A 53,388-nucleotide genomic window follows, 5' to 3' on the forward strand; every position below is an offset into this window, starting at 1 on the left:
AGCGGCTCGCGCATAGGCGCGCGATTGTGATCGGGCGGCGGTTCTGAGGCTCTCGAAGTATATCCTTGTCACGGGATAACGTCGTCTGGCCGAAAGGGGGGTGACAAACGAGTTCTGCTGTTTCATCAATGCCGCCTTTTGAGGAGAAGCCCATGCGGAGGATCGGTGTCGGCATTATCGGCTGCGGCAACATTTCGGATGCCTATCTGAAGGCATCGCCACAATTCCCGGTGCTCGACATTGTCGGCGTCGCCGACATCAACCGGACGGCGGCCGAGGCCAAGGCAGCGGCCTACGGCCTGGCTGCCATGCCGGTTGACGCGCTGTTGGCCGATCCGCGCGTCGAGATCGTGCTCAATCTGACGACGCCGCAGCATCATGTGCCGGTCGGCCTGCAGGCTGTCGGGCAAGGCAAGCACGTCTATTCCGAGAAGCCGCTGGCAACGACGCTCAGCGACGCCGAGCGGCTGGTCGCGGCCGCGCGCGAAAAGGGCGTGCGCGTCGGCTGCGCACCCGACACCTTTCTTGGCGGCTCCCACCAGACGGCGCGGCGGCTGGTCGATAAGGATACGGTCGGGACCATTGTCGCCGGCTCTGCCTTCATGCAGGTGCCCGGCCACGAACTCTGGCATCCCAATCCGGATTTTTACTATCAGCCCGGCGGTGGGCCGATGCTCGACATGGGACCGTACTATCTGACCTGCCTGGTCAATCTCCTTGGTCCGGTAAAATCCGTGACCGGGCAGGCGAAGTCATCCTACGCCACCCGCACCATCGATTCTGGACCGCGCCAGGGCGAAACCATCCGGGTCGAGGTGCCGACCCATATTTCCGGCCTGCTCGCATTCGAGAATGGCGCCGCGGTCTCGATCACCACCAGCTTCGACGTCTGGAAGCATGAACACAATCACATCGAACTTTACGGAACCAGGGGCTCGATGATCGTCTCCGATCCCAACCAGTTCCAAGGCGACATCAGGACCAGCCAGCGCAAGGGCGACTGGACGGTGGCCGATCAGATCCATTCGTATGGCGACGGCAATTACCGGGGCCTCGGCCTTGCCGACATGGCGCAGGCGGTCGTCTCGGGCAGACAACACCGCGCCAGTCTCGATCTTTCCCTCCATGTCCTGGAAATCATGGAATCGATCATCTCTTCAGCAGAGATAGGGCAGTGTATCGATCTCAGATATGGCTGCGCCCGGCCGTCGCCGATGCGCGCCGACCTGCCTTTCGGAATTCTGGAATAGGGGAATAATGCGATGAGCAAGACGGCACTGATTTTCTGGGGCGGCTGGGAAGGTCACACCCCGGCCCGAAGCGCCGAAATCGTCAAGGAGATGCTGGCCGGCAACGGCTTCGACGTGCAGCTGGAGCAGGGGACTTCGGCGCTTGCCGATCCGCAGCTGGGCAAGCTCGATCTCATTGTCCCGGTGATCACCATGTCGACGATCGAAAAGCCGGAGCTGCAAAACCTGACCAGCGCCGTCAGGGCCGGCACCGGCCTTGCGGGCTTTCACGGCACCATGTGCGACAGCTTCCGCAACGAGCCGGAATACCAGTTCATGACCGGCGGCCAGTGGGTCGCCCATCCCGGCAACATCATCGACTATCACGTCGACATCACCAGGCCAGGCGATCCGGTCATGCAGGGCATCGACGGCTTCGCCTACCGTTCAGAGCAGTATTACATGCATGTCGATCCGACCAACGAGGTGCTGGCGACGACTACTTTCACCGGCGAGCATCTCGATTTCATCGCCGGCGTCGTCATGCCGGTTGTCTGGAAGCGCCGCTACGGCAAGGGCCGCGTCTTCTACAGCGCGCTCGGGCACACCGCCGACGAGTTCGCCGTGCCGCATATGCGCACGATGTTCGAACGCGGCGCGATTTGGGCCAGCCGAAACTCGGACCTTGGATAGCCGTTCAATCTGAACGCCACGTATCGTTGTAATCTCTCATAGGGCGGCCGCCCGAACGCGGACACAGGCACAATTGACTGCCATGGTAGCATCCAATACACCAGCGGTCATCGGGAAATTCCGTAGCTGGAGGTCGAATGGAGCAGACGTGGCGATGGTTTGGTCCGAGCGACGCGGCAACGCTTGCCCACGCGAGGCAGGCCGGCGCAACCGGCATCGTGACGGCATTGCACGACATCCCTTACGGCGAAGTCTGGCCGATCCACGCTATCAGGCAGCGCCAGGCGCTTATCGAGGCGGATCCGGCGATGGGCCCCAAATGGAGCGTCGTCGAGAGTGTGCCCGTGCACGAGGACATCAAGCTCGGCCGCGGCGATCTCGACCGGCTCTACGACAATTTCAGGCAGACCTTACGCAATCTCGGCGCCTGCGGTGTGCGCACGGTCTGCTACAACTTCATGCTGATCCTCGACTGGACCCGGACCGACCTGGCTGCGCCGCTGCCGGGCGGCGGACGGGCGCTCCGCATGAACATGCACGAGCTTGCCGCGTTCGATTGCTACATGCTGCAGCGCAAGGGATCTGAGCGCGACTATGCGTCCGATGTTCTCCAGCGGGCAAGCGAATGGTTCGAGGCGACGCCGGATGCGTCAAAAGAGCGTCTGCTTGCCAACATCATGGCCGGCCTGCCGGGCGCCTTCAAGCGCTATGACATAGCGGAATTGCGCGAAGTGGTAGCCGAGCAGTCGAGCCTGTCGCACGACAGGCTGCGCGAGAATCTCGTCCGTTTTCTCGAAAACGTGCTGCCGGCGGCCGAAGAGGCGGGCGTCACGTTGGCGATCCACCCGGACGATCCGCCGCGCGATCTCGTCGGCCTGTGCCGGATCGTCAAGAACGCCGACGACATCGCCCTTATCCTGGACGCCGTGCCATCGGCCCATAGCGGCCTCACCTTGTGCACGGGGTCGCTGGGCGCCAACCCGGCCAATGACGTGCCCGCCATCGCCAGGCGCTTTGCGCACAAGATAAACTTCGTGCATCTGCGCAACGTCAGCAAGGACCCGGACGGCTCGTTCATGGAATCCGAGCATCTGAGCGGCGATGTCGACATGGTCTCGGTGGTTTCGATCTTGCTCGACGAGCAGCAACGCCGCCGCGACGCCGGGGAACCGGCGGCGCTGCTGCCGTTTCGCCCGGATCATGGCCACGAGCTGATCGATGACGCCGCGCGGCACACCCATCCCGGCTACCCCGTGATCGGCCGTCTTCGCGGCCTTGCCGAATTGAGAGGCGTGATGACGGCGATTGCCCATCAGCGCGGCTACCGGCTGCAATGACGGCGCCCCGCCTGCTCTGCGTCGGCGCGCTCACCTACGACACGATCTTGCGCCTCGATGTCCTGCCCTCCGGCGCCGGCAAGTTCCTGCCAAGCGAGGCCGTGCAGATCGCGGCCGGCATGGCAGCAAGCGCGGCCGCGTCGGCCAGCCGCCAGGGCGGGCAGGTCTGGCTATGGGCAAGCGTCGGCGACGATGCTGTCGGCCGCGATGTCATCGGCCAGATGGAGGCGGAGCGGGTCGACTGTTCGTTGGTGCGCAGGGTTGAAGGTGGCCGCTCGGCCATTGCCACGATCCTGGTCGATGCCGCCGGCGAGCGTATGATTGTGCCCTTCTACGATGCAGTCACGCAAGCCGATCCTGACCGTCTTCCGCCCGCGGATTTTTCCCGCTTCGACGCCGTGCTGGTTGATGTCCGCTGGCCCGGAGCCGCGGCCCTGGCGCTGGCGAAGGCTCCCGAGTGCGGCATCCCGGCGATCCTTGACGCCGATGTCGCGTCGCGACCGGTGCTCGACCGGCTGCTGCCGCTCGCCTCGCATGTCGTTGCTTCGCTGCCGGCGGCACGCATCCTTTGCGGTCCGGAGATATCCGCCGGTTCTGCCGTCGCCATTCTCGGCGAACGGACCGGCGCCTTCGTGGCGGTCACCGATGGCGCGAACGGCACCGTGTTCCGCTACTCGGGCAGCAATGACGTCCGTCATCTGCCGTCGCCGCGGGTCGAAGCCGTCGACACTCTGGCGGCAGGCGACGTGTTCCACGGCACCTTCGCTCTCGGCCTGGCCGAAGGTTGGGACGAAGAGCGGGCGATAGCAGTGGCCAGCGCCGCCGCCGCCCTGAAATGCCTGCGCTTTGGCGGACGTCTTGGCGCACCGACGCGCGCGGAAACGCTGGCTTTCATGCAAGGATCGACATGATGCCGAACCCGCTTGGGCCGGCTCGGTGGAAAGAGCACGTCAAGTGGCGGCCGTCGACTACCATGGCAGTTCCTGCGCAACTGTTCGAGGGAGGATAAATGGCTGAGTTCAAAAAACGCGCACTGGTCACGGGGGCGGCCATGGGCATCGGCCGTGCTGTCGCCGAAAGACTGGCCGAGCAAGGCGTCGACCTGATCCTGTTCGACCGGGCGGGCGATCAGCTGGATGAGGTCGCGGCGCAGCTTTCGGCGCGCGGCGTGACCGTGCACACCGTGCTCGGCTCGACCGCCGACACTGAGGCCTGCGGCCGCGCCGTCGAGCTTGCCCGGTCCGCGTTCGGCGGGCTCGACATGCTCTCCCACAATGCCGGCATCCAGCGTTACGGAACGGTGGAGACCACGGACGAGGCGCTTTGGGACGAGGTGATGAACGTCAACCTCAAGGCTGCCTACCTGCTGTCGCGTGCGGCGATGCCGCTGCTGCGCCAAAGCCGCGGCGCCATCGTCCATATGAGCTCCGTGCAGGGCCTGGCCAGCCAGGAAGGGGTTCTGGCCTACAGCACGGCCAAGCACGGCCTGATCGGCCTGGTAAAGTCGATGGCCGTCGACTATGCGCCGCTCGGCGTGCGCGTCAATGCCGTCGCTCCGGGCGCGGTCGACACGCCGATGCTGCGGGATGCGGTCAAGCTCAACGACAAGCCCGACGAGATCCTGCGCATCCTCGACAACATGCATCCGCTCGGCCGTACCGCCCAGCCGCAAGAGATTGCCGCAGTCGTCGCCTTCCTGCTGTCTGACGATGCCTCCTTCGTCACCGGCGAGGTCGTGCGCGTCGATGGCGGGCTGCTGGCGCGCATCGGCGGTTCTCCGCGCAAGGAATAACGCCGGCGCTGCTGCTTGCGCCGGCATTTCATGAACGGCTTGAAACTGCTGAGCCTTTAAGGGGAATTTTGCCGATGGCGGGGCTTTTGGGAATGCGGACCATCCCCGAGGGACGACTTGTCGAATCCGGCGCCGGCGCATCGGTCGCGGCGAGGACCTTCGAGGTCCTGCTCGACCAGATCCTGACCTTCCGCCTGAAGCCACACGAATTCATATCCGAAAAGGCGATGTCGGAAGCCCTCGGCGTGAGCCGCACACCCGTCAGGGAGGCGCTCGCCCGGCTGGCCGGTCTTGGCCTGATCGACATCTATCCGCAGCGCGGCAGCATGGTGGCGCCGCTGCGGATCGCAGATCTCGAGAAATCGCAGTTCCTGCGCGAAGCGCTCGAAGTCGGCCTGATCAAGCGCGCGGTCGAGAGCCCGCGCCGTGCCGAACTGCTTGCCGTGCTCAAAGGCGAACTGGCGGTCCAGGAGACGTTCGCCTCCATCGCGGACGACAGGCGCTTCTTCAAGTCGGACGAGCTGTTCCACCAGCACATCGCCAGCCATGCCGGGTTCCGCGGGATCTGGGCCGACATCAGCGCGGCGAAGCTGCACATGGACCGCTTCCGCTTCCTGTCTTTCCCGCGCCTCGACAGCATGTCGGTGGTGCTCGGCCAGCACCGGCGGATTGTCGATGCGCTCGAGCAGGCCGACGCGCTTGCGGCGGAAGAAGCAATGCGAACGCATCTTCGCCGCATCTTCGAGGTGCTCGAAATCGTCCAGGAGCGCTATCCCCATTATTTCGAGGCAAACGGCGGTGTGAGCCCGCCGTCAGCCGGCTCAATCCAAGCCTGAGCCTTTCTTGCGCGCTTTCGAAGGCGTCTTGGTCTTGCTGCCGGATTTGTCGGAAGCTGCCTCGGCTTTGCGATCTTGACCCTCGCCGCCTTGCTCCTTGCGGAGCTGCTTTTCGACTACCGATCGCGATCCTTCCGCCGGGTCTTGTTCAGGATGAGTATTGGTTCCCGTCATGTCGGCTCCTATCCATTTTGATCAATTGCGTGCGGCGTGGGCTGACCTCCGCCGCCGGTTCTGTCGCGCCCGATCATCAGCCAGGCGGCGAACAGCACGACCAGTACGACCACGATCCAGGCGACGAAACGAGGCATCGGCCTCATGTCCCTCGCCGCCGCTTGCTGCCGCGTGCCTCCGGATCGGAGCCGGCCTCGACCGTTGGATCGGGCACGACCGGGCCGCGTTCGGCCTCGGAACCCTCAGCTTCGATCTCCTGCACGGCCTGATCCCAGTGCTCGCGCTCGCGTCCTTGCGGACGGCCTTCGCGCTCCCAGATCTCGTGGGCTCGCTGCCTGATACGGTCTTCCCTGTCCATGGCCTTTGCCTCCTCATCCCCTAATCCGGCGATCGCTGGTTTGTTCCGCGGTGCCAGCGCCGTTCATCGCGGTTCAGTTGACCTGATCACCCAGCGCTCTAGATCAAACTTCGCGCCGAAGTCGCTTGGTGCGGGGAGAACAATCGTGTGGCAGCAACGCTACAAGCACGTATTGTAAATGCCGTTACAGCCGTCGGTCTTCGACCAGACCGCCCGTGCTTGCTGCTGATAATATTTGTATTGACGGCATGCTCGCCTTCCGACCAGGTCGAGCAGCAGTCGAAAACCGCGGCTTCCGCCACACAGACCGCATCGCTGGTGCTGGATGCCTGGGCTTCAGGGGCGGCCCCCTCGAAATACACGTCGCGCACCTTGCAATCGGTCGGCAAGGCGCTCGCCGATGCCGGTGCGCAAATCCAGTCCGCCAAGTCGCCTGAGCCCAGCGGGCAAGCCGGTCTGACGATGGCGGTTGGACGGCTTTCGGCAGCGGTAATTCGCGCGGCGACGGCCGTGCAGAACGGCAACCGCTCGGAAGTGGAACACGCGCAGCAGGATCTGCGGGCCGCCGCCGCCGATCTGAGCACGTCCTACGCGAAATATTTCGCGCCGAAATCATGAAGAAGCTGCTCGAAATATCGCTCGGTATCGTCACCAGCGTTGGTGGCTTTCTCGAGGTCGGATCGATGGCAACCGCCGCTCAGGCGGGCGCGGCGTTCAGGTTCCAGCTGATCTGGGCCGTCGTTCTGGGCACGATCTGCGTTATCTTTCTGGTCGAGATGGCCGGACGCTTCGCCGCAGTTAGCCATCACACCATCGCCGACGGGATCCGGGAACGGTTTGGCTTCAACGCCTTTCTGTGGCCGTTGCTTGCGATCTTGCTGGTCAACTTCCTGGTCATGGCAGCCGAAATCGGCGGTGTTGCCATTGCGCTCGAGCTCGCCACCGGCATCGGCTTTCAGTGGTGGGCGCTGCCGGTCGCTTTTCTGGCATGGCTGTTCCTTTGGAAAGGCACGTTCGGATTCATCGAAAAAGGCGTCGCGATTCTCGGGCTGGTCACGCTGTGCTTCGTGGTTGGCGCAGTCATGCTGAAGCCCGATTGGGGGCAGGTCGCGGCCGGGGCCGTGCCCACACTGCCGGATCACGACGCGGCCAACTACTGGTTCATGGCGGTCAGCATTCTTGGTGCGTCGATCTCGCCCTATCTGTTCATGTTCTATTCGTCGGGAGCGATCGAGGACGAGTGGGACAAGAGCTATCTCGGAGCCAATCGGGCCATTGCCGGCCTGGGCATGAGTTTTGGCGGCACAATCGCTATCGGTGTGCTGATTGTGGCGGCGCTCGTGCTGGCCGCGCACGGCATAGAGCAGGTCGATGACTACCACCAACTGCCACTGATGCTGATTCCGATCTTCGGTTTCTGGGGATTTGTCCTGTTCGTTGCTTCACTAGGCATTGCCTGCTTCGGTGCCGCGCTCGAAATCGGCCTGCAGCAAGCCTACCTTGTGGCGCAGGGTTTCGGCTGGACTTGGGGCGAGAACCTGAAACCGCGCGACGACCCGGGTTTCAGCACCGTCTATACGATCTTGTTGGTTCTCGCCGCCATTCCGATCGCACTGGGCCTCGATCCGCTGAAGCTCACCATCTTTTCCATGGCGCTGACGGCCGCCAGCCTGCCGCTGACCGTGGTGCCGTTCCTCTTCCTGCTGAATGACGAGCGTTATGTCGGCGAGCACCGCAATGGCATGATAGCGAATGCCGCGGTCATCTTTATCATCGCGCTCGGTTTCGTGCTCGCGATCGTGACCATTCCTTTGCAGATATTCGGAGGCACGTGATGAAGTTGCTGCGCGACATTCTGGACAAGCAAGTGGTCGACCGCGAGCAGGTCAAGATCGGCAAGGTGGACGGGCTGGTGGCCGAGCTCAGGCCAGGCGAGCCGCCTAAAATCGTTGCGGTCGAGCTCGGCTCGATCACGCTGGGGCGTCGGCTTGGCGAGCGACCCGGGCGCTGGATGGCGCGGGTTGCGGCAAGGCTCGGCGGCAAGCGCCATGCCGAGCCGCACCGCATCGCCTGGAACAAGGTGCGCGACATCGGCGTCGACATCGAGTTCGATATCGACGTCCGCGAAACGGCGATTTTCGACTGGCAGGACTGGCTGCGCGATCATGTCATTGGGCGTATTCCGGGAGCTGGATGATGGCCACCGTCAATCTTGAGCAATTGGCTGGCAGGAATGTGCTTTCGCACGGCAAAAGCATCGGCCGTATCGAGGAGATACGCGCCGAACCGGATGACGACGACCTGGTGGTTACCGAGTACCATGTCGGCATCTACGCGGCCTTCGAGCGTCTGTCCGCTTCGGCTATCGGCATTGCGGTCCTCGACGTCTTTCGATTGCGCAGTCGCGACAGCGTGTACCGCATTCCCTGGGACAAGCTCGACATCTCCGACCCGGCGCGGCCGCGGTTGTTATGCACGACGGAAGAACTTTCCGGTATGAAGGGGAGTATCGAGGGCGATAAACCGGAATGAACGATACTTTCCCGCCGTCGGAGAATGGGGTCCAGTGAAAGTCCTGGTTACCGGCGCCACCGGCCTGATCGGTGCCTCCGTCGTGGCACGCCTTCTTTCCGAAAGGCATGAGGTGATCGGATTGGTCCGCAGCCCCGGCGCAAACCGGGCCGGCAATTATCAATTGCTGGTGCTGGACATGGCGGCGGCGCTGCAGCCCGAAGACTGGCTACCGCATCTCAGGGGTGTCGACGCCGTCGTGAATTGTGCCGGCGTCCTGCAGGACAGCCCTCGCGAAAAGACGCGCGAAGTCCATCGCGATGCGGCGGCAGCACTCTTCCTCGCCTGTGCGCGGGCAGGGGTTGCCCGGGTAATCCACTTCTCGGCGATAGGCGTCGATCGGGCGCAGCCTTCGGCATTCTCGGCGACGAAACTGGCCGGCGACCAAGCGCTTATGGCGCTTGATCTGGATTGGGTGATCCTGCGCCCGTCCGTGGTGCTCGGCCGGCCGGTGTTTGGGGCCAGCGCATTGTTTAGGGGTCTCGCCTCGCTGCCGGTGCTACCGTCCATGCCCGGCACCGGCCGGCTCCAGGTGGTACTACTCGACGATGTGGTCTCAACAGTCGTCTTCCTTCTCGATCCCGACAGTCCGTCTCGCGTCGTGTTGGAACTTGTCGGTCCCGAACAGCTGAGCATGGACGAGGTCGTCGGCAGCTATCGCCGATGGCTCGGCTGGGCTCCTGCAGCCAGGTTTGTCTTGCCGGCGGCTGTTGCAAGGCTTCTCTACCGCCTCGGCGACCTTGCCGCGATGTTCGGCTGGCGTCCACCGATGCGCACCAACGCGGCCAGAGAGATCGCCCGAGGAGCGGTTGGAGATCCCTCGGACTGGACCGCCGCGACCGGCATACGCCCGCAAACCCTGGCGGGCTTCCTCGCGCTCAATCCGGCAACGGTGCAGGAAAAATGGTTTGCCCGGCTGTATTTCATCAAGCCTGCGATCTTCGTCGTCCTGCCCTTCTTCTGGATCGTGACGGGTATTGTGTCGCTGACCACCGGCTATAACGGTGGCATCGAGCTGATGCAAAGCACGGGGGCTGGCATCTTGTCGGCGCCGACCGTGATAGCCGGTGCTCTTGCCGACATCGCCGTCGGCGCGCTCCTAGCCTGGCGGCCAGCGACGCGAAAAGGCCTCTATGGCGGCATCGCGCTCTCGCTCTTCTACCTGGTCGTCGGAAGCTTCCTGAGCCCCGATCTGTGGAACGACCCGCTTGGGCCGTTCCTCAAGGTGTTGCCGATCCTGGTGCTGCACTTTGTGGCCTTGGCAGTGCTGGAGGAGCGTTGATGCTCTATTTCCTGCTGAAATTTCTGCATGTCATCGGCGCATCCGTGCTGCTTGGTACCGGCGCCGGTATCGCTTTCTTCATGCTGCTCGCCCACAGGACCGGCAATGCCGCGACGGTTGCGGCCGTGGCGCGTATCGTCGTCGTCGCCGACTTCCTTTTCACCGCGACGGCCGTGGTCGCGCAGCCTTTGACCGGAGCCGCGCTCGCCTGGCAGGCAGGCTACTCGCTGTCGGAGGGCTGGATCGTACTTTCGATCGCGCTCTATATCTTCACCGGAATGTTCTGGCTCCCGGTCGTCTGGATGCAAATGCAGATGCGCAAGCTGGCATCGCAAGCCGCCGCTGCAGGCGCGCCGTTGCCGCCGCGCTATCATCGGCTCTTCTGGCTGTGGTTCGCCTTCGGCTTCCCCGCCTTCGCTGCGGTACTCGGGATTTTCTGGCTGATGATCACTCGGCCTGCGATCGACTGGTGAAGACAGGCCGCGTGCAGCTGCCGGGATGAGCGATGACTTTCATTTCAGCGAATAGAGATAGGCCGCGATATCCCGCGCCTCCTGCTCGGAAATTCTGGTCGAAGGCATTGCCGTGTGCGGATTGATCTCTCTTGCGGCGCGTATCCAACGGACCATGTTTCGCGGGTTGTTGGACAATACGCCGCCGATATAGACCCGGGTGGCCAAGCTGGCGTCGAGGCGTGGACCGACCAGTCCCTGCGCGCCGGGCACGCCGGTGATCGTGTGGCATCCGGCACAGCCATTGGCCATGATGATTGGTATGGCGCGGGCGCCAACACCGCCGGTTGCATTGTCGGCCTTCTGCTCCACTCGACGGCTTTGCTCAAAGTACAACGCGATCCCGGCCAGGGCTGCAACAAGCACGACAATTGCCGCGGCGCCGAGGATGGGTCCGGACGGAGTGAAGCGCGATGTTGCGCGCACGCCGATGCTGCCAGGGGCATTGTCCGTCTTATGCGCGACCCTGACGAGGCGCTCCGGCCACAACGTCAGCGCCGCCCAAGCTGCGGCCAGCACGGCAATTGCCGTCCCGGTACCAATGACCAGCTTAGACAGCCTGGAGCGCATGCGACGCCTCCCATCTTCTCTGTCCACTTGAGCGAATCCACAGACCGGCCAGCAGCAACGCGGCTCCGCCATAAATCAGGCCGGCCGGAACCCACATCACCAAGCCGGCGAGCTGCTGGTCCTCGAGCGGGCTAAGGCTCCACAATTCCGCGCCGGCTGCGTTTACCGGGTACCACAGCCTTGGCGAGACCAGCAGCAGCACCCCGAGCAGGCCGGTGTGCAGCGAGGTGAAAAAGAGGTGCATGACTGCGCTGCCGTAGGCTTGTTCGCGGCCTGAACGCGGCAGCAGCACCCACCAGAACAGCAGCCCCGTACCGAAGAAGCTGGCATGTTGCGCATAATGCAGGACACCCTGTGCAAGCGCCGCCTCGAACAGCGCCGGAACGTGCCACGCCCATATCGCGACGCCGTGCAGGAAGGTCGCGGCTAGAGGGCGGCTGACGGCGGCCCAAACGATTCGAAGCACCTTCGCCTGCCCGGCTGCGCCAAATGCCAGCCGCAGCTTGATCGGCAATGCCCACATCATCGCCGCCGCCGGACGGGAGGCGACCAGCAGGGGTGCCGCCACCGCCATCAACAGCTCGTGCTCGATCATGTGGGCGGTGAAAACGCGCTCACCGAATGCGTGGAGCGGACTGACCAGTGCTGCCGCCAAAATGGCCCAGCCGGTCGCAAACAGCAGGGCTTGCCGCAACCGCAACGGGCGGCTGCGGGCACTCCGCCGCCACAGCCGAAAGGCGCCTGCCGCGTAAAGCAGTGCGACCATGGTTAGCGGCAGCGTGATCGGCAACGCCAGCGTCCAGCCGGCCTGCGGGGCGCCAGCACCGTAGCAGATCGAGGTCGAGAAGAGCGCGTCGAAGCTCATCGTAGGCAGCCGTCAACAATGAGCGAAGCCGCGCCTTGCATGACGATTACCAGCGCAAACAGCACCGCGCTGAGAATGCCGATATTGGCGACGAAATGCTCGGTGCCGCGCGTACGATCCGGTTTAAAGGCGGCGCCACCTTGCTGTCGCGCCCGCCACGAAAGCACGCCGCCGAGCAAGGCCAGCACTGTCAGCACCAGCGCAATGACCGGTATGACGGGAATACCGTGGGCGCACTGCCACTCCACGAACGCATAATTCAGCTGGGTCGACACCGCCCAGGCCAAAGGCCCGGACAACAGCCCGCCCCATGATGTGCCCAAGCGAAGCGCACGCATCTCAGTCAAGCCTCGGCATCCAGTAGATCAACAGATAGATCGGGATCCAGGTCGCGACCACGAAATCCCAGTAGAAGACGTTGTCGCCAACGTCCCCGAAACGCCGGCCGCTATAGCCATGGCGCGTGAACATCAGGACCGTCAGCACCAGCGTGTCGCCGACGTCGGTAATCAGGTGCGTTGTGTGAAGGCCGAGCAGGACCCACAGCATCGAGCCGTACGCATTGGTATCCCAATAAATGTTGAGGGCCGGAAATTCGAACCACCGCACGACAAGCGGTGCGATACCTAGCAGCGACATGACGATCAGGCCGATGCGCACGGGCACCATGGCACAGGCTTCGGCGTAGCGGTTCAGTATGTGATTGGGCACCACGCTGGCGAGCAGCAACAGCGTGACGATGGTGCCCGGCCAATGGTTGGGCGGCGGCACGCCCAATGGCCATTTGGGCGACAGATAGGCGAGGTAAAGATAGGTGCCTGCGGCGAGCGCGAAGCCGGTGCCCTCCAGCGCCATGAAGGCGAGGGTGCCCCACCAGGTCGGGCTGCGCGGTCCGATCCCGAAGGTCGGGAGTTTGGAAAGATCGGCGGCAGGACGCTGTTTCATTCCTCATCCTCCGGATCGCCTTTCGGCCAGAACCAACCGATCAAAGTGATGGCGATCGGCCCGGCTCCCCAGACCACCGCCCACGGGCTGAAGATCGAATAGAGAAAGGTGGCGCCGACGGCGAGCGCGGCGAACAATGGCCAGATCGACGGCGTCGCCGACTTCTCGCGCACATCTGGATGCGCCTCTGCCACGGTCGAAATGACAAGTTCGCGCGCGTCGACGCGAAGCCCGGTCGCGACAGGCAGCGTGTCACGTTCGGCCCAGAGCGGCTCGGCGTGGGTAACCACCGGGATCCGAGCGAAATTATAGCTCGGCGGTGGAGAGCTCGTCGCCCATTCCAGCGTGCCGGCATTCCAGGGATTGTCCCCGGCCGGGGCGCCCCTCGAGGCGCTGTACACCAGGTTTATAGTGAACAGAACGAAGCTTAGGAACAGGATGACCGCGCCGGCTGTGATGAACAGGTTGATGTTGCCCCAGCCGAGTTCCACCGGATAGGTGTAGACCCGCCGCGGCATGCCCCACAGGCCGACAACGTGCATCGGAAAGAACGCCGCATTGAAGCCTAGGAAGGCAAGCCAGAAGTGCCAGCGTCCGAGACGTTCGCTCATCATCCGGCCGGTGATCTTGGGGAACCAGAAATAGGTCGCGCCGAGCAGCGGGAACACCGACCCGCCGATCAGCACGTAATGGAAATGCGCGACCACGAAATAGGTGTCGTGCACTTGCAGGTCCAATGGCACCGACGCCAGCATCACCCCAGTCAGGCCGCCCGCGACGAACGTGAAGAAGAAGCCGAACACGAACAGCAGCGGCGTTCTGATTATCGGGCGTCCGTCCCACAATGTCGCCAGCCAGCAGAAGATCTGCAGCCCGTTCGGGATGGCGATCAGCATGCTCGAGGCGGTGAAGAAGCTCGCGCCGAGCTTGGGCAGACCGGTTGCGAACATGTGGTGAACCCACAGGCCGAACGACAGAAAGCCGACCGCGATCAAGGCCAGTACCATGCCCAGATAGCCGAATACCGGACGCCGGGCGAAAGCGGTGATGATCGAGGACACCATGCCGGTAGCCGGCAGGAATATGATGTAGACTTCGGGGTGGCCGAAGAACCAGAACAGGTGCTGGAACAGCAATACGTCGCCGCCCTCGGCGGGATTGAAGATATGGGTGCCGACCAGGCGGTCGAGGATCAGGAACGTCGACGTGATCATGACCGCCGGCATGGCGAACACGATGACGAAGGAGGTGACCAGCATCGCCCAGACATAGAGCGGAATCTTGTCCAGCGACATGCCCGGCGCACGCTGCTTCAGCACGGTGACGATGGTGGCAACCGCGACCGCCAACGATGACACTTCGGTATAGGTGATCATCTGCGCCCACACGTCGGAACGCTTGCCTGGCCCGAATTCAGGACCGGACAGCGGCACGTAGGAGAACCAGCCGACGTCGGGCGCCATGTCGAGAGCAAACGACACCCAGGCGAAGAGGCCACCGGAGAGATAAATCCAGAAGCTGAATGCATTGAGGCGCGGAAAGGCGATGTTGCGGGTGCCGACCATCAGCGGCACGAGGTAGATGCCGGTCGCCTGAACGATCGGCACCGCAAACAGGAACATCATCGTCACGCCATGCATGGTGAACAGCTGGTTGTAGCGGTCGGGCCCGATCAGCCCGCGCTCCGGCCCCGACAGTTGGATGCGCATGGCAACGGCGCTGAGGCCACCGAGGCATAGGAAGGCGAAAGCGGTGATCAGGTAGCGCCGCGCGACAATCTTGTGGTCGACGCTCGAGAGCGCACCGATGATGCCCGGCGCCGTCTGCCATGTCCGCGCCAGCCAGCGGTCAAGGCTGGAGTCGTCGAGGCTGGTATCGCGAGGACCGTCGCGCTCGGGGGCCAGGTCTCCTTTGCCGGCCGCTGCTCCCTCGCCGGCGAGCCGACGCTCACGGGCGCTGCTCATTTCAGGCCCTCGAGATAGGCGACGATCGCATTCAGTTCGTCCCCGTCCAGTCGCACCACGGGCATGTGGGCGCCTGGCTTGATCCCCTGCGGATTGGCTATCCAGGCTGCGAGATTGCCGCGGCTCATTGTCAGCGTGCCGGCAGCGAGCGTTTGCCGGCTTGCGATATGGGTGAGGTTTGGGGCGACCGTGCCGCCGGCGATGGTGCCGCCGATCTTGTGGCACATCACGCATGGCCGTTTGAGGAACAGGTCGTGGCCGGTTTTGGCCTCGGCCGACACGGGGGCGGCCGCCGGCCGCAGCTGATCGTTCAGCCAGGCATCGAAGACGGGCCGAGGTTCGGCGATGATGAAGGTGCTCATATTGGCATGCTGCGCGCCGCAGAACTCGGCGCATTGCCCGCGATAGACGCCGGGCTTGTCCGCCTTCAGATCGAGAACGTTCTCGTGGCCGGGGATAAGGTCCAGCTTACCCGAGAGGTTCGGCACCCAGAAGGAATGAATAACGTCGGTCGAGGTCACCACAAGCCGCACCGGCTCGCTCGCCGGGATGTGGATTTCATTGGCGGTCGTCAGGATGCGGTTCGGCTGATCGTTTTCGTAGCGCACCTCCCACCACCATTGATGCCCGGTCACCCGGATCGTCAGCGCCGCATCCGAGCCGATGGCGGCGAGCGTCCGGTTAGCGAAGTAGCTCAGCAGCGTCAGGCCGACCAGGATCAGGGCGGTAGCGGCGAGTGCGGCGACGACAATTCGCATCTTGCTGCGCTCGGCCGCAGCGTCGAGGACAAGCGGGTCGCCGAGCGGCGCCGCGCGCCGGGCCAATGGCACGATCAGCACGGCCATCACCAGAAGCCAGACCACCGTGCACAGCGCGGTGAACAACCAGATCAGCCATGCGAGTTCGCCCGCGGCCGGGCCCTTTGGGTCGAGCGCGGATTGCCAGCCGCTGCATCCTGCGAGGAGCAGGATGCAGGCCGTGCACCCGCACACCGTCCAGACACCGCGGCTCACGGCGACTTCCCCAGCGTCGCGGCGTCCGGCAGGCGATTCTCGGATGGATGGGGCATCATGTCGTCGTCGCGGCCCGGCGCGGCGGAGGACGGTGCGTTACCGCTCAGTGCCCGGACGAAGGCAGCAAGCTCCCAGATCTGGTCATCCGGGATCGTATCGCGGAAGCTCGGCATGCCGTTGGGCCGGCCGTCCCTGATCGTGGCGTGGATGCTTTCGATCGAGCTGCCATAGAGCCACTTCTGGTCCATGAGGGCCGGGCCCATGCCGCCGCCGCCATTGGCATGGCAGCCGGAACAGTTGAACCAGTTGAACAGACGCTTGCCCTCGCTGAGGTGGAAGGCGTTGGCCTCGAACACGCCGGCCTTGTTGTCGGACGAGGTCGGCCGTTGGCCGCCCGGCTCGAGGGCCGTCACGGCTGCCGGTTGATCGCCCGAGCCGAGCGCCGACTGTGGACGCGTTTCGCGTTCCTCACGCTGGCAAGCGGCAAGGACGAGCATCGCCGACAGCAAGCATGGAAGGCAGCGGTTCATCGCACTGCCGCCCCGGCGACGTCGAGGCGAGGCACGCCATATTCCGCCAGGATTGCATCGATCTCGGCGCGGTGTTTGGCGAGCGCTGCGTCTACCTCGCTGCGCAGCGCATCGTCGTCGTGGCGCACACCCATCGAGATGTCGTAGATCATCGGCAGCAGCGGACCGTCGATGCGCGGCGCAACCGGCGTAATCCGCAACGGTATTTCTTGCCTGGCACCGAAGTAGCCGGCCAACGGTCCCCAGACGACGGCCATATCGATGTCGCCATTCGCGACCGCCTCAATGATGCGTGCTGGCGGGTTCGGCGCCGAATAGTCGCCATAGACGGGGAAACCGATGAGATGGCCGACGATGCCACGACGGCCAAGCGCCTGGACGGGGGGCGAGTTGGCGCCATCGTCGCCTATCAGCTGGACGCCGATGTGCAGATCTCGCAGGCGAGGATCGTTGAAGGACGTGATTTCGGGCACATCTTGGCGTGTCACGAACACATAAGAAGACCGGTAGTAGGGCGCGGTCGTGCGCAGCATCTCGAGATTGGCGGGCGTGCCGGGCACAAGATCGCACAAGCCAGCTTTCAACGTGTTGCGGACGAAGCCGCGCCGCTGTGCCCACCACGTGTAGGAAACCGCTGCGCCAAGCTCCGTCGCGACGAGTTCGGCGATCTTGTTTTCAAAGCCCTGCCTGGCGGCATTGGAGAACGGCATGTTGTTGGGATCGGCGCAGATCCTCAATTCGCGCGCATCGGCAACGGCGGCGACGAGCGAGAGCGCCAGTGCGCCGACCGCGGCGCCAAACCGCCGGGAAGATTTTCTCCGTGCGCGCGCAACTCGGCCGATCTTCTCAAGGCAGCCGGAACACATACAGCGCACCTCCCGGCGTGGTTACATCCTTCAGATCCTTCATGACGTTGACGAAGCCGAGCGCGGCGGTGGCGTCGCGCGGATCGAGATCGGCGGATACGATCGCGCCGGCCCAGCCGCCGACGCCCGAAAGAATCGCGACATATTGGTGCCCGTCCGGGCCGCGATAGGTGATCGGCTGGCCGATGATGCCGGACGACGTCTTGAACTGCCACAGCAGTTCGCCGGTCCTGGCGCTGACCGCCTTGAACCAGCCTTCCATAGTGCCATAGAACACGACGTTGCCGGCGGTGGCGACGGCGCCGCTCCACACCGGAAAGTTCTCCTTCAGGCTCCACGCCGGCTTGGCGGCGGCGACATCCCAGGCGGTGAAAGCACCGCGATTGCCGCCCGGCCCGGGGATCATGCGCACGTTCATGCCGACATAGGGCGTGCCGGCGATGTAATTCACCTCGACGCCCTCTTCGTCCATGCAGAGATTGTTGTGCGGGATGTAGAGCAGACCAGTCTTGGGCGAGAATGCCGAAGGCTGCCAGTCCTTGAGGCCCGATGCGGTCGGGCAGATGTCGCGCACGACCTTGCCGGTGCCGGTCTTCTTGTCCGGATTTACAATCAGCCGGCCGGTCTTGAGGTCGACGCCCGTGCTGGAATTGACTGGCCCGAAGGGGACTGCCGACAGGACCTCGCCTGTGGTGCGATCCAACAGATAGACGTAGCCGTTGCGTTCCGGTCGGACCAGCACCTTGCGGGGCTTGCCCTGCCAGGTCATGTCGAGCAGCACCTGTTCGTTGATGCCGTCGTAGTCGTGCAAATCGTGCGGGGTCCATTGATAGAACCATTTGGCTGCGCCGGTGTCGGGATCGCGGGCAAAGATGCCGGCGGTCCATTTGTTGTCGCCGGGCCGCAGATCCGGATTCCACGGACCGGGATTTCCGGTGCCATGGAAGATCAGGTTTAGGTCCGGGTCATAGGAGATCCAGCCCCACACATTGCCGCCGCCGATCTTCCAGGCGTCGGGCGGCCACGACGTCACGCCGAGATCCTTGCCCTTGTCCATGTCGTAATGCGGCTTGAAATCGGGGCCGATCAGCACCTCGGCGTCCGGTCCGGTATTGTAGGCCGTCCAGACGACGTGCCCGTCGCCGGCGTCGAGCGCCTTGATCCAGCCGCGTACGCCCATTTCGCCGCCGGAATTGCCGACCAGCACTTTGCCCTTCACCACCAGCGGCGCCATGGTGATGGTCTCGCCGATGTTGATGTTGCCGATGTGGGTGTTCCAGACCGGTTTGCCGGTGGCCGCATCGACGGCGATCGTGTGGCCATCGAGCGTGTTGAAATAGATGCGCCCTTCGAAGAAGGCTGCACCGCGGTTGACCACGTCGCAACAGGCAACGCCCTGCGCCGCAGGCTCGGGATTGGGCTCGAACTTCCACTTCATCGGCGCGCCGGGCTTGGTAAGGTCAAGCGCGTAGAGAATGTTGGGAAACGGTGTCACGATATACATCGTGTTGCCGACCACCAGGGGCGCAGCCTCCTGACCCTTGTTGACGCCGGTCGAGAAGGTGAAGGCCACCTGCAGGTTTTTGACGTTGTCTTCGGTGATCTCCGCAAGTTCGCTGTAGCGAGTCGAGGCGTAGTTCTTTGCCGGCATCGCCCATTGGCCGTCGTCGGGCGGAGCAGCTGCGGCAGGCGGATTTATCGCAAAGCTTGACGTTGACTGAGCAACCGCCGCGGTAGTCAGCGCGAAGCTTGCCAGCAGCGTCCATCCCAGCATCGCAGCCAATGGCCTCTTTCCCCTTTTGCCAGGCACCCTATTTTTCGCCGCCACCAGTCGCGCTTGCCTCATTGGCTGTCGAGTTTGCCGACGTTGGCGCAGAGCTCCATTAGCTGCAGCTGCGCCGTGTTTGTTGAACACTCTCCAACGCGTGAGCGGCGCAGAAGTGCCAAATGCAACGAAATAAATGTCGGGTTCGGTTGGCCAAAGTCGGCGGCCGGGCGCTCGGAACAGCCGATCCGAGTGTTCGCACTCACGTCGGAAGTAAATCTATTCCGGCGGCGGTCCGGGCTCGGCTGGAACGGAGCGGCGCCTATCGCAGTTGTGTCGAATGCTGTCTGCAGTCGAGCAACTGGCTCAATCGGTGAAAGAGCGACGAGCTATCTTGTTCGTTGGAGCCGGGGTGTCGATGAGCGTCGGCTTGCCGTCCTGGCAAAAGCTCATCGAGCACATGCAAAGCGAACTCGGCCTTCACGAGGACATGATCGGCGCACCGGAGGCCAGCTATCAGGCCCTTGCCGAATACTACCGGCTGAAGCAGGGGAGCCTCGGCCCTTTGCGCAGCTGGATGGATCGCGAATGGAGCGTATCGCGCGAAGAAGTGCAGCGGTCGGCAATCCACAAGCTCATCGTATCGCTCGATTTTCCGATCATCTACACCACCAATTATGATCGCAATCTCGAGGTTGCCTTCGAGATCCATAGCCGGCCCTTTGTCAAAGTCGCCAATGCAAAGGACTTGCCAAAGGCCACCGGCGAGGTGACGCAGATCATAAAATTCCACGGCGATTTCGACGACGACAAATCGCTGGTTCTGGCGGAGACCGATTATTTTGAGCGGCTTTCGTTCGATTCGCCGCTCGACGTGAAGTTTCGCGCTGACGCGCTCGGGCGCACCATCCTGTTCATCGGCTACAGCATGTCCGACATGAACATCCGTCTGCTGCTGCACCGGCTTTGGCAGACCTGGCGCCGCTCCGGCTATGAGAAGAATCGCCCGAAATCCTTCATCTTCATGTCCCAGCCGAGCATCGTCCAGGAGGCTGTCCTCGGCCGCTGGGGCATCGATATGCTGACCGAAGCGGCCGACGATCCTGAGGACGCGCTGCTCGCATTCCTGAACGAACTCAAGGACAGGGTGGGCCGGCCAGACGGCGCGTGAGAAAACTTGCGGAAACGGATTGGCCAGGCGCTGGGAACCGGCTGATCCGGGACCGAGCCTGAATGGGCGCACGCAAACACCAGCGAAAAATGCATGCCAAACACGACCTGTCGGCCGAGTTGGCCTATGAGATCGATTGTTTTGCCCGCAGGTGCGGCCTGACCAGGGACGAAGCACTCAAGATGATGCGAAATGCCGGCAGGTCCAACGATGGCACCAAGGCATCTGGCGAACCCGGGCCGAAGTGGCCGCATGGGTTCTACATAGCGGGCGGCCGGACGGTCATCCGGCACAGCTGCTTCGTCGTCTGTCTCGGTATCCGCATGGCAGTCGGTGGTGGAGCGCACCGCTGAGGATCGAGCGATGCAGCGGCCGCCGATGGAACATCCGCCGACAATTTTCGTTGACATGCTCCACTAGGCGAAGAGGTCGAGCATGTCGAAGTTCCAAGCCGCTACCCCGGAGCGTTTGCAGCAGCTCAGGCTCGAGGCGACAGCGCACTTTGCGCCGCTCATACTGCGCGAGGCGCTGGTGCGTCTCTGCCGAGCGTGTGGAAGCGAGAGCCTCGAACGGTTCGAGAAGACCATGGTTGACCAAATCGAGGCATCGCGTGACGAAAAGGCCGATTTCGACACAATGAAGGAATTTGCCATCGAACAGCTCTATGGCTGGATTCGAGAAGTCAGGTCTTCACCGGACATGACACAGCCGCTGGAGAATGTAGACACCCGAAGGACCCCTGGCCGCTCGGAAGAGCCGCAGACGCTGGAAGACCAGCTGCAGGCGGGTCTGGAGGATTCTTTCCCCGCAAGCGACCCGCCGGCTGTTGTTTCCACCGCGATCCCCGGCGGATCGAAGAAGCTGGTCGGAACCGACGAGGTCCTCAGGCAGCAGCGGGAGAAAAAGGCCGAGGAAGCCAGCCATTCGTGATAAACGGCTCTGCGGGGAAGCAGCCTGCCGGTTCACCCGCCGTCCGGCATGAAGGCCGTCCGGGCATGTGTGTCATGCGGCTCGCCTTCGACAAGAATCTTCGCTTCCAAAGCCGCGTCGATAAATGCTTCGCGGGCTTCCGCTGCCGTAATCTGGCCGATCTGGGCGCCATCCAATGCATCTCCCGCCATCAGCGACAACGGGGCATTGCGGGCAGGCCATTTCTCGCTTTTGAGGCAGTAAGAAGCCTCGAAAACGGAGCTGACCATTCGCGATCGTCCCGGCTTGCCGAAGTAGATGCAAACCGGAGCATCGAACTTTATCTCCAGCATGGCGGTCCTCCCGATTTAACCACCCTTGATATAAATTAGCCTCAGCAGGTCACATGGCCTGCTGGGCATTTTAGCCGACGTCGCGAACCGCAGTGGGATTGGTGCCTGCTGGTATTTCGGCGGCGACATCGTGCGCCAGAATGCCCGCCTTGCGGGCGAATGCTTCGAACGCCGCGCGCACGGTCTCGGCATCGACCTCGTCAGCCAGCCCGGCGCGACAGGCGTCGAACGCCGCCTTGTGCGCCGGGCCGCGACTCGGCCATTCGTTCAAGACGTCATAGGCCTGCCAGATATTTTCGACATGGCGAGGGAAACCAAGGCCGACGAGAATTGGAACGGGGCGGCCAAACGATTTTTTTGTCATCTGTGTCTCCGCGAAAGAGCCTGTCGCATCAACGCTGGGCGGACGCGAGGCCCATGCTCTTTAACGCGGGATTGCTGCACGGGTTGCAGCGGGTTTGTTCGATCGTGCGCCGGCCGATGCTGGCGTCATTTGTTGGTCCGCATCTTTTGCCGGGGATTGATACCGCCTTGAGGCGTGGTGTCGTTCTCGACATCGCCTTCGAACGTGTTGTCGCCCTGATCGAGCCGGTCGCCCTCCTTGATCGTGCCCTTGGAACTGCCGATGCCGGGATCGTTGGCAAGGTCGCTATCGGCCGGCGTTTTGCCTTTGGCGTGCTTGTTTCCTGTCATGGGTTCCTCCTGTTTTGAGGTGGCGGACTGTCCTTAAGGTGGCGGCCCAGGCTCGCTGCGAAAATCGCGTTTCGACACGCCAATGGCGGCGCCCCGGATTTTCGGACGGCCTGGATTCCAACTCCGCGATACCGGTGGTTGTTCCGTCAAAAATATCACCGCCGGCTGGGTTGCCCAGCCAAGCCGCTCCGGTTCCCGATCCGGGTGATTTTCGCCAGCCGGAACGATCTTTCGCCCAATGCATTTAACTGGTCTGCGCTCACGAACTCATTCTGGACGGGAGCTGGACCATTGCTACCTACAGCCTACGCCTTGGCGACTCGCGAAACCGAAGAAGTTTCCATCGTCGACCTCATACCCGCTTTGAGGGCTTTCGCCCGCACCTTCTGCCGCACTCCCGATGATGCCGACGACCTGGTCCAGGAGACGCTGACCAAGGGCTTGGCCAACATTGACAAGTTCGAAGCTGGAACGCGCATGAAGTCATGGCTCTTCACGATCATGCGCAACACCTACTACACGCGTGTCAGGGCCGCGGTGAGGGAAGCGCCCGGCCTGCTCGACTGCGCTTCGCTGCGGCCGATCTCGGAAGCGACGCAGGAATGGTCCGTACAGGGCAAGGAAGTCCACCAGGCCATCCAAAGCCTTCCTGAGCACCAGCGCGAGGTTCTGATGTTGATAGGCGTTCTGGGCATCAGCTATGAGGAAACGGCCGAAATATGCGGTTGCGCGGTGGGAACCGTGAAGAGCCGGCTCAACAGGGCACGCGCCGGCGTGCTGGAATACCTTGGCGAAAGTTCCTCGCAAACCCTGATGGAAAGGCGCAGCTATCTGTCCGAAGGACAACTGGACTTCGAAGCCGAGAGGCGCCGCTAATACACGTCACGTTAGTTACTGGTTTCGCGCAAGCGCCTTTCGATAAGCGCATGCTGCAACTCGATCGCAAGTTTGGTCAGCCTGTCAGGAACCCTTTCCTGTTCGATGGCCGCAAGCAAGGAAGCGATTTCCCGGTCTATCGTCAGATCGGCACGCGTGCTGACGGAATCTTCCCTTGAGCGAGACATCGCGTTCTCTTGGCAAATGTTGGTCCCTTCACTTCACTCTGGTGGCAACAGTGCGAGTTTGCAAGAATTTGCAGGGCGTCCATGCGACCGGCATCGGTCCTTGCACAGCTTCGTCAGCGGTTGGGCTCTCGCCGCCTTTCAATTGCTCACCGGCTGCAAGCTCGCATGCTGCCGCAACGATCAGTCTTCAGGCCGCCGATCCGCTGAATGATCCTGGTACTGCTCGGACTTGACCCGATTGCCGTCGAGCCCACGCTCCTTGGTGTGCTGCTTCTTGTCTCTGTTGGACAGAACGGCGTTCTCTCCGATCTTGTCCTTGGGAAGATCGGTCATCGCGCCAGCGCCAGCGCCTTTGCCGTGACTGCCGCGACCGATGTGCTTCTTGCTGCCGGACGCCATCTTGTCCTCCTTCATACTGTCGAATAGCGGCTTTTCCCGTTCGGCATCCGAACCATCGTTGGGCCGCAATGTTCCGCCGGAAATCGTAAGCAGGAAGGCATCGCCGTCCCAGTGCCGGAAAGGCTTTTCGCCGTCGACGAGGACTTGCATGCCATTTGCGTTGGCGAAGTTATGGACATCGGCGCGATCCAGCGCCGGCGATCCGCGATATGAATAATTCAAAAGCGCGGCCATGCCCGGCCTCTTCAGCACGCGCGCGATTTCCACGAAATGTCGCTCCGCAAGGCCGGCCAGCACCAGATAGGGAAAGCTGTCGACGGCCAGCACGCGGTCGAAGCTGGCATCGCAAAAATCGGCAAGATCGAAACCGCGCGCAGGGCGGAATTCTACATTGCCGAGCCCGGCGCATCGCCGGCGGGCGATCGAGATCATCGCTGGGGATATATCGCTGCCAACGATCCGGTGCGACAGAGCGGAGAGCGCCTGTTCGAACCGACCGATACCACAGCCGATATCCAGTATGTCGCGGTCAGTGCCGGTAAAGCCTCGCCTCTCCAGCCATGCAACGATCTCAGCCGTAGCGGCAGAGAGCTTTTCCTCATTGCCCAGCGATGACAGCTGGACGCTCGCCGCCGGGGAGATCGCCGCCGCCGCGTCAAACCCGGCCGCCAGCCGCTTGACGACCGCATCGTCGGTCTCGTCCTCGCCACGCTCGTGCCGAACGGCACCACCTGTTTTGCGCAGCGTGGCGAAGATCTCGGGCCTGCGCTGAAGCAGGTCGGCAATCCGTCGTAGTTTTGCCGTCTTTCGCGAATCGGCCGAATGTGTGTTTTGTGCAATCTTCGCCAGTTCTGCGGCTTCGATTCCTGTCTCGAAACGGAGAGCCAGCCTGGCGATGACGGCTTCGACGCCGGCACCGTCTGCCATGCAGTCCTCCAGCACCCGCCTTGCTGATGTCGACCGCCGAGATCCTGGCTGCGTCGCGCTCATCGCCCTTTGCTCCGCGTCCAGATCTTGCGCATCGTCCACCGGTCTACGGCGCCCCAGCTGTACTTGTAGGCCTCTTGCCCGCGCAGAAAATCGAACTCTTCCGCGCCTTCGCAGATCGCCTGCCTTATCGCTTGGCCGATGAGCAGCGCGCCGGGACTTTCCTCGGCATAGGCCGGATCGAAGCCACCGAGATAAGCGCAAGCGCGGCCACGATGATGGAACCCGTAATAGGCGCCCACGATCGCGTTACCGATCGTGATAAGCCAGCATCGGGCAAGCGCTTGGGCGGCCATTTGCGGCAGCGCCTGACGGTGGAATTCTTCCACGCGGGAATCGGACAGCACGCCGTCGCCGTGTCCGGCCCAGCGCGCGCGGTGAAGGCGGATCAGGTGGTCGAGGAATGTCTGCGGATCGGACAAAGCGGGTTCGATGGAGACACTGCCGCGTCTCGACGCGGCCCTGTGGGCGCGGCGCAATTGGCGCCTCCGCCGCGCCGGAACACAGCCTTGAAGCGTCTGGTCGCCGGCGAGGGCGAGCACCGGGCAAGCGGCGTGACCGACGGCTTGGCACGATTCGAGCGCGGCATGCCTGATGGCAAGGCCGGCGCCGCCGGGAGGCAGGTCCTGCAAGATCCACTGTGACCAGCCGACGGAAAGAACGGCGCCACCGATGACTGCGCCGACCGGTTCGGCGATCTCGGGAAGACAAAGGACATCCAGATAGTCGCTCACCGAAATGCCGAGCGGAAGCAATCGCGCGCCGGCGTCGTGGCGTTCCAGATAGAGTGGCGCCAGGCCGACCAGATCGTCGCCACGCCAGATGGCGACCGTCGCTAGGTCGCCGGGAGCAAATGTCCGCCACCATGGCAGCAACCATGCGGGAGACTGGAACGGCGTCGCCGAGGGACTGCTCGACCAGAGTTCCCACCAGTGCGGCTCGAGGGCTTCGAGGTCCGCCGGATCGTCGATGATCTCACTGCGGAGCATGTCGCGCTCACTTTGCCGTCGCGAGCTGCCCGCTGTCTGTGCCGAGCCGTGCCAGCGCCCGATAGGCGTCCATGTAGGAGGAAACCATGCGGTCGAGTGAAAAGCGCCGCCGCGCCTCGGCCCGGCAGGTCTCGGGGTCCAGGCTGGGTGCGGCAGCGATGGCTTCGGCCATCTTGTCGACATCCCCAACCAGATACCCGGTCTTGCCGTGCTCGACCACATCCGGCAGTGCGCCATTCGGGAAGGCCACCACGGGGGTGCCGCAGGCGAGCGCCTCCATGGCGACGAGCGAACTGGTTTCCGCGGCAAGGCTCGGGATGACTAGGCAGCGGGCTGTGTTCAGCAGGCGCCGCTTGGCGACAAAGCCGAGCGGACCAAGGAAGCGGCGCCGGTCGTCCAGCCGGGGTTCGACCTCGTCGCGAAAATACGCTGTGTGCGTTTCATAGGGGTAGACGTTGCCACCGATGACCACCGGCACGCTGGCCTTCTTGGCTGCGTCCAGCGCCAGATGGATGCCCTTTTCCGGGCAGACGCGGCTGAGCACGAGCGCAAAGTCGTGTTTGGCCTGCGGTTCGCTCAGCGCGTCGACGTCCACTCCGTTGGGAATCGGCCCGATCAGCCTGGCTCCCGGCGGCGCGGTTCTTTGCTGAGCCGCGGATACAGCATGCAGCCATAGATCGTTTCGCGCCGGATTGAGAGCGTCGGCCGGATACCAGTCGAGCGGCAAATGCAAGGTCACCAATGTCGGCCCGTCGCCCGGCAGATAGGCGTCGAAATCGATGCCGTGCAAATGAACCACGTCGATTGGCCAACGGGCGCGCGCGGCAGCAATTGCGGCGCGATGAGCACGCTGTGCCCGGTGCCTCGCCGCTTCATCGAGCACGCCCGGTTCGGCCGGCGTCTCGATGAGGACACCCGCCGCGCTCGAGCCTTGGCAGCCGATCACGATCGAACGGTGTCCGGCGCGTACGAGCGCCTGGTCGAGCATCGACAGAACCTGCTCGGCGCCGCCGACCGCATCCGGCCCGACCGGGGCGAGGGGATAGGCGACGTTGAGGACGGTGAGCGTCATGGCTGGAGAGCCGAAGCTCCTCACGCTGCGGAGGCGCGCAGCCTGCCGACCGAAGGGGCAGCGATGCTGCCGGCATATCGGCGCGTCATTGCCGCGCAGAAGTCGGCGAATTCCTCCGGCACCAGCGGCGGACTGCTGTGGTGCGGCATCATTCCGCGGTGTTCCGGCGTGAAGCAGAAAGTAACCGTCACGTCGAAGTCGGCCAAAGCCTCCATCTGCCGGTCGAACCAGTCAAGTGCGTTCGGCCTGAAGCTGTCGGCCCAGGAAAGCCCGGTGCGCAGATTGGTGACGCCGAGCCGTTTCATCCAGGCGACGGCGTCACCCAGCCGGTGATCTTCGAAATGGAACCACTGCACCAGTCCCATTGCCGGCGTGTGGTGCAGGAACTCCTCGAGCGCGGGCTTTGGCGTGCCGTCCTGGCGGAGCAGGCCCATGTAGAAATGGCGGTAGTAAGACGAGCCTTCCGCCTCGCGATGGCGCGTCGTCGCTTCCCACTCGCGCGGCAGGTCGTAGAGGCTATACCATTGGATGCGCGGTGCGTTGCCGATCAGCAATTCCGCGGTCCGGCGCAGGCCCCAGACCTGTACCTCCTCGGCGCCGAAGGTCGACACGCCGACCTCGCTGACCCATACCGGAAGATCGGTGACAGCCGAAATCTCCCCGATCTTCTGCGGCCATTCGTGGATCTGCCAGAGGTTCCAGTCGAGCGGGAAACCGTGCACGGCGACAGCATCGACATGATCGAGCACGTCGAACTCCTTCATCCGTGTCATGAAACCGGCATCGATCGGCGAGATGCCGCCAAGGACCTTGGTCAAGGCCGGATTCTCCGACGCGATCGCGTCGGCGACCAGGGTTGCCATGTTGGCGAAGCGGCTCCAGTCGGGGTCGAGCTCGGGATCCCAGTGGGATTTGTTGTTGGGCTCGTTCCAGATCATCGCGGCTTCAATCATTTATTTGTCCTTTCGACGGGTAGACGACGCCGCCACCGGCCGGCACGTCGGCGGTGCGGCAGAAATAGACCTCCTGCTCCGGTTGCAGGACGATCTCGAAGCCGGCGCTGCGCAGCATGGCTTCGGTGCAGGCGCGATTGGGAATCCACCAGTTGGTCGGGTCGTCGGCATAGCGATGCTCGATGAAATGCAGCTTTGGGAACTCCGGCCGGTCGAACAGGTCGTGGGTCCAGAAATGATAATTCTGCTCGAGCGCCGGCACGTTGGTGCTGCCGCGCTGCATCGACTGGAAGATCATCAGGTCCCGGGCGACGTGCTCACGGATCAGATCGAGTGCGAGCAAGGGATGGCGCAAATGGTAGAGCACGCCCATGAACAGCACGATGTCGAACCGCTCATGCAGGGCGCCAACGTCGTAGACCGAGAGCTGCCGGAATTCGATGTCGCAGTCCGCAACCTCAGCGGCAAAGCGCGCCTGCGCCAGGTAAGCCTCATCGAAATCGATGCCAAGCACGCGGCCGGCGCCGCGGCGTTTCATCTCGATCGAATAGAAACCCGCATTGCAGCCTATGTCGAGCACCGCCTTGCCGGAAAGATCGGCGGGAATGGCGTCGGCGAATTTGCGCCATTTGATCAGTGGGTAATTGCCGAGGAAATGATCGGGAGCGGTTTCGACGCCGGCCAGTTCCATATTGTGGAACCATGGGCCGAGCGCATCGATACGGCGGCGGATTTCGGCATCGGAATGCAGCATGGCTAGCCTCCTTCGCCTGCGAGGACAGGGACGTGCTGGTGGCCGGGCAGCGTAATGGCGACTTGGTCGTCCTTGGTACCGGCGGCGCTTTCAAGCAGGCGAAGTGCGGTGCGGTAGCCGTTGAAGGTGCCGACGTCGACATAGGCGGTGCCAGCCTTGATGCCATAGGCATCGCCTCCGGCGGCGAGATAGGCATTGACCAGCGTGCCGATATATTCGTCGCACCGGTCCCGTTCCCGCCACAGCGCGGCGAGCTGGTGAAGGGTGCGGCCGGGCATCTTGAACGCACCCCAGATCCAGTTCGATTGGGCATTCTGCTGCTTGACCTGGATTTGCTTCACCCGGTCGTCCTGGTCGACAACGACGGCGTCGAAGAACTCCGGCTGGTCCACCGGAAACAGCAGGAAGGACAGGCCGTCGTCCGGGAGGGCCAGGAAGCCGTCTTCGGGAAACCAGATCGTATCGGGCAACCCGACCAGAACGGTCTCATCGGCTGTGACGAGCGGTGCGGCACGGAAGATGGCGTCGCAAAGGCCGACCGGAGAGGGCTGCACCACAAACAGCGCAGTCGCGTCGGCATAGCCGGCAGAATAATATTCGAGGATATCCGACTTACCCGAGCCGATGACGAAGCAGATCTTGTCGGCCCCCCCGCGCACCATGCGGCGCACCAGGTATTCGCTGACCGCGCAAGGCCGCTCGGTGTTGCCGTCGATGCGGCTGCCGACCGGCAGAAGCTCCTTCGAAAAGCCGAGCGGCTGGATGCGGCTTCCCCGTCCGGCTGCGGGCACGATGCCCAACATCAAACTGCCTCCTTCAACGGCTCGCCATGCGTGGAGCCGTGCAGTGCATCAGACAGGATGCGGTCGAATTCCTTCGCGCGCCGCGCCGAGGTGTGTTCGTCCAGCACCCGCTCGCGCGCTCGGCTGCGGATAGCGTCAAGCTCGGCGTCGGACAGGTCGAGCGCGGCGACCACGTCGTCGGTGCTGTTCGCCACGACGATCTCTTCGCCGGGCCGGAAAAAGGCCTCCAGTCCCGGCCATGTGTCGCTCACCATCGCGGCACCGCAAGCGGCGGCTTCGAACAGCCGGCCGGAAGGACACCAGCCCCTTTCGGCCATCGCCTCGCGGGTCACGTTCAGGGTCAGCCGTGATGATGAAAAGAAGGCGGGGTGGTCGGCCGGCGGCAGATGCCGGACGAAGAAAATATTGTCGCTCCACGGGAATTCCTGCGGATATTGTGCGCCGCCAATGATGAAGCGGCGCTCCGGCAGGCGCGCAGCCGGACTGACCAGCAGCCTCTCGACCCCGGCCTGGCGGTCTGCCGCATAGGTTCCAAGATAGGAAAGGTCGCCGGCAAACTCCGGCCTGGGCGGGGCGGGCCGGTGTCGCTCTGGATCGACATGGCCGTAGAGCGGCATGACGCGACGCGCACCCAGCATCGACCTCAATGCGTCGATCGCGGTTCCTCCCGTGTAGCTCAGCACGAGATCGAAATCGCGAAGCCCTTCCGGCCCGAAATAGGCCGGAGGATCACCTTGTTCGATCCGCGCCAGCGTCACCGGCGTATCCAGATCGTAGAACACCTTCAGCCCGCGACAGGCCTGGTGGGCAAGGCGCGACGCGCTCACGGCATCGGGGCAATAGGAGGTGACGATGACCACATCGGCCTCATTCATCGCCTGCTCGGCAACGCGCTGGATGTCCTCCCAATCCTGATAAAGGACGAGGTTGCCGCCATCCAACTGGTCGAGGTCGCGCGTCCCGGCATAATAGGGAGTGTTGCGTTCGAAGAAGGTGATAGACCAGCCCAGCCCGGCCATCGCCCGGATCAATCCGCGCCACAGCGTGGCGTGCCCATTGCCCCACGACGATGTCACGGTAAGACCGAAAATGACCATGCGCATCCGGCAATTCCTCGTCAGGCAGCTTCGTTGAGTCTGATCAGGTTCGACCCCCAGTCCCCCCAAACAACCGTGGTGATCGACGCTGGGTCGATATCGAAGCGAAAGCAGTTTCCCAGCGACAGGCCGAGCACCTTGCACACGGCGGCCTTGATGACGTCGGCATGGCTGACCAGTGCGACGCCCTGGTTCTGGTAGGTGCCGCGGACCTGCTCGATCAATGAGACGACGCGTTGCTGCACGTCCAGCATGGTCTCGCCGCTCGGTGTTCTCGCCTGCTGACGCTGGTCGTTCCACACCCGCCAGTCGGCATCCTGGTTCAGCTCTTCGAAGGTCTTTCCCGACCAGGTGCCGAAGTCGATCTCATCGAGTTCCTCGCGGATCACGATTTCACCGGCATTGCAGGCGAGCGCGATCGGATTGGCGGTCTCCTGCGTGCGTTCGCGCGGGCTGCAGAAGATTGCCGCTATCGCCTCGCGTGCCATGCGGTCTGCCAGATGCGAGGCCTGTGCCTTGCCGGCTTCGCCGAGGCAAACGCCGGCCATCCGTCCGGCAAGATAACAGCCGACATTGTCGTGCGCGGCGTGGCGCACCAGAAAGAACGTCGTCGTCATTCCGCGGCATCGAGCATCGGCTCGTCCTTGCCGGCGATGAAAGAGAGCGTGCGCTGGCGGGCTTCCGCGTCGGTGAACTGCTCGGGCGGCGATTTCATGAAATAGCTGCAGGGACCGGTCAGCGCGCCCGCGATACCGCGGTCGAGCGCCAGCTTGGCGCAACGCACCGCATCGATGACGACGCCGGCCGAATTGGGCGAATCCCACACTTCCAGCTTGAGCTCGGCATTCAGCGGCACACCGCCGAAGGTCGTGCCTTCGACCCGGATATAGGCCCACTTGCGATCGGTCAGCCACGGGACATGGTCGCTCGGCCCGACGTGAATGTTGCCGGGCTCCAGGGGAACGTCGATCTGGCTGGTGACGGATTGCGTCTTTGAGATCTTCTTCGATTCCAGCCGCTCGCGTTCCAGCATATTGAGGAAGTCGGTGTTGCCGCCGAAATTGAGCTGGTAGGTGCGATCGATGCGCACGCCGCGCTCGCGGAACAGGTTGGCGAGCAGCCGGTGGACGATCGTCGCACCGACCTGGCTCTTGATGTCGTCGCCGATCAGCGGCAGGCCGTGCTGCTCGAAGCGCCGGCGCCACTCCGGCCGCGAGGCGATGAAGACCGGTATGCAGTTGACGAAGGCACAGCCGGCCTCGAGCGCGCACTCGGCATAAAAGCGCGTTGCCTCCTCCGAACCGACAGGCAGATAGGACACCAGGATTTCGGCGCCGCTTTCGGCGAGGATCTTGCCGACGTCGGCGACCGGCTCGTCGGCCTCCACGATCTCGTCGCGCAGATATTTGCCGATGCCATCCAGCGTCGGTCCGCGTTCGACGCGGGCGCCGGTAGGCGCTACATTGGCAAAGCGGAAAGTATTGTTCGGCGCGCTGTAGATCGCGTCTGCCACATCGCGTCCGACCTTGCCCTTGGCGACGTCGAAAGCGCAGACCACCTCGATGTCCTTGACATGGTAGCCGCCAAGATCGGCGTGCATCAGCCCGGGTATGGGCTCATTGCTTCTTGCGTCGCGGTAATAGGTGATGCCCTGAACAAGGGAGGAGGCGCAGTTGCCGACGCCGACTATTCCGATCCGAACTTTCTTCGATCCCACGAAACCGCTGCCTATGCTGTTGAAGGTAAGTTCTTCGTGCCAAACCGCCTGCCTCGCTGATTGTTCCTTGCCGGCTGCAAAAATCGTGCAACCGATGGTGGATCAAAGTAGCGCTCGCCGAGTTGTGCAGTGAGGCCAACCGGGACGGGACAATGATCGTCTATGGCGACCACAAGCGAATTGAGAGCGCGCGATATGTTCGCAGCTCGGCCTGCGAAGCGGCCGGGCACATTGCGGACATGCCAAGCGGGATCGGACGGCACGCAGCCCTGGTCGGCCTGTTCATCAAGATCTCGGAATTGGTCCAGGGCCTTGCCGATGCTGAATTCGAGGCCAACGGCATGGACAGGAATTCTCGACAGCGGATCGCGGGCGCAAATCTGCTGGTCGGCTTGGCCCGGGACGTGGGCAGATCGTGGGCAGCCGGATTCGCCATCGACGGCCCGGTCCGTGCGGACGTGCCGCGAATGCTGGCCGAACTCGATTGCGATGGCGAAATCCTCATCGGCACGGCCGAGGGATATGCTCACTATGCGCTCTATCCGGAAAGCTATTTCGTCGCCGCGCGGCAGTCGGGTCTCGATGCGAACACATGCGTAATCGGCATCCGCAGCATCGGCCTGGGGCTTGCAGCGATGGTGGCTGCAGCCATCGGCGCACCGGCACCCGTCGGTGTCCGTCCGATCGGTCACCCGTTCCGCAGGCGGCTTGCCGCCGATCCGGAACTGATCGGCGGCTGGAGGACAAGGCCATCGGCCCATTTCGCTGTCGTCGATGAGGGCCCGGGCCTGTCCGGCAGCTCGTTTCACGCAGTCGTCGCATGGCTGCAAGCGCTGGATATCGATGCCGGGCGCATCCATCTGTTCCCCAGCCATTCGGGTGGGCCGGGCCCCGAGGCATCGACGAACAGTCGGGAGGCATGGACGGTTTGCCAAAAACACAGCGTGGATTTCGAACGGACTTTCCCTGCTGGATCCGCTGTCCCGACGTTGCGGGATTGGGTGGCCAGGACGATCGGCCGCACAGCGGCCAGCCTGACCGAAACATCCGCCGGAGAGTGGCGTCGCTTGCACTATGGCTCGCTGGATCATTGGCCACCTGTTCACCGCGGCTTCGAGCGGCGAAAGTTCCTCGCTTTTGCGGGCCGGGGAAAATGGTCGGTCAAATTCGTTGGCCTCGGCGAAATCGGAATGCAAAAGGCCGAGACCGCCAGGAAGCTGCACGATGCAGGCTTTGGCCCGGAAGTCGCCGGGCTGTGCCATGGCTTTCTCGTCGAACGCTGGATCGACGGTGCAACGCTGGACCGGGCAAGGCTTTCGAAAGAAAAAATGGTCGCTCATCTCGCGCGCTATCTGTCCTGGCGCGCAGCCAATCTGCCCGCCTCCCAGCCGGGCGCCTCGCTGGAGGCCCTTGCCGACATGGCCGTGCGGAATACAAGTGAGACGCTGGGCGAAAACCGCGCGGCGGAGCTGCAGAACTGGTTTTCGACACGGGCTCCACCCAAGAACATGCAGCGGGTCGAGATCGACGGGCGGCTTCATCCGTGGGAGTTCATCCTTTCGCGCGGCGGAACGCTGATCAAGACGGACGCCCTCGACCATTGCCGATCGCACGATCTGATCGGCTGCCAGGACATCGCCTGGGACATTGCCGGCGCCCGTGTCGAGTACAGCCTCTCCGACGCAGCGACTGCGGCACTGTGCAAAGCTGTCGAGGCGACTACCTCTCGTCGCGTCGATGCCAATCTGGTCCACTACTACGAGCCCTGCTATCTCGCCTTCCAGCTTGGCTTGTGGAGCATGGCTGAGCGATCGGGCGATGATCGGGAACAGATCCGGCTGGCGGCCGCGGCAAGACGTTACGCTGCCGCGCTGCTTCGTTTCCTGGAAAGCCAAGGCGACCTGCCGCCGCTCGACCAGGATCAGTCCAGCCGGCGCAGCATATCCGCTTCCTTTTCGAGGATGGCCGCTACCTCCTCGCGCTGAAGATGCGTCATCATCAGGCTCACACAACATTCCAGATAGGTGATGGAGGCGCGCCGCAGGAAGGCAGCCGTCTCCTTTGCGGCCATTTGTTCGATGTCTTTGGCGGATCGCTTCGGATGCACAATCGTCTCCATGCCGGTACCTTGACAGAACCAGAAGCTGGACGGGTTGTTCCCGCAACGAGAAAAAGTGACCAAATCCGAGACGACGGCGCTTTCCGTCGTGACCAAGCAGCGGCCAGACGCTCCCCGCCTTCAGGCCGGCAGGTTTTGCAGCCGGCCTGATGCAGAACGCACGGTGGCGGCAATTCGACGTCTTCTGTCGACCATCTGCGCCGTCTCAAGCTCGGCAAAATAGCCGATTGTGCGCATCAAACCCTGCCTGAGCGGCACTTTGGGCGACCAGCCGAGAAGCTTCCTTGCACGGGAAATGTCGGGTTGCCGACGACGAGGATCGTCTTGCGGCAGCGGCAGGAATTTCAAGTCCGATTTGGTGGCGGTCATGCCTCTCACCAGGCCCGCCAGTTGCAGGATGGTGAACTCCCCCGGATTGCCTAGATTGATCGGCTGGCGCGGGTTGGGATTGACCTCCATCAACCGGATCAAGCCGTCGACCAGATCGGAAACGTAGCAGAACGACCTGGTCTGCAGCCCGTCGCCGAATATCGTCAGCGGCCGTCTCTCGAGTGCCTGCATGATCAGATTGGAAACGATCCGTCCATCCGCAGGATCCATCCTGGGACCATAGGTGTTGAAGATGCGCGCGACACGGATATCGGCCTTTCCCATTCTCAAATAATCGAAGCACAAGGTTTCGGCGGTGCGCTTGCCTTCGTCATAGCAGGCGCGGGGGCCGATGCAGTTCACGTGGCCGACATAGTCTTCCTTCTGCGGATGCTGTTCGGGATCGCCATAAATTTCGCTGGTGGACGCCTGCAGGAAGCGGGCGCCATTACGGGCGGCGAGCTCCAGCAGATTGAGCGTCCCGATGACGCAAGTCCGTGTCGTGTGGACCGGGTCGGCCTGATAGCGTGGTGGCGAGGCCGCGCACGCCATGTTGAAGATGCGGTCAACCGGTTCGCCAAGCTCCAACGGTCGGCAAATGTCTTGCTTGATCAGCCGAAAATCCGGACGATCGGCGATCGATGCTATGTTCTCCATGCGGCCGGTAAGGAAATTGTCGACGCAGATCACGCGCCAGCCGGCCTGGAGCATTGTCTCGCAAAGATGCGAACCGAGGAAACCTGCGCCGCCGGCGACAAGCACGGTCTTGGTCCGTTGCGCCTTTCTTGATAGCTGCATCTCTATCTTCTCCCGTCTGCGGGTCATGCTGCGCTCTCGACGTCCAGATCGAGAACAGAACGTGGCGATTTGGCCTGCGCCAGCAGCGAAACGAATTCGCGGGCTCTTGCGATGCTTGTGTGAGCTGCGAGGATGAGCACGCGCGCCTGCCTGGCCATGGCAAGCCGGGCGCCGTCGGATTCCCCAGACAGGATACCGATTACGTCCTCGGTCCTGCGCGCCGTGTGGATCGTCCGCTCTGGAAACAGGCTGTCCAGTCCGGCCCAGCTATCGCTGATGATCGCCGTGCCGCAGGCGGCTGCCTCGAAGAGGCGCACGCTGGGCGACCATCCGGCCGCGATCATGGAACTGCGCGTGACGTTCAACGTGTAGCGTTGGCGGCTGTAAAAGGCGGCGTGATCTGCCGGCGGCAGGTGTTCGATGCGATCCACATTGTCCGGCCAGGCGATTTCGCGCGGATATTGCGAGCCTGCCACGACGAAGCGGCGCTCCGGCATGCGACGCGCCGGTTCGAACAGCAGGGCCTCTAGCGTCGCCTGGCGGTCGGGGCTGTAGGTGCCGAGATAGCCGAGATCCCAGCGGATTGGATCACCGGTTCCGTGATGCCGTTCCGGGTCGACGGAGCAGTAGAGCGGCTCGGCCCGCCTCGCGCCGAATTCCGCCGTCAGACGGGCAAGCGTCGGCCCGCCGGTGAAGGAGAAGTAGACGTCGAAATACGGGACCTGCCGCCTGGCAATGTACTCGCAATCATCGGTCGAAAGCTTTGCCAGCGTGATCGGCGTGTCGATGTCGTAGAAGCAGAACTGACCCGTGCACAGCGATGCCACGACGTCGATGATTTCAGGGCCTTCGGGAACGAAGGAGCCGACGACCACGATATCGGCATCGCGCAGACAGCGCGCAAAATTGCGGCGAAGATCATCGATCGTTTCATAGTAGCGCAAGGCGCAGAAATCGGGATCGCGCAGATCCCGGTGACTTGCGTACCACGGCACGTCGCGTTCGAGAAAAGTGACGCGGTGGCCGAGTTCGTGGAGACCTTTAAGCAGCCCCCGAAAGGTGGTGGCGTGGCCGTTTCCCCAGGATGAGGAGAGCGACAGGCCAAGAAAGACGATGTCGAGCGGCTTTGTCATTCGGCCGCCTCCACGGTCGGACGCTCGAAATGGCGCCTGAAGATGGCGTCGGCTAAAACGGCACGTGTCGTGTAGGTATGTTCGCCAAGCACGCGCCGAAGCGCCGATGTCCCGATCGCCTTAGCCCGTTCGGCACTAAGGCTTTGCATGATCTCGGCGACGTCCTCGCCATCGCGCGCGACCAGGATTTCCTCGCCGGGTTTCAGGAACAGGTCCACGCCGAGCCAGGCGTCGGTGATGAGGCATGCGCCGGCGCCCGCCGCCTCAAAAACGCGCGTCGCAGGTGAAAAGCCATTGGCCGCCATGCTGTCGCGGCTGATGTTCAGCACCGCCTTGGCCGTGACGTTCAATGCATTGTGGTCGCGCGTGCCGACATGGCCGAGCCATCGGACATTGGCGGGCATCTGCTTGTCGCCCCAGCCCGATCCGCCGAGCAGGAAGCGCTGATCGGCGGAGCGGCCGGCCGGGTCGAGGAAGAAGGCTTCGACGCGCGCCTCGCGGTCCGGCAGCCGGTTGCCGAGAAAGGCGAGATCGCAGGCAAAGCGCATGTCCTTGCCGACCGGATGATGCGTTTCCGGATCGAGCGCATTGTAGATCGGCACGCATTCGGCCGCCCCCATTGCCCGATAGGCCCAGACCACCGGGTCGCCGCCGCCATAGGTCAGCACGAGGTCGATTTCCTGCAGCGCGCGATGCAGCGGATGGTCGGGCTCGTCGCGCAACTGGCCAAGCGTCGCCGGCGCATCGACATCCCAGAATACGGTGAGCGCATCGGCACGGGCGTGATCGAGCACCGCCCGCAACAGCGCGTCGTCGGCGAAACCGACGCCGCTTGCCTTGACGACGATATCTGCCTCCGCCGCCCGCGCCGCCACCTGCATCATGGCATGCGGAGTGGCCTCGTAGACGACGACGGCACACCAGTCCGGCGCCGCGATATCGCGGTTCTTCTGGCGATCGTAGACGTCCGGCTCGTAGAAGGTGATGTCATAGCCGAGCCTTGCCAGGGCCTTGAGCAGTCCGCGGTAATAGGTGGCCGCGCCGTTCCAATAGGACGACAGCAGGCTCGACCCGTAAAATGCGATCTTCATTCGGCGGCCTCCTTTGCAAGGATCGTGTCGGCGGCTTGGCGGTGCCCGCATTCGGCGAGCACGCCGAACAGCTCATTCGCCCGGTGCCGGCATGTGTGCCGCAAGCGGATGGTCTCGAGGCCCGAAGTCGCCAGAGAGGCGGCGAGATCCGCGTCGTGCAGCACGGCGCGAAGATGACGCCGCATCTCGGAACCGTTGTTTGCAAACAGAAAATCTACGCCGGGCCTGAACAGGCGTTCGACATCGGACCACGGCGCCGAAACCAGCGGGATGCCGCAGGCGAGCGCCTCGAACATACGGATGGTCGGGATGCCTGGCAGGCTTTCGCGGTATGGACGCCTGGGGATGTGCACTGTGATGCGGTTTGCTGCAAACGCCTTCGGCACGTCGGCGTTGGCGATCCAACCTTCGTAGTGCAGGCCGGCGGCCGCAAGGTCGGCGAGCGCTTGCCGTGGATAGCGAACGCCGTGGACAGTGCCGCTCAATCCGAGCTCACGCACCGGCTCGACCAGGAATTCCCTGATTTCGGCGCTGCGCTCGTCGTCGCCCCAATTGCCGATCCAGATCAGGTCGGCGCAGCGCTCGATTTCAGGATGGGGCTCGAACAGATGGTCATCGGCTGCCTCGTGCCAGGTAAAGACCCGCTTGCCCCATCCGGCGCGAAGATAGCTTTCCCGCAGCGCCGCGCCGAAGGCGAGCACGCCGTCGTAATGTTCAAGCTGCAAGGCAGAAATCGCTTGCGTGGCCGAGATGGCGCGATGGTGCGTGTCGTGGAACAGCAGCGTGAAACGGCCGCCAGTTGCTTTCGCCTTGCCCAGCCGCGCAACAAGGTCCGGCTCGGTCCACTCATGCACGATCACCACATCGGCATCGGATATCCAGGCTTCGTGGTCGAAAGCGGCATCGTAGGTCACCGGCATCAACTCGGGGAAATCCTTCCGGAATCGCTCGATCGCGAAGGACCCTTTCTCGGCTACCAGGTTCGACCGGCTCCAACCGTCGGCGGGTTCCAGCGCGATCGCCTGGTGCCCGCGCGCGACCAGCTCGCGCATGATGCCGCGCAGGAAATGTGCGTTGCCGTGGTTCCAGTCGGAAACGATCGAATGGGTGTAGAATAAAAATCGCATAATCAATTATCCGCCATGGTGGCCAGGGCCGCCTTGTCGTAGACGCCGCGCATGGCGGTCGCCTGCCTTGCCAGTGAAAATCTGCGGCTTCGGCGCGCCGCCGCCTCACCGAGCTCTCGCCGGCGCTGCGCGTCATTGCAAAGGCCATTGATGCAGCTGGCGAGATCACTCGGATCGCGCACGTCGTAGAACAGGGCCGCGCCGTCCCACAGTTCCTGGTAGGTCGCGATATCGGCGAGCACCAAGGGCGTTGCCGACATTGCGGCTTCCAGCGTGGCCAGGCCGAACGGTTCGTAGAGCGACGGCGATACGAAGATACCGGCCCGAGCCATCAGCGAGCGCACTTCCTCATGTGGCACCGGCCCGAGGGGAACGGCGCCACTGAAGCCAACATGCTGGCCGTCCGGCCCTTGCTGCGAGCCGGCGACGAAGACCGGCCATTGCGTCAGGGAGGCGGCCTGGTCCAGCACCGCCGCATTCTTTCCTTCGTCCCACCAGCGCGCGGCGGCGAAAACGACCGATTCCCGCCTTTCGCTCTTCGCGCCGGGCCGTGCGCCGTTGCCGACGACGCACAGGCGCGCGATCGGCCCGTAGCAGGTTTCGAGCATGTCGGCATGGCTGCGGCTCGGCGCAACGACAATGCCTGCTTTGTCGAGACCGCGCCGGTTGCGGTCCTTCTGCCAAGCCCATTCGCCGTCCGCCGCCTGTCCCTTGACGGCGTGGAACCATGTCACCACGCAGGAATGCGAGACCGCTACCACCGGGCAGGGCACATCGAGCCCCGCGGCCTGCGTCGGCGCGTTGAGATGGACGATTTCGACGGCGTAGTCACGTATGAGCGGGTGCAGCTCCTGCTGCAATGTGTCGAGGTCGTGCTCGTTGCGGGTCATCCAGTCGGGCGGCGTGTTGAGCCATGTCAGCGCCGCGAATGACTGGGCCTCCTCCGCCTGCTGCCTGGACGGTTCCGGACCAAGCCCGGCAAGCACGACGCTGTCGCCGCCGGCGACCAGTTGCCTGGCCAGATCGAGCGCATAACGCCAGACGCCCCCAACGGCATCGACAGTCATCAGGATACGCCGCGGCCGCGGGCTCAGTGTCCGCAACATGTGGCCTCCAATTCGGCCAGCGGACGCGGCCGCTTCTCCTGGATGTCGCTGAACGTTCGGAAGGATGCGAGATAATGTTCATGCGCGCGCTCCCAGGCGAGATCGTCCGGCTCGCCCCAAAGTTCGCGGTAGCTCGGCGAACTCGGATAAGGATAGAGCGGCACCGGTTCGTTGGCCCAAACGCCGTTGTCGATCAGGTGCTTCCGCCAATAATCGACGAGCGCGGGATCGTCCTCAACCACGCCGATCAGATTGGCCTGCACGAACGGCACGTGGCGCCTTGCGTCGACCAGCAACGCGGCCAGCTCCTCGGTGCCCAAACGGCAGCGTTTTGCCAGCATGGCGCGGCCTTCCACAGTCAGGCTTTCGAGCCCCGCCTCTATGGAGACGCAGCCGGAGGCGCCGAGCAGTCTCAGCAGTTCCGGTTTCCAGAGGTCGATACGGGTCTGCACGCCGAACTTCACATCGCGATCGACCAGCGCCTCCAGCAAAGCCTTTTGCGGCAGGAAGATCTCGTCGATGAAGTAGATGTAGCCGACGCCCTGTGCGATCAGCCGGTCGATCTCGGCGATAACTGCTTCGTGGTTCCGGCGGCGATAGGCATCGCGGAAATCGATCTTGGCGCAGAAGCTGCAATTGTACGGGCAGCCGCGCGACGCCTCGACCTCCGCACCGAAACCGACCTGGTTGTCGTCGAAGCGGTGATGGTGGTGCGAATGCGCGGCAATCCAGTCCGACGGCCATTCGAGCGGCGGGTGATCGATGAACGAGCTCGCATGGACGCCGCCGTTCGAGACCAGTTCTCCATCCTCGAAATGGGCCGTGGACGGCACCGCGGTCCAGTCGTCGCGCCGGGCAAGTTCCGCGACCACTTCCTCGCATTCGCCGCGCACGACAATGTCGACGCCAAGCTTGCGCAAAGTCGGCGTCGGCGTCGCCGAGCCATGCGGCCCGACGGCGACGGTGCGACCGCCGCGCCCGGCAAGATGATTGAGGAAATCGGCCGGCACGCGCAACTCGGGCGGTGCGCAGCGCCAGAACAGGTAGGTCGGCGCGGTGCTGACGACGGTCATGTCAGGCTCGAATGCGGCGACGCGATCGGCGAGCGCGGCGTTGTCGAGCTTCTGGATCTGCCCGTCCAGCATCAGCACCTCGTGGCCAGCTGCTTCGAGCAGCGCTTTCGAATAGCCGAGTTCGAGCGGCAGATGCGGCTGGCGGCAGCCGAAATAGATGCTGTCCTGGTACGTCCAGGACGGATTGACCAGAGCGACCCTCATGCCACGTACCTCGCCGGTTCGGGATGCGCGTCGAGGCGATGACGCTGCAGCCAGTCGGCGAGGTCGCGGATGCCGTTTTGCCACGGGACGTGCGCTTTCCATCCCAGTGCCGCCTCGATCGCGCGTGTGTCGGCGACGAAGAACGGTTGGTCGCCGGTGCGTTCGCGGTCGTAACGAATCGGAACGTCCCGTTTCGTTATGTCGCGAATCTCCTTCAGCAGCATGCGCAGGCTGACGGCGTTGTCCGGTCCGCCGCCGAGATTGAATGCTTGGCCCTTGATCGCCTCGATGCGGTCGAGCACGGCGCGGTAAGCCGCGACCGCGTCGGCAACGTGGAGGATGTCGCGCACCTGCTTGCCATCGCCGTAGATGGTGATCGGCCGGTCGGAGAACGCGTTAAGCAGGAAATGGGCGACCCAGCCCTGATCCTCCGTCCCGAACTGGCGCGGTCCATAGATGCAGCTCATGCGCAGCACCGCCGTCGGCAGATCGTATGACTTGGCGTAGTCGAGGACATACTGGTCCGCCGCGCCCTTGGAGCAGCCATAGGGCGTGCAGAAATCAAGGCCGCGCGTCTCGTCGACGCCATGCGCACGGATGCCCGCGTCGCGAGGCGCGTATCTGCCGTCTTCTTCGCGCATGGCGAGGTCGGCGAGGCGGCCATAGACCTTGTTGGTGCTGGCGAAAACGACGGGGATGCGCTTGCCGCTGCGGCGAGCGGCTTCCAGGACGTTGAACGTCCCGCGCAGGTTGATGTCGAAATCCTCGTCCGGCCGAACCAGGCTCGTGGTGACGGCGGTCTGCGCGGCAAAGTGGAAAACCGCCCTCGAGCCTGCCACCAACGGCGTGAGCGCCTCGGCGTCACGGACATCGGCGATCTCGACAGCGAGGCGGTTGCCGTGCTTTTGCGTCAGCCATTCCAGGTTCTGCTCGACGCCGGGACGGCTCAGATTGTCGATGACCAGCACCGGCTCGCCGTCCGACAACAGGCTATCGGCGAGGTTCGAGCCGATGAAGCCGCTGCCGCCGATAATGGCGACGGGCGCTTCGCGAAAATTGCGTGAATCCGGTCTCATGATACCAGCCCTCGCGCTTCGAGTTCCCGCTTCATCTCTGCACTGCGATCGATGGCGACCGTGTTGCGCACCCAGGCGGCGAAATCGCCGAGCGAATGCTCCAGCCGGTGCTGCGGCTGGAAGCCGAGCAGTTCGCGCGCCTTGGAGATATCGGCAAAGCAGTTGCGGATATCGCCGGAGCGTGCCTTGCCGAGGATTTCGGGCTGGCGCCCAGGCACGCCCATGGCTTCGGCGAGCAGCCGGGCGACCTCGCTGACCGCGTAGGCCCGCCCGCTGCCGATGTTGATGACGTGGCCGCGCGCCTCGGGCTGTTCCAGCGCCAGCCGGAAGGCGAGGGCGACATCGCGTACATGAACGAAGTCGCGCTGCTGTTCGCCGTCTTCGAAAATCAGCGGCCGCTGGCCATTGGCGATGCGCGAGGCGAAGTTCGCCAACACGCCAGTATACGGGTTGGAGAGTGCCTGTCCGGCACCGAAGACATTGAACAGGCGCAGCGCCACCGCATCGACGCCATAGGCTTCGCCGAAGATCAGCACGGCTCGTTCCTGGGCGTATTTCGTCAACGCGTAGATCGAGGCGAGGTCGACGGGTTTCTGCTCGTCGGTCGGCAGGGGCAACAGGACTTCTCCTTCCGGCGACAGGGGATTCCATTGGCCGCTGCGGATGTCGTCCGGCTGCCGTCTTGCATTGTCGATGCGCCGGCCGTCCGGCGTGGCATAGAGACCCTCGCCATAGACGCTCATCGACGAAGCAACGACGATCCGTTCGATCGGGCGTTTGATCAGTGCTTCCAGCAACGTGGCGGTGCCGAGGTCGTTGGCGCCGACATAGCGGGCGATCTCGTACATGGACTGGCCGACACCCACTTCAGCCGCCAGGTGAATGATCGCGTCGACATCGTCGACCGCCTCTGCGATGGCGTCGCGATCACGAACGTCGCCTTTGATCAGCTTGGCGCCTGCCGGCAGGCTGATTGCCTCGCCGCCATGCACCTGGTCCAGCAGCGCATCGAGAATTGAAACCCCATAGCCATGTTCAACGAGTTCCTGGGCGACGTGGCGGCCGATAAAACCGCAGCCTCCCGTGACCAGTATACGTTTCACGACAACTCCTCATACGAATGGCTTTGCCGCCCCAAACTTCCGGGCGAAAGGTTTGTTCCCTTGCTTCAACAAAGTTCAGGAGGCTCGCCGGGGTAGGTTCAACCAGGCGTGGGAACATCGAAGGCTGCTTGGTGTTAGGAGCCATGTTCGACCAACCGCGCACATGCCGGGCAGCGATGCATCTGCTGGTTGTGTGGAGGCAGACCGGCAACGCGGGGTCTCGCGGTCTGCGGTGGAATCGAAGGGAGATTGCGATGTCTGAATCGAAGACGACCACCGATCACGACGAAATCCGCCGTTGGGCCGAGGATCGCGACGGGCGGCCGGCGGTGGTGCGCACCAAGGGCGAGGGCGGCATACTGCGCATCGACTTCGGCGAGCCTGAAGAGACGTTCGAGCCCGTTGAATGGGACGAGTTCTTCAGGATCTTCGATGAGAACGAACTGGCGTTCCTCTACCAGGATGAGACCAGCGGCGGAAAGACTAGCCGCTTCAACAAGTTCGTCGAGCGCAGCCGGAAAGGCTAACATCGTCTAGTACCCCTGCGCAGAGGGTTCGACGGGTTCGATGGGTTGTAGCCTGGGTAGGATATCGGGTTTGACGAGCAGTTCAATGCTGTGCGCGAGGCCCGGTTGCCTGCGGATCAATCCGGCCCGCTCGAGGGTGAGCACCATCTGATGGCCGGAAGGCGCGGTGACGCTGAAGAAGCGCTGCATGGCGCGTTGGCCGCAGAACTATTCGAGACGACGGAAGCGATCGAGCGCGTCCTCGTCATAAGGGATGCCTCCCAACTCTCGGGGTGCGCCGAGGCTAGACTTCGCCTGGAAAAGGCGACGACGCGCATCATCGACTATGGCGGCGGCGACCTCACGCAAGAACCCTTTCACGTGAGGATCGTGCTTGCAGATGGCGTCGCCGCCTACGTCGGATCGGCCAACCTGCTCAGGCGCTCGAAGGTAGCAAACCCGAGTGCGGAATGTTATCGAGGGTCCGGCTGTTCATGCCGTCACAGTGCTCATCGATGCGGTTGCCAACATGCGGAAGCAATCTCCACGAGGTGCTGACCACGAAACGGTATCATGGAATTATTGCCAATGCCGTCATGGCGAGAGTGTTAGCGCAATCGCTGTCACCGGAAGCGCGCGCTTATGTGCCGTGCTGGAATGCACATGAAGAATCCGCGTCCGCGCGGCCTCGTCGATTTCCTTGCCTTCGAGGAAATCGTCGATCTGTTCATACGTGACGCCGTGGGCATCTTCGTCAGGACGAAGCGGGACAAGGTTCTCCAGGTCGGCGGTCGGGATCTTGTCGACGAGTTCGGGCGGAGCGCCCAGATGCGCGGCCAAGGCTCGCACCCTGCGTTTGTTTAGCCCCGAAAGAGGAAGGATATCGGCGGCGCCGTCGCCGAACTTGGTGAAGAAGCCCATCAGTGCCTCGGCCGCATGGTCGGTGCCGATGACCAGTCCTCGGCTGGCGCCGGCGAGCGCGAACTGGGCAATCATGCGCTGACGCGCCTTGATGTTGCCAAGCAAGAAATCCTCGCGGCCTGCGTCGCCGAACTCGACACCAGCCCGCTTGATCGAATCTAGCATTGCGTCGGCAGCCGGCTTGATGTCGACCCGATGCACTTCGTCCGCCCCTATGGTGTCCAAAGCCCGCTGGGCGTCGCTCTCGTCGGCCTGGTTGCCATACGGGAGCCGAACGGCCAGGAATTTGGCGTCGTATCCAGCCGATCGCAGTTCTTCGACGGCTCGTTGAGCCAGAAGGGCCGCGGCGAGTGAATCCACCCCGCCGCTGATCCCCAGCACATAGGTGCTGAGGCCCGATGCACGCAGATACGTGCCGAGAAAGTCGATACGCCGGCGTGCTTCCAGCGCGACGTCAACACTGGGAGCGACACCCAACGCGTTGATAATCATTTCCTGTTCGGTCATTGGCAGTGGGTGCTCCTGATATCACAGCAATGACGGGTTCGATGGGTTGTAGCCTGGGTAAGATATCGGGTTCGACAAGCAATTCAATGCAGCGCGCGAGGCCCGGTTGCCTGCGGATCAATCCAGCGCGCTCAAGGGCGAGCACCATCTGATGGACTGAAGGTGCGGTGACGCCGAAGAAGCGCAACGGCACCGCAAACCTGTTCGTCTCCTCGACGCGCATCGTTCCTGGCGTGAGGTCAAGGTCGCCGAACGGCGCGCAGCACAAGACTTTGCCCACTGCATGCGCGACCTCGTCGATATTCATTACCCCAGGCCGAACGCGTCAGGGTGGTGCTCGACAATCTATCAACCCACACGCCCGCCGCGCCCTATCAGGCCCTGCCGCCATCAGAGGTGCGACGCATCCTGCGACGGCTGGAGTTCCACTACACGCCCAAGCACGCCAGCTGGCTCAACATGGTCGAGATCGAAATCGGCGTTCTGCGCGGCCAGTGCCTCGATCGTCGCATCGACAGCTACGATCGCCTCGTCACAGAGACCGCTGCCTGGGAGCACCTGCGAAACAAAACTAGCGCCCGCCGCAACTGGATGTTCTCAACCGAACAGGCGCGCCTCAAATTGGCCAAGGCCTATCCAAAGCCAACCGCCAAAGAGTCATAATCCATGTGCAGAGATACTAGTTGCCGGCGGGCATGGTCAGTGCAGCAGGTTTGCTCCGCGTGCCTTGACGATGTTTCGCATGATGCCGTTAAGCCAGTCCTCGGTGGAGGAACCGGATCGTCTCCTGTCGATCTCGCCGATCGCCTGCTCGAGCGTCCGCTCGACCAGCCGGTCGGAAGCGTCAACGTCTCCCAGCAGCAGACGCGCTGCGAGCCTGAGCTTAGGCAGCAGGGAAAATACGTCGTCTGACGGCTCGGTCGCCAGATTTCCGCTTGATGCTTTGGGCTCGGAGGGGAAGAGAGCATCGAAAACAGCCTGGCCGTCCGAGGATTTTCTGAGGCTGCTGGCATACCGAAGGCGCTCAGGAATAACGATGTCTTCGTCGCCGCTGAAAAACACGAACGGCACGCCGCGGCGCATCAGTTCGTCCGCGATCGGGAATACCCGTCTTCCGTTGAGATTGACGTCCAGGATTGCGGCTTCCGCCTCATCGGTATGCTTCGACGCCTGTTCGACCGTCGCCACGGGGCCAAGCACGACGGCGCCCATCTTGCTGAAATAACGTGCAAGATCGCCCGCCAGCATCCATTCGTCCTCGACGATCAGGATATGCAAGCCTTGCAGGTCGCGCACCTCTTTGTTCCTTCTTTCTGCGGGAGTCACGGCTGTCGGCGCGGACTTGTACAAAATGACGGGACAAAGCCTCTTGCAACCGTTCCGCGCGCGCGAGCAGACGAGGCGGGATTTCTTCGGATACCGGGACCTTGGCCAGATCCGGCGAACGTAACGAGATTTGTTTTGCCGGCTTTATCTCAGGTGGTCGTTTTGCCATTGGAACCGCCTCGAAAACCGGATGTTAATGCCCACCGGCGGTGCTTTGTTCCGTTCGAGGACTATTTACTGGCCTGAGGCTCGGTCCGGTCCTAAAGCACGTCGCGTTTTGCCGGCCTCATGCGACGCGCTTTAGGCTGTTGTTTTTATTCATCTCGTTATCGCAAAACCGCTGCACACTTTTGCGCGACATGCATTAGTCTGAGGTCCGATTTGGCGGTTTCGCAGCCGCGGCTGTTACCGAGGCGTGGCATGGTGTTCCAGAACGGAAGATTTCCCATTGTCGGCGTCGGCGCATCGGCCGGCGGCATTCCCGCGATGGAGGGCCTGTTCAAAGGACTGACCGGCGGCACCGGCATGGCGTTCGTCGTCGTCACTAATCTGAGCCCAGAGCGCGAAAGCCTGCTGCATGACGTTATCGCACGTTACACCGGCATGCCGGTCATCGTCGCCGAGGAGGGCATGGCGGTCCAACCCGACCAAGTCTATGTGATGCCGCAAAACGTCGTCCTCACCATCCGTAAGGGCGCGCTTTCGCTGCGCCGGCCGAACACGCTTAACCGCGAGCGCAAACCGATCGACATCTTCTTCCGTGCACTGGCCGAGGACCAAGGGGAGTACGCCATAGGCATCATCCTGTCGGGGGGCGATTCGGACGGCACGCTGGGCGCCCGGGCGATCAAGGAACATGGCGGACTGACGATTGCCCAAGCCTCCAACGGTTCCGGCGCGCGCAACCCGGACATGCCGCAAAGCGCGATTTCGAGCGGCCTGATCGATATCGCAGCGCCCGCCGAGGAGATCGGCGCAAAGCTTCAGGCGTTTGGCCGCGGCTTCAATGTGCTGAACGGGCTGGCCGAGGGGGGTGGCGAGCACAAGGCTGACATGGGTCGGGCCGCCGATGAAATCGACCCCACTCTGCGCGGCCATTCCGGTCACGACTTTTCCAGCTATAAGACGAAGACGTTCTCCGCCAATGAAGAGGCGCAGTCGACTAATGAGGAGCTTGAGGCCTCGAAGGAGGAGAAGCAGTCGCTCAACGAAGAGCTCAGCACCATCAACGCAGAGCTGACCAGCAAGATTGAGGAGCTCGACCGCGCCAACAGCGATCTCAGAAACCTGTTCGAAAGCACAGAGATCGCAACCATATTCCTCGACCGCAACCTTGTGGTGCGGACCTTTACCCCCGCTGCATCGGCCTTCTTCAATCTGCGCCCATCCGATGTCGGACGGCCGCTGACCGACCTTTCAAGCCAGCTCGACTATCCCGAGCTGAGGCCTCACATCGAGGCAGTGCTCGAGACGGGAGAGATCCTGAACCATCACCTTGCGCGCGACGACAAGGGCCGGTTCTACCTGGTTCGCATCAACCCGTACCGGGACAAGAGCGGCAGCATCCAGGGCGTCGTCGTGACCCTGATCGACGTGACGACGCTGGCGCAGGCGGAAGAGCGTCAGCAGGTGCTCATCTCCGAGCTGAACCATCGCGTCAAGAACATGCTGGCGGTCGTGGCCAGCATCACCAACCGGACCCGTGAAAACTCGGCATCGAAAGAGGAGTTCGCCGAAGCCTTGATCGGGCGCCTGCATGCCATGTCACGAGCCTATAGTCTGCTCTCGCGCGAGAGCTGGACGGAAGCCTCCGTCGAGGAACTGCTGCGTCAGGAACTCGATCCCTTCGGCCCCGAACGGTTTGAGCTCGATGGCAAGAGGGTAAATCTCAAGCCGGCACAAGGGCTTTCCTTCGGCATGGCCATCCACGAACTGGCGACGAATGCCGCCAAGTATGGCGCACTGTCGAGGCCTGCCGGGCGGATAGTTGTCAAATGGTCGGTGGCCGACGGAACCTTCAAGCTCGTCTGGCGCGAGAAGGGCGGCCCCCGCATCAAGGAGCCAACCGACAGCGGCTTCGGCCTTACCCTTCTACGCGGAGAAATCGGCTATAGGCTGGGCGGAAAAGTTGAAACAAGTTTCCGCTCAAATGGTTTGGAGGCGGAAATCGCATTTCCTCTGACCCGCGAGGGCTCGTCGTGACCGGAAAGGTGCGTGTGCTGATCGTCGAGGATGAATGGCTGATCGCCGACGATGCGGCGGCTTACCTGCGCAAAGCCGGCCATCAGGTGGTTGGACCTGTTTCGTCGGTGACGGCGGCACTCCGGCTCGTTGGCGAAGGCGGCGTCGACGCGGCGTTACTGGATATCCAGTTGAACGACGAAACCAGCTATCCGATTGCGGAAGCGTTGCGGACGCGTGGTGTTCCGTTCGCCTTCCTCTCAGGCTTTGGCGAACGCGAAATTCCGGCCGGGTTCCGCGCTTGCAGGATCGTGCAGAAGCCGGCGAGCCAGAGTGCGATCCTGAATGCCGTGGATGAACTCGCGCGAGCCGGCTGAGGTCGCGATTTGAAAGTCGCGCCAGGTCACATCGGCGTGGTGCGTGCCTGCCGCGAACGACGAACGCCTATGGCAATATCCGCACCGGTACCGATTTGACCGCCGGAACATGAGCCTTCTCGGCTCTGTGCCACAAAGGAACCAGCGGGTTGAGCTCGGGGTAGTAACCGGCGCAATTTCCCTCCGGCACCGAGTAAGGTGTAACGCGCAGCCCGTGCACGCGGCGCTCCACACCGTCCTGCGCATTGGCTTCGAGATCGACTTCCTGTCCGGCGCTCAAACCGAGGCGCTGGATATCCTTCTCGTTCATCAACAGCACCATGCGTGTGCCGCTGATGCCGCGCAGCCGGTCGTTGTAGCCGTAGACGGTCGTGTTGAACTGGTCGTTGGAGCGCACCGTGATCAGTGTCAGCACATCACGGCCGGCGACATCGATGTCGGGATCGGTTTCAAGGCCACTTGGCAGCTTGAAGTTGGCCTTCTTGTTCGGCGTCTCCCACACCCGCTTGCTCGCCTTGATGTCGCGATGGAAGCCGCCGGGCGTCAGGAAACGCTCGTTGAAGTCGCGGAAATGTTGGGGGTAGCAGCGCTCGATTTCGTCGCGGATGCGGGAATAATCCCCAACCCACTCGTCCCATGGGATCGAACTTCTGCCCGGCACTGTCGCCTTGGCAAGCTCGGCAACGATCCTGGGCTCGGAAAGCAGATGCGGCGAAGCCGGAGGTCGCGATCCGAACGAGCCGTGGATACAGGCGGTGGAATCCTCTACCGACACCCTTTGGTCGCCGCTTGCCTGATGATCTCTTTCCAGCCGTGACAGGCAAGGCAGCAAATAGGTTGTCCGCCCGGCGATCAGGTGGCTGCGGTTGAGTTTGGTCGCGATCTCGACATGCAGGTCGAGCCCACGCCAGGCCTTTTCGACCAGGCCGGTTTCCGGAACGGCCCGCACGAAATTGCCGCCCAGTCCGACGAAGCCCTTGACCGATCCGTCGATGACGCCTTCGCAGGTTTCGACCGTATCGCGACCTTTCTCGCGCGGCGGTTCAAAGGCATAGAATTCGGCGAACTTGTCGAGCGGGACGAGCTCGGGTTTTTCCGATATGCCGACGGTGCGCTGCCCCTGGACATTGGAATGCCCGCGCAGCGGCGAAATGCCGGCGCCGGCTTTTCCGATATTGCCGCGCAGCATCAAAAGGTTGCACAGCATCTGGACGTTCTCGGTGCCGTGCCGATGCTGGGTCAGGCCCATGCCGTAATTGCCGATCACCGCGTTGGCATGGCTGTAGACCTCGGCGACATGTTCCAGGTCGGTCTGCGCAATGCCGGATCGCGCGACGATATCGCTCCACTGGGTTTTGCGCAGGAAGGCTTCGAACTCGGCGAAGCCATGCGTGTGCTCGGCGATGAAAGCCGTGTCGAGGACACGCGTCCTGCCGCTTTCGCGGGCGGCATCGTCGAGCGCCTGCAACGCTTTGGCGATGCCCGTTATCGCGGCAATGTCGCCGCCGGAACGAACCTGGAAGAAGTCGCTGGACATTTTGGTGCCAGGCCCGGGCGACAGCATGTCGACAGGGTTTTGCGGGTTCTTGAAGCGTTTCAGTCCCCGCTCGGGCAAGGGATTGAAGGTGAAGACGGGCACGTTGCGTTGACGTGCCTCTTGCAGCGGATGCAGCAGGCGCGGCGCCGTCACCCCGGTGTTGTGCCCGAAGAAGAACATCATGTCGCATTTCGCAAAGTCTTCGAGCTGCACGGTCCCGACCGGCGAGCCGATCGATTCCGGCAAGCCGACCGAGGTCGATTCATGACACATGTTGGACGAATCGGGCAGGTTCGAAGACCCATAGATTCGCGCAAAAAGCTGGTACATGAACGAGGCCTCGAGCGAGGCCCGGCCAGACGTGTAGAACACTACCGATTTGGGATCGAGCCGCCGCAATTCGGCAGCTATGTCGCGGAACGCATCGTCCCAGGAGACCGGCTCGTAACGGTCGGTGGCGGCACTGTAGCGCATGGGCTCTGTTAGCCTGCCCTGTTTCTCCAGATCGTGGTCCGGCCAATCGAGCAGTTCCGTCACCGAATGCTCGGCGAAGAAAGCGGGTTCGCAGCGCAGCTTGGTCTGGTCCCACATCGTCGCCTTGGCGCCGTTTTCACAGAATTCGAAAGGCCTCGGCTGGGCTGGCTTTGCCCATGAGCAAGACACGCACATATAGCCGTCGGCCTTGTTCTGCTTGAGCAGCGTGCTCCATATCCCTGACAACAGCAGGCCTTCGCCTCGCGCCTTGCGGACCAAGGATCTCAGCGATCCCCAGCCGCCTGTCGGGTGGTCGTATTTCTTGGTTTCGATGCGATCGGTTACGGCGGGTCTCATGCAAGCCACTCCCTGTGGAAGAGCACTCATACGAACCCGCGGTGAGGCTGAATGTTCCGGGCTGGGTCCGTACCGTCACGCCGTCCGTCTAACCGGAACCATTTCCGCCATCGTTTGTTCGGCTCGAAGAAAGGAGCCGCGCGAAATGGAGCGACGTAATGCGTTAATTGCGATGGTGATTTCGGCCATCATCATCGTCGGCCTTCTCATAGGCTTTTTGTACGGCGATATGGGCTGGCAGACTTCGCCGCTCAAAAGAGCCCCTGAACAGAACCAGGGTGGCAATGCTCCGGCCGATACCTCGCCTGCCGCCGGCATCAAGAAGAACCCCAAGGAAAATACCGAAATGCCAGGCCAGCAATGACGTAGGGCCAGCAATGAAATTCAGCAGCAAGGCAATGCCACGAACTGAAACGGGTTCCTGTTTTTGCGGCGCCATAACGGCGGAGATGCGCGGCGAGCCTTTCTGGATTTGCTCCGATCACGATGACGACTGCCGCAAGGCGATAGGAAGCCCGCTAACGGTGTGGGTCGGTTATCGGCCCTCTGAATTCACCTTGCTCACCGGCACGCCGAAGACCTTTTCGAAAACCCCAGGCGTGCTTCGGTCCTTCTGTGCGGATTGCGGAACATCGATCGGCTATGTCGACCAGGGCCTGCCCGACGAACTCTATTTGGCGATCGGCTTCCTCGATCATCCCGAACGGTTTCCGCCGCAGGCCCACGCATATTGGGACATGAGGCTTCCATGGGTCGACTTTCCAGACGAGCTGCCGCGGGTGGGGACGTATTCGAGGCGGCGCGATCCGGCCTTCGGAAATCCGGCGGAACGCTAGCTTTCGATCCCTTCAGTGGTTGGGAAACGTGCCTTTCGCGACTTGGTATGAAAACGACAATTGGCGCACGGCTGAAAACGCGCGATCATATGCCAATGGGCCGCCGTTTGGATGACAAGCTCGATTGCAAGGCGTGCGGGACGATCCTGATGGAGATTCCCGACAACCCGAAGGATTCGACGCCGATCCATTGCAGCAATTGCGGCGCCTATCTCGGCGAATGGGGCGATCTGCAGGAGGATTTCTTCAGGCAGGCGTTCGGTGCCCAGGCCTTCGATCTGAACAACGGAAACATCATCAAGAAATAATCCTGGATCCCGCCGGCCCCAAGCCACGGCCTGTGGACCCGGCTCGTTGCGGCAATCACCGTTAGTATCGGACCCTCGGGAACCTTTCTCCCGAGCCGCTTGTTTGGGTGGCGGAAGGAGAAACGCCATGAGCACAAAACCTCCGCCTGTGCCGCCGAAGAATCTGAGCCCAAAAGGCGCCGGTGACAAAAAATCGGTAGCAGCCGACCAGGCGCCGCAATCTGCCGTTCCGGATCCCGACAAGCAGGGCCAGCAAGGCAATACGAAGGTCAATACCACCCATCAAGGCAACGTCCAGGATCGCTAGGTCATGTCCACGTCGAAGAAGACTCCTGCCAGCATCCGCCAGGGCGGTCCCGGCGCCGCGCACGAAAACGCCAAGAAGCCGCTGAGCATCGAAAAGCCGCCGGCCGACTCCGACCGTCGCAGCCACAGCAAGGTCTCCGGCGGCGGCGGCGAACGCGACAGCCACCATACCCACGACCCCGAAAAGAAAGGCGACACTCGGCCCGCGCATCAGGACAAGTGAAGTCGGGCGGCGATGCGACGATCGGTGAGGTTCGAGCGAAGTGTCAGCGGGGACGGCGCGCCAAGGC

At 62.9% G+C, this 53,388-nt stretch carries 63 protein-coding genes and 2 pseudogenes (1 of these 65 cut by a window edge); 27 read left to right on the forward strand and 38 right to left on the reverse strand.

The window, feature by feature from the left end; translation table 11 throughout:
* Positions 1–152 precede the first annotated feature (152 nt).
* From NKI70_RS00570 to NKI70_RS00595, 6 genes are all read left to right on the forward strand, one after another.
* A complete protein-coding gene (locus tag NKI70_RS00570) occupies positions 153–1,250 on the forward strand; it encodes a Gfo/Idh/MocA family protein (protein WP_352723970.1) in 1,098 nt (365 codons plus the stop codon).
* A gap of 12 nt (positions 1,251–1,262) precedes the next feature.
* Positions 1,263–1,922, forward strand: coding sequence for a ThuA domain-containing protein (locus NKI70_RS00575; protein WP_352723972.1), 660 nt, complete (start codon positions 1,263–1,265; stop codon positions 1,920–1,922).
* Between the two features lie 137 nt (positions 1,923–2,059).
* The gene (gene uxuA, locus NKI70_RS00580; RefSeq protein ID WP_352723974.1) at positions 2,060–3,259 is read left to right on the forward strand and encodes a mannonate dehydratase; all 1,200 of its coding nucleotides are present in this window, start codon (positions 2,060–2,062) and stop codon (positions 3,257–3,259) included.
* Positions 3,256–4,170, forward strand: coding sequence for a PfkB family carbohydrate kinase (locus NKI70_RS00585; RefSeq protein WP_352723977.1), 915 nt, complete (start codon positions 3,256–3,258; stop codon positions 4,168–4,170). Before uxuA ends, NKI70_RS00585 begins: the two co-directional genes overlap by 4 nt.
* Positions 4,171–4,268: 98 nt before the next feature.
* Complete coding sequence (locus NKI70_RS00590; protein ID WP_352457404.1) at positions 4,269–5,051, forward strand: SDR family NAD(P)-dependent oxidoreductase; 783 nt, start codon at positions 4,269–4,271, stop codon at positions 5,049–5,051.
* A gap of 74 nt (positions 5,052–5,125) precedes the next feature.
* Positions 5,126–5,887 carry a GntR family transcriptional regulator gene (locus NKI70_RS00595; protein WP_352723980.1) on the forward strand — a complete coding sequence of 254 codons (762 nt, stop codon included), beginning with the start codon at positions 5,126–5,128 and terminating at the stop codon, positions 5,885–5,887.
* Positions 5,888–6,069: 182 nt separating this feature from the next.
* Here the strand turns inward: NKI70_RS00595 and NKI70_RS00600 are convergent, their stop codons facing one another.
* Both NKI70_RS00600 and NKI70_RS00605 read right to left on the reverse strand, forming a co-directional pair.
* The gene (locus NKI70_RS00600) at positions 6,070–6,198 is read right to left on the reverse strand and encodes a hypothetical protein (protein WP_280952094.1); all 129 of its coding nucleotides are present in this window, start codon (positions 6,196–6,198) and stop codon (positions 6,070–6,072) included.
* A 5-nt stretch (positions 6,199–6,203) separates the two neighbouring features.
* Positions 6,204–6,419, reverse strand: a complete 216-nt coding sequence (locus NKI70_RS00605) for a DUF2934 domain-containing protein (RefSeq protein ID WP_352723982.1) — start codon at positions 6,417–6,419, stop codon at positions 6,204–6,206.
* 219 nt (positions 6,420–6,638) lie between these two features.
* Between NKI70_RS00605 and NKI70_RS00610 the strand changes: the two genes are divergently transcribed.
* From NKI70_RS00610 to NKI70_RS00635, 6 genes are read left to right on the forward strand one after another with little or no spacing between them, the layout of a single operon-like run.
* Positions 6,639–7,037: a hypothetical protein gene (locus NKI70_RS00610; RefSeq protein WP_352723984.1), complete on the forward strand. Its 399-nt coding sequence runs from the start codon at positions 6,639–6,641 to the stop codon at positions 7,035–7,037.
* Positions 7,034–8,254, forward strand: a complete 1,221-nt coding sequence (locus tag NKI70_RS00615; RefSeq protein WP_352723986.1) for an NRAMP family divalent metal transporter — start codon at positions 7,034–7,036, stop codon at positions 8,252–8,254. Before NKI70_RS00610 ends, NKI70_RS00615 begins: the two co-directional genes overlap by 4 nt.
* On the forward strand, positions 8,254–8,616 hold the full coding sequence (locus tag NKI70_RS00620) for a hypothetical protein (RefSeq protein ID WP_023676162.1): 363 nt from the start codon (positions 8,254–8,256) through the stop codon (positions 8,614–8,616). Before NKI70_RS00615 ends, NKI70_RS00620 begins: the two co-directional genes overlap by 1 nt.
* Positions 8,616–8,951 (forward strand): hypothetical protein, encoded by a 336-nt coding sequence (locus NKI70_RS00625; protein WP_352723988.1) that lies wholly within the window; start codon positions 8,616–8,618, stop codon positions 8,949–8,951. The genes NKI70_RS00620 and NKI70_RS00625 overlap by 1 nt, the downstream gene beginning before the upstream one ends.
* 34 nt (positions 8,952–8,985) lie before the next feature.
* Positions 8,986–10,272, forward strand: a complete 1,287-nt coding sequence (locus tag NKI70_RS00630) for an SDR family oxidoreductase (RefSeq protein WP_352691132.1) — start codon at positions 8,986–8,988, stop codon at positions 10,270–10,272.
* Positions 10,272–10,745 carry a DUF2269 family protein gene (locus NKI70_RS00635; RefSeq protein WP_023676159.1) on the forward strand — a complete coding sequence of 158 codons (474 nt, stop codon included), beginning with the start codon at positions 10,272–10,274 and terminating at the stop codon, positions 10,743–10,745. Before NKI70_RS00630 ends, NKI70_RS00635 begins: the two co-directional genes overlap by 1 nt.
* Positions 10,746–10,784: 39 nt before the next feature.
* Here NKI70_RS00635 and NKI70_RS00640 read toward each other — a convergent pair whose 3' ends face one another.
* The 9 genes from NKI70_RS00640 to NKI70_RS00680 are packed head-to-tail and all read right to left on the reverse strand — an operon-like array spanning position 10,785 to position 19,311.
* Entirely contained in the window at positions 10,785–11,354 is a 570-nt protein-coding gene (locus NKI70_RS00640; RefSeq protein ID WP_352691133.1) for a c-type cytochrome, read from the reverse strand.
* Positions 11,335–12,219 (reverse strand): cytochrome c oxidase assembly protein, encoded by an 885-nt coding sequence (locus NKI70_RS00645; protein WP_352698002.1) that lies wholly within the window; start codon positions 12,217–12,219, stop codon positions 11,335–11,337. The genes NKI70_RS00640 and NKI70_RS00645 overlap by 20 nt, the downstream gene beginning before the upstream one ends.
* Entirely contained in the window at positions 12,216–12,557 is a 342-nt protein-coding gene (locus NKI70_RS00650; protein WP_352457440.1) for a hypothetical protein, read from the reverse strand. Before NKI70_RS00650 ends, NKI70_RS00645 begins: the two co-directional genes overlap by 4 nt.
* Position 12,558: 1 nt before the next feature.
* Positions 12,559–13,164 (reverse strand): cytochrome c oxidase subunit 3, encoded by a 606-nt coding sequence (locus NKI70_RS00655; RefSeq protein WP_352457412.1) that lies wholly within the window; start codon positions 13,162–13,164, stop codon positions 12,559–12,561.
* Positions 13,161–15,128: a cytochrome c oxidase subunit I gene (gene ctaD, locus NKI70_RS00660; protein ID WP_352698000.1), complete on the reverse strand. Its 1,968-nt coding sequence runs from the start codon at positions 15,126–15,128 to the stop codon at positions 13,161–13,163. Before ctaD ends, NKI70_RS00655 begins: the two co-directional genes overlap by 4 nt.
* Positions 15,125–16,141, reverse strand: a complete 1,017-nt coding sequence (gene coxB / locus NKI70_RS00665) for a cytochrome c oxidase subunit II (protein ID WP_352697998.1) — start codon at positions 16,139–16,141, stop codon at positions 15,125–15,127. Before coxB ends, ctaD begins: the two co-directional genes overlap by 4 nt.
* Positions 16,138–16,671, reverse strand: a complete 534-nt coding sequence (locus NKI70_RS00670) for a c-type cytochrome (protein ID WP_023676152.1) — start codon at positions 16,669–16,671, stop codon at positions 16,138–16,140. Before NKI70_RS00670 ends, coxB begins: the two co-directional genes overlap by 4 nt.
* A complete protein-coding gene (locus NKI70_RS00675) occupies positions 16,668–17,537 on the reverse strand; it encodes a substrate-binding domain-containing protein (RefSeq protein ID WP_352697996.1) in 870 nt (289 codons plus the stop codon). The genes NKI70_RS00670 and NKI70_RS00675 overlap by 4 nt, the downstream gene beginning before the upstream one ends.
* Entirely contained in the window at positions 17,518–19,311 is a 1,794-nt protein-coding gene (locus NKI70_RS00680; protein WP_352698076.1) for a methanol/ethanol family PQQ-dependent dehydrogenase, read from the reverse strand. The genes NKI70_RS00675 and NKI70_RS00680 overlap by 20 nt, the downstream gene beginning before the upstream one ends.
* A gap of 331 nt (positions 19,312–19,642) precedes the next feature.
* On the opposite strand from NKI70_RS00680, the gene NKI70_RS00685 reads away from it, so the two are divergent.
* The 3 genes from NKI70_RS00685 to NKI70_RS00695 all read left to right on the forward strand — a co-directional run bounded on the left by NKI70_RS00685 (position 19,643) and on the right by NKI70_RS00695 (position 21,403).
* Positions 19,643–20,473: an SIR2 family NAD-dependent protein deacylase gene (locus tag NKI70_RS00685; protein ID WP_023676149.1), complete on the forward strand. Its 831-nt coding sequence runs from the start codon at positions 19,643–19,645 to the stop codon at positions 20,471–20,473.
* A 62-nt stretch (positions 20,474–20,535) separates the two neighbouring features.
* A complete protein-coding gene (locus NKI70_RS00690; protein ID WP_156937320.1) occupies positions 20,536–20,826 on the forward strand; it encodes a hypothetical protein in 291 nt (96 codons plus the stop codon).
* Between the two features lie 82 nt (positions 20,827–20,908).
* The gene (locus NKI70_RS00695) at positions 20,909–21,403 is read left to right on the forward strand and encodes a hypothetical protein (protein WP_023676147.1); all 495 of its coding nucleotides are present in this window, start codon (positions 20,909–20,911) and stop codon (positions 21,401–21,403) included.
* A gap of 32 nt (positions 21,404–21,435) precedes the next feature.
* Here NKI70_RS00695 and NKI70_RS00700 read toward each other — a convergent pair whose 3' ends face one another.
* The 3 genes from NKI70_RS00700 to NKI70_RS00710 form a co-directional block, all read right to left on the reverse strand.
* Entirely contained in the window at positions 21,436–21,735 is a 300-nt protein-coding gene (locus tag NKI70_RS00700) for a DUF982 domain-containing protein (protein WP_023676146.1), read from the reverse strand.
* A gap of 70 nt (positions 21,736–21,805) precedes the next feature.
* Complete coding sequence (locus NKI70_RS00705) at positions 21,806–22,099, reverse strand: DUF982 domain-containing protein (protein ID WP_023676145.1); 294 nt, start codon at positions 22,097–22,099, stop codon at positions 21,806–21,808.
* A 125-nt stretch (positions 22,100–22,224) separates the two neighbouring features.
* Positions 22,225–22,428: a hypothetical protein gene (locus tag NKI70_RS00710; RefSeq protein WP_023676144.1), complete on the reverse strand. Its 204-nt coding sequence runs from the start codon at positions 22,426–22,428 to the stop codon at positions 22,225–22,227.
* Between the two features lie 312 nt (positions 22,429–22,740).
* Here NKI70_RS00710 and NKI70_RS00715 point away from each other — a divergent pair, with 312 nt between their 5' ends.
* Complete coding sequence (locus NKI70_RS00715) at positions 22,741–23,304, forward strand: sigma-70 family RNA polymerase sigma factor (RefSeq protein ID WP_023676143.1); 564 nt, start codon at positions 22,741–22,743, stop codon at positions 23,302–23,304.
* A gap of 50 nt (positions 23,305–23,354) precedes the next feature.
* Entirely contained in the window at positions 23,355–23,483 is a 129-nt protein-coding gene (locus tag NKI70_RS00720; protein ID WP_280952093.1) for a hypothetical protein, read from the forward strand.
* A gap of 189 nt (positions 23,484–23,672) precedes the next feature.
* Here NKI70_RS00720 and NKI70_RS00725 read toward each other — a convergent pair whose 3' ends face one another.
* The 10 genes and pseudogenes from NKI70_RS00725 to NKI70_RS00770 form a co-directional block, all read right to left on the reverse strand.
* The gene (locus NKI70_RS00725) at positions 23,673–23,891 is read right to left on the reverse strand and encodes a hypothetical protein (RefSeq protein ID WP_023676213.1); all 219 of its coding nucleotides are present in this window, start codon (positions 23,889–23,891) and stop codon (positions 23,673–23,675) included.
* Between the two features lie 225 nt (positions 23,892–24,116).
* Positions 24,117–24,881: pseudogene (locus tag NKI70_RS00730) on the reverse strand (class I SAM-dependent methyltransferase); the annotation flags it as partial.
* The gene (locus NKI70_RS00735) at positions 24,878–25,867 is read right to left on the reverse strand and encodes a GNAT family N-acetyltransferase (RefSeq protein ID WP_352723989.1); all 990 of its coding nucleotides are present in this window, start codon (positions 25,865–25,867) and stop codon (positions 24,878–24,880) included. The gene NKI70_RS00735 and the pseudogene NKI70_RS00730, both read right to left, overlap by 4 nt.
* 7 nt (positions 25,868–25,874) lie before the next feature.
* Entirely contained in the window at positions 25,875–26,939 is a 1,065-nt protein-coding gene (locus NKI70_RS00740) for a glycosyltransferase (RefSeq protein WP_352723991.1), read from the reverse strand.
* Positions 26,940–26,959: 20 nt separating this feature from the next.
* The gene (locus NKI70_RS00745; protein WP_352697992.1) at positions 26,960–27,892 is read right to left on the reverse strand and encodes a glycoside hydrolase 5 family protein; all 933 of its coding nucleotides are present in this window, start codon (positions 27,890–27,892) and stop codon (positions 26,960–26,962) included.
* Positions 27,885–28,646, reverse strand: coding sequence for a TIGR04290 family methyltransferase (locus NKI70_RS00750; protein WP_352614931.1), 762 nt, complete (start codon positions 28,644–28,646; stop codon positions 27,885–27,887). The genes NKI70_RS00745 and NKI70_RS00750 overlap by 8 nt, the downstream gene beginning before the upstream one ends.
* Positions 28,647–28,648: 2 nt before the next feature.
* Positions 28,649–29,449, reverse strand: a complete 801-nt coding sequence (locus NKI70_RS00755; RefSeq protein WP_023676137.1) for a nucleotidyltransferase family protein — start codon at positions 29,447–29,449, stop codon at positions 28,649–28,651.
* Positions 29,449–30,552, reverse strand: a complete 1,104-nt coding sequence (locus NKI70_RS00760) for a CgeB family protein (RefSeq protein ID WP_023676136.1) — start codon at positions 30,550–30,552, stop codon at positions 29,449–29,451. Before NKI70_RS00760 ends, NKI70_RS00755 begins: the two co-directional genes overlap by 1 nt.
* 14 nt (positions 30,553–30,566) lie before the next feature.
* Complete coding sequence (locus NKI70_RS00765) at positions 30,567–31,163, reverse strand: histidine phosphatase family protein (protein ID WP_023676135.1); 597 nt, start codon at positions 31,161–31,163, stop codon at positions 30,567–30,569.
* Entirely contained in the window at positions 31,160–32,263 is a 1,104-nt protein-coding gene (locus tag NKI70_RS00770) for an inositol-3-phosphate synthase (RefSeq protein WP_352723992.1), read from the reverse strand. Before NKI70_RS00770 ends, NKI70_RS00765 begins: the two co-directional genes overlap by 4 nt.
* A 239-nt stretch (positions 32,264–32,502) precedes the next feature.
* On the opposite strand from NKI70_RS00770, the gene NKI70_RS00775 reads away from it, so the two are divergent.
* A complete protein-coding gene (locus tag NKI70_RS00775; RefSeq protein ID WP_352723994.1) occupies positions 32,503–34,248 on the forward strand; it encodes a hypothetical protein in 1,746 nt (581 codons plus the stop codon).
* On the opposite strand, the gene NKI70_RS00780 is transcribed toward NKI70_RS00775, so the two are convergent.
* From NKI70_RS00780 to NKI70_RS00820, 9 genes are read right to left on the reverse strand one after another with little or no spacing between them, the layout of a single operon-like run.
* Complete coding sequence (locus tag NKI70_RS00780) at positions 34,185–34,478, reverse strand: hypothetical protein (protein ID WP_352691144.1); 294 nt, start codon at positions 34,476–34,478, stop codon at positions 34,185–34,187. The genes NKI70_RS00775 and NKI70_RS00780 overlap by 64 nt on opposite strands.
* 24 nt (positions 34,479–34,502) lie before the next feature.
* Positions 34,503–35,549 carry a UDP-glucuronic acid decarboxylase family protein gene (locus NKI70_RS00785; protein WP_352691146.1) on the reverse strand — a complete coding sequence of 349 codons (1,047 nt, stop codon included), beginning with the start codon at positions 35,547–35,549 and terminating at the stop codon, positions 34,503–34,505.
* 23 nt (positions 35,550–35,572) lie between these two features.
* Positions 35,573–36,682 (reverse strand): CgeB family protein, encoded by a 1,110-nt coding sequence (locus NKI70_RS00790; RefSeq protein ID WP_023676130.1) that lies wholly within the window; start codon positions 36,680–36,682, stop codon positions 35,573–35,575.
* On the reverse strand, positions 36,679–37,773 hold the full coding sequence (locus NKI70_RS00795) for a CgeB family protein (RefSeq protein WP_352697982.1): 1,095 nt from the start codon (positions 37,771–37,773) through the stop codon (positions 36,679–36,681). The genes NKI70_RS00790 and NKI70_RS00795 overlap by 4 nt, the downstream gene beginning before the upstream one ends.
* Positions 37,770–38,900 (reverse strand): CgeB family protein, encoded by a 1,131-nt coding sequence (locus NKI70_RS00800; protein ID WP_352723996.1) that lies wholly within the window; start codon positions 38,898–38,900, stop codon positions 37,770–37,772. Before NKI70_RS00800 ends, NKI70_RS00795 begins: the two co-directional genes overlap by 4 nt.
* Positions 38,901–38,902: 2 nt before the next feature.
* The gene (locus NKI70_RS00805; RefSeq protein WP_352697978.1) at positions 38,903–40,006 is read right to left on the reverse strand and encodes a glycosyltransferase family 4 protein; all 1,104 of its coding nucleotides are present in this window, start codon (positions 40,004–40,006) and stop codon (positions 38,903–38,905) included.
* Complete coding sequence (locus NKI70_RS00810) at positions 39,991–41,283, reverse strand: TIGR04295 family B12-binding domain-containing radical SAM protein (RefSeq protein ID WP_352697976.1); 1,293 nt, start codon at positions 41,281–41,283, stop codon at positions 39,991–39,993. The genes NKI70_RS00805 and NKI70_RS00810 overlap by 16 nt, the downstream gene beginning before the upstream one ends.
* Positions 41,280–42,359: an NAD-dependent epimerase/dehydratase family protein gene (locus NKI70_RS00815; protein WP_352697974.1), complete on the reverse strand. Its 1,080-nt coding sequence runs from the start codon at positions 42,357–42,359 to the stop codon at positions 41,280–41,282. The genes NKI70_RS00810 and NKI70_RS00815 overlap by 4 nt, the downstream gene beginning before the upstream one ends.
* Positions 42,356–43,462, reverse strand: a complete 1,107-nt coding sequence (locus NKI70_RS00820) for an NAD-dependent epimerase/dehydratase family protein (protein ID WP_352697972.1) — start codon at positions 43,460–43,462, stop codon at positions 42,356–42,358. Before NKI70_RS00820 ends, NKI70_RS00815 begins: the two co-directional genes overlap by 4 nt.
* Positions 43,463–43,716: 254 nt before the next feature.
* On the opposite strand from NKI70_RS00820, the gene NKI70_RS00825 reads away from it, so the two are divergent.
* A complete protein-coding gene (locus NKI70_RS00825; protein ID WP_023676123.1) occupies positions 43,717–43,989 on the forward strand; it encodes a hypothetical protein in 273 nt (90 codons plus the stop codon).
* A gap of 6 nt (positions 43,990–43,995) precedes the next feature.
* Here NKI70_RS00825 and NKI70_RS00830 read toward each other — a convergent pair whose 3' ends face one another.
* The gene (locus NKI70_RS00830) at positions 43,996–44,178 is read right to left on the reverse strand and encodes a hypothetical protein (protein ID WP_352697970.1); all 183 of its coding nucleotides are present in this window, start codon (positions 44,176–44,178) and stop codon (positions 43,996–43,998) included.
* Positions 44,179–44,562: 384 nt separating this feature from the next.
* Complete coding sequence (gene nadE, locus NKI70_RS00835; RefSeq protein WP_352697968.1) at positions 44,563–45,396, reverse strand: NAD(+) synthase; 834 nt, start codon at positions 45,394–45,396, stop codon at positions 44,563–44,565.
* 179 nt (positions 45,397–45,575) lie between these two features.
* On the opposite strand from nadE, the pseudogene NKI70_RS00840 reads away from it, so the two are divergent.
* Positions 45,576–46,059, forward strand: a pseudogene (locus tag NKI70_RS00840) (transposase); the annotation flags it as partial.
* 36 nt (positions 46,060–46,095) lie between these two features.
* On the opposite strand, the gene NKI70_RS00845 reads toward NKI70_RS00840, so the two are convergent.
* Positions 46,096–46,692, reverse strand: coding sequence for a response regulator (locus NKI70_RS00845; protein WP_036238319.1), 597 nt, complete (start codon positions 46,690–46,692; stop codon positions 46,096–46,098).
* A 450-nt stretch (positions 46,693–47,142) separates the two neighbouring features.
* On the opposite strand from NKI70_RS00845, the gene NKI70_RS00850 reads away from it, so the two are divergent.
* Together NKI70_RS00850 and NKI70_RS00855 are read left to right on the forward strand one after the other, a co-directional pair.
* Positions 47,143–48,924 (forward strand): chemotaxis protein CheB, encoded by a 1,782-nt coding sequence (locus NKI70_RS00850; protein ID WP_352723998.1) that lies wholly within the window; start codon positions 47,143–47,145, stop codon positions 48,922–48,924.
* 14 nt (positions 48,925–48,938) lie between these two features.
* Positions 48,939–49,280 carry a response regulator gene (locus NKI70_RS00855; RefSeq protein ID WP_245274673.1) on the forward strand — a complete coding sequence of 114 codons (342 nt, stop codon included), beginning with the start codon at positions 48,939–48,941 and terminating at the stop codon, positions 49,278–49,280.
* A 67-nt stretch (positions 49,281–49,347) separates the two neighbouring features.
* Here NKI70_RS00855 and NKI70_RS00860 read toward each other — a convergent pair whose 3' ends face one another.
* Positions 49,348–51,648 carry an FdhF/YdeP family oxidoreductase gene (locus NKI70_RS00860; protein WP_352697964.1) on the reverse strand — a complete coding sequence of 767 codons (2,301 nt, stop codon included), beginning with the start codon at positions 51,646–51,648 and terminating at the stop codon, positions 49,348–49,350.
* 145 nt (positions 51,649–51,793) lie between these two features.
* Between NKI70_RS00860 and NKI70_RS00865 the strand changes: the two genes are divergently transcribed.
* The 5 genes from NKI70_RS00865 (at position 51,794) to NKI70_RS00885 (ending at position 53,321) form a co-directional block, all read left to right on the forward strand.
* Positions 51,794–52,012, forward strand: coding sequence for a hypothetical protein (locus tag NKI70_RS00865; protein WP_023676110.1), 219 nt, complete (start codon positions 51,794–51,796; stop codon positions 52,010–52,012).
* Positions 52,013–52,046: 34 nt separating this feature from the next.
* Entirely contained in the window at positions 52,047–52,484 is a 438-nt protein-coding gene (locus NKI70_RS00870; RefSeq protein WP_352575475.1) for a GFA family protein, read from the forward strand.
* Between the two features lie 149 nt (positions 52,485–52,633).
* Entirely contained in the window at positions 52,634–52,792 is a 159-nt protein-coding gene (locus NKI70_RS00875; RefSeq protein ID WP_023676108.1) for a hypothetical protein, read from the forward strand.
* 127 nt (positions 52,793–52,919) lie between these two features.
* The gene (locus NKI70_RS00880; RefSeq protein WP_292657139.1) at positions 52,920–53,099 is read left to right on the forward strand and encodes a hypothetical protein; all 180 of its coding nucleotides are present in this window, start codon (positions 52,920–52,922) and stop codon (positions 53,097–53,099) included.
* 3 nt (positions 53,100–53,102) lie between these two features.
* Entirely contained in the window at positions 53,103–53,321 is a 219-nt protein-coding gene (locus NKI70_RS00885) for a hypothetical protein (RefSeq protein ID WP_352575479.1), read from the forward strand.
* A 43-nt stretch (positions 53,322–53,364) separates the two neighbouring features.
* Here the strand turns inward: NKI70_RS00885 and NKI70_RS00890 are convergent, their stop codons facing one another.
* Positions 53,365–53,388 carry the 3' portion of a hypothetical protein gene (locus NKI70_RS00890; RefSeq protein ID WP_352634508.1) on the reverse strand. 252 nt of this gene lie beyond the right edge of the window, so the window shows 24 of its 276 coding nt (coding positions 253–276); its start codon lies off the right edge, out of view; its stop codon occupies positions 53,365–53,367.

Source organism: Mesorhizobium sp. M0500 (assembly GCF_040321165.1).
Classification (GTDB): domain Bacteria; phylum Pseudomonadota; class Alphaproteobacteria; order Rhizobiales; family Rhizobiaceae; genus Mesorhizobium.

Bases quoted from the DNA above. Each gene is read 5' to 3' on its own strand.
- NKI70_RS00720 (WP_280952093.1), top strand. From the start codon at position 23,355: ATGCTGCAACTCGATCGCAAGTTTGGTCAGCCTGTCAGGAACCCTTTC.
- NKI70_RS00575 (WP_352723972.1), top strand. From the start codon at position 1,263: ATGAGCAAGACGGCACTGATTTTCTGGGGCGGCTGGGAAGGTCACACC.
- NKI70_RS00810 (WP_352697976.1), bottom strand. From the start codon at position 41,283: ATGAGGGTCGCTCTGGTCAATCCGTCCTGGACGTACCAGGACAGCATC.
- nadE (WP_352697968.1), bottom strand. From the start codon at position 45,396: ATGACCGAACAGGAAATGATTATCAACGCGTTGGGTGTCGCTCCCAGT.
- NKI70_RS00805 (WP_352697978.1), bottom strand. From the start codon at position 40,006: ATGTTGCGGACACTGAGCCCGCGGCCGCGGCGTATCCTGATGACTGTC.
- NKI70_RS00685 (WP_023676149.1), top strand. From the start codon at position 19,643: ATGCTGTCTGCAGTCGAGCAACTGGCTCAATCGGTGAAAGAGCGACGA.
- NKI70_RS00760 (WP_023676136.1), bottom strand. From the start codon at position 30,552: ATGCGCATGGTCATTTTCGGTCTTACCGTGACATCGTCGTGGGGCAAT.
- ctaD (WP_352698000.1), bottom strand. From the start codon at position 15,128: ATGAGCAGCGCCCGTGAGCGTCGGCTCGCCGGCGAGGGAGCAGCGGCC.
- NKI70_RS00680 (WP_352698076.1), bottom strand. From the start codon at position 19,311: ATGCTGGGATGGACGCTGCTGGCAAGCTTCGCGCTGACTACCGCGGCG.
- NKI70_RS00605 (WP_352723982.1), bottom strand. From the start codon at position 6,419: ATGGACAGGGAAGACCGTATCAGGCAGCGAGCCCACGAGATCTGGGAG.
- NKI70_RS00585 (WP_352723977.1), top strand. From the start codon at position 3,256: ATGACGGCGCCCCGCCTGCTCTGCGTCGGCGCGCTCACCTACGACACG.
- NKI70_RS00790 (WP_023676130.1), bottom strand. From the start codon at position 36,682: ATGACAAAGCCGCTCGACATCGTCTTTCTTGGCCTGTCGCTCTCCTCA.
- NKI70_RS00725 (WP_023676213.1), bottom strand. From the start codon at position 23,891: ATGGCGTCCGGCAGCAAGAAGCACATCGGTCGCGGCAGTCACGGCAAA.
- NKI70_RS00655 (WP_352457412.1), bottom strand. From the start codon at position 13,164: ATGAAACAGCGTCCTGCCGCCGATCTTTCCAAACTCCCGACCTTCGGG.
- NKI70_RS00860 (WP_352697964.1), bottom strand. From the start codon at position 51,648: ATGAGACCCGCCGTAACCGATCGCATCGAAACCAAGAAATACGACCAC.
- NKI70_RS00705 (WP_023676145.1), bottom strand. From the start codon at position 22,099: ATGACAAAAAAATCGTTTGGCCGCCCCGTTCCAATTCTCGTCGGCCTT.
- NKI70_RS00775 (WP_352723994.1), top strand. From the start codon at position 32,503: ATGCCAAGCGGGATCGGACGGCACGCAGCCCTGGTCGGCCTGTTCATC.
- NKI70_RS00815 (WP_352697974.1), bottom strand. From the start codon at position 42,359: ATGAGACCGGATTCACGCAATTTTCGCGAAGCGCCCGTCGCCATTATC.
- NKI70_RS00765 (WP_023676135.1), bottom strand. From the start codon at position 31,163: ATGACGACGACGTTCTTTCTGGTGCGCCACGCCGCGCACGACAATGTC.
- NKI70_RS00625 (WP_352723988.1), top strand. From the start codon at position 8,616: ATGGCCACCGTCAATCTTGAGCAATTGGCTGGCAGGAATGTGCTTTCG.
- NKI70_RS00880 (WP_292657139.1), top strand. From the start codon at position 52,920: ATGAGCACAAAACCTCCGCCTGTGCCGCCGAAGAATCTGAGCCCAAAA.
- NKI70_RS00875 (WP_023676108.1), top strand. From the start codon at position 52,634: ATGGAGATTCCCGACAACCCGAAGGATTCGACGCCGATCCATTGCAGC.
- NKI70_RS00620 (WP_023676162.1), top strand. From the start codon at position 8,254: ATGAAGTTGCTGCGCGACATTCTGGACAAGCAAGTGGTCGACCGCGAG.
- NKI70_RS00755 (WP_023676137.1), bottom strand. From the start codon at position 29,449: ATGTTGGGCATCGTGCCCGCAGCCGGACGGGGAAGCCGCATCCAGCCG.
- NKI70_RS00870 (WP_352575475.1), top strand. From the start codon at position 52,047: ATGCCACGAACTGAAACGGGTTCCTGTTTTTGCGGCGCCATAACGGCG.
- NKI70_RS00850 (WP_352723998.1), top strand. From the start codon at position 47,143: ATGGTGTTCCAGAACGGAAGATTTCCCATTGTCGGCGTCGGCGCATCG.
- NKI70_RS00615 (WP_352723986.1), top strand. From the start codon at position 7,034: ATGAAGAAGCTGCTCGAAATATCGCTCGGTATCGTCACCAGCGTTGGT.
- NKI70_RS00740 (WP_352723991.1), bottom strand. From the start codon at position 26,939: ATGACGCTCACCGTCCTCAACGTCGCCTATCCCCTCGCCCCGGTCGGG.
- uxuA (WP_352723974.1), top strand. From the start codon at position 2,060: ATGGAGCAGACGTGGCGATGGTTTGGTCCGAGCGACGCGGCAACGCTT.
- NKI70_RS00645 (WP_352698002.1), bottom strand. From the start codon at position 12,219: ATGAGCTTCGACGCGCTCTTCTCGACCTCGATCTGCTACGGTGCTGGC.
- NKI70_RS00670 (WP_023676152.1), bottom strand. From the start codon at position 16,671: ATGAACCGCTGCCTTCCATGCTTGCTGTCGGCGATGCTCGTCCTTGCC.
- NKI70_RS00640 (WP_352691133.1), bottom strand. From the start codon at position 11,354: ATGCGCTCCAGGCTGTCTAAGCTGGTCATTGGTACCGGGACGGCAATT.
- NKI70_RS00690 (WP_156937320.1), top strand. From the start codon at position 20,536: ATGGGCGCACGCAAACACCAGCGAAAAATGCATGCCAAACACGACCTG.
- NKI70_RS00785 (WP_352691146.1), bottom strand. From the start codon at position 35,549: ATGCAGCTATCAAGAAAGGCGCAACGGACCAAGACCGTGCTTGTCGCC.
- NKI70_RS00745 (WP_352697992.1), bottom strand. From the start codon at position 27,892: ATGATTGAAGCCGCGATGATCTGGAACGAGCCCAACAACAAATCCCAC.
- NKI70_RS00830 (WP_352697970.1), bottom strand. From the start codon at position 44,178: ATGCAGCGCTTCTTCAGCGTCACCGCGCCTTCCGGCCATCAGATGGTG.
- NKI70_RS00750 (WP_352614931.1), bottom strand. From the start codon at position 28,646: ATGCTGCATTCCGATGCCGAAATCCGCCGCCGTATCGATGCGCTCGGC.
- NKI70_RS00800 (WP_352723996.1), bottom strand. From the start codon at position 38,900: ATGCGATTTTTATTCTACACCCATTCGATCGTTTCCGACTGGAACCAC.
- NKI70_RS00825 (WP_023676123.1), top strand. From the start codon at position 43,717: ATGTCTGAATCGAAGACGACCACCGATCACGACGAAATCCGCCGTTGG.
- NKI70_RS00735 (WP_352723989.1), bottom strand. From the start codon at position 25,867: ATGCTCCGCAGTGAGATCATCGACGATCCGGCGGACCTCGAAGCCCTC.
- NKI70_RS00675 (WP_352697996.1), bottom strand. From the start codon at position 17,537: ATGTGTTCCGGCTGCCTTGAGAAGATCGGCCGAGTTGCGCGCGCACGG.
- NKI70_RS00795 (WP_352697982.1), bottom strand. From the start codon at position 37,773: ATGAAGATCGCATTTTACGGGTCGAGCCTGCTGTCGTCCTATTGGAAC.
- NKI70_RS00590 (WP_352457404.1), top strand. From the start codon at position 4,269: ATGGCTGAGTTCAAAAAACGCGCACTGGTCACGGGGGCGGCCATGGGC.
- NKI70_RS00885 (WP_352575479.1), top strand. From the start codon at position 53,103: ATGTCCACGTCGAAGAAGACTCCTGCCAGCATCCGCCAGGGCGGTCCC.
- NKI70_RS00695 (WP_023676147.1), top strand. From the start codon at position 20,909: ATGTCGAAGTTCCAAGCCGCTACCCCGGAGCGTTTGCAGCAGCTCAGG.
- NKI70_RS00700 (WP_023676146.1), bottom strand. From the start codon at position 21,735: ATGCTGGAGATAAAGTTCGATGCTCCGGTTTGCATCTACTTCGGCAAG.
- NKI70_RS00710 (WP_023676144.1), bottom strand. From the start codon at position 22,428: ATGACAGGAAACAAGCACGCCAAAGGCAAAACGCCGGCCGATAGCGAC.
- NKI70_RS00865 (WP_023676110.1), top strand. From the start codon at position 51,794: ATGGAGCGACGTAATGCGTTAATTGCGATGGTGATTTCGGCCATCATC.
- NKI70_RS00570 (WP_352723970.1), top strand. From the start codon at position 153: ATGCGGAGGATCGGTGTCGGCATTATCGGCTGCGGCAACATTTCGGAT.
- NKI70_RS00595 (WP_352723980.1), top strand. From the start codon at position 5,126: ATGGCGGGGCTTTTGGGAATGCGGACCATCCCCGAGGGACGACTTGTC.
- NKI70_RS00600 (WP_280952094.1), bottom strand. From the start codon at position 6,198: ATGCCTCGTTTCGTCGCCTGGATCGTGGTCGTACTGGTCGTGCTGTTC.
- NKI70_RS00635 (WP_023676159.1), top strand. From the start codon at position 10,272: ATGCTCTATTTCCTGCTGAAATTTCTGCATGTCATCGGCGCATCCGTG.
- NKI70_RS00650 (WP_352457440.1), bottom strand. From the start codon at position 12,557: ATGCGTGCGCTTCGCTTGGGCACATCATGGGGCGGGCTGTTGTCCGGG.